We start from the raw sequence: 52,342 nt of genomic DNA on the forward strand, positions 1-52,342 counted from the left end.
ACTCGTCACAGCGCCTTGGCTCTGGGCCGCCGGCATCCGAATTTGAGCTAACGAACTAGCCACACAGGCCACTAGGTTCTACAGGTCCGTATCTGTGCGTTTACCGAACAGATACGGGTTTGGCGAATTGACGCTGTTTCCCTTGCTTCATTAATGTCGCGGCAGCGTCATCCGGCGTTGTTGGTCACCTGCCATCAGCCGGACGACGACCCAATAATAATGAAGAGGCCACCCCCGCCATGAGCACTTTCTCCGCCTGCCGTTGCCTGCACCGGTTCTGCCTTCGAGCCCGGGTCGCCTGACTCCGGTATTGCCCCATTTGTGAAATCGCTGACCGTTGCCGGCACTTGTTCGCCTGCGCATCCTGTGTGGAATAAAAATAATGAATCAGCCTCAGTCTGCTGTAGGGAACTGCCTTGATGTGCAGTCCTTTATCAATACCCAACCGCTGTCTCGCTACCAGTGGCGGGTGGTGATCCTGTGTTTTCTGATTGTCTTTCTCGATGGCCTGGACACCGCGGCCATGGGCTTCATTGCGCCAGCGTTGTCGCAGGATTGGGGGATCGATCGCGCCAGCCTCGGCCCGGTGATGAGCGCTGCACTGATCGGCATGGTCTTCGGCGCTCTGGGCTCCGGCCCGCTGGCCGACCGCTTTGGTCGCAAAGTCGTTCTGGTGGGGGCGGTGCTGTTGTTCGGCGTGTTCAGTCTCGCATCGGCCTACAGCAGCAATGTTGACCAACTGTTGATACTGCGCTTTTTGACCGGGCTGGGATTGGGCGCGGGCATGCCGAATGCCACCACGCTACTGTCCGAATACACCCCCGAGCGGCACAAGTCGCTGTTGGTCACCAGCATGTTTTGCGGGTTCAACCTGGGCATGGCCGGTGGCGGTTTCATTTCGGCGAAACTGATTCCGGCGTTCGGCTGGCACAGCCTGCTGATGCTCGGCGGGATTTTGCCGTTGATTCTGACCGTGGTCCTGTTGCTCTGGCTGCCGGAGTCAGCGCGGTATCTGGTGGTGCGTAATCGCGGCACCGATAAAGTCCGCAATGCGCTGGCGCCAATCGATCCGGCCACCGTCGCTCAGGCCGCCAGCTTCAGCGTGCCAGAGCAGAAAACCGTGAAAGCCCGCAATGTGTTCGCGGTGATTTTTTCCGGTACCTACAGCACCGGAACCTTGCTCTTATGGCTGACCTATTTCATGGGGCTGGTCATTGTCTATCTGTTGACCAGTTGGCTACCGACGCTGATGCGTGACAGCGGCGCGAGTATGGAGCAGGCCGCGTTCATCGGTGCGTTGTTCCAGTTCGGCGGAGTGCTCAGCGCGGTTGTCGTGGGCTGGGCGATGGACCGCTTCAACCCGCACAAAGTCATCGGCATTTTCTACTTGTTGGCCGGGGTCTTTGCCTACGCTGTAGGGCAGAGCCTGGGCAACATCACACTGTTGGCGACCCTGGTGCTGGTTGCCGGCATGTGCGTCAACGGTGCCCAATCGGCGATGCCGTCGCTGGCAGCGCGCTTCTATCCGACCCAGGGCCGGGCGACCGGTGTGTCGTGGATGCTCGGCATCGGTCGTTTTGGCGCAATTCTCGGTGCCTGGATGGGCGCGACGCTGTTGGGCCTGGGCTGGAACTTCGAACAAGTGCTGACGGCACTGGTGATTCCGGCAGCGTTGGCGACGACGGCGGTGGTGATCAAGGGCATGGTCAGTCATGCGGATGCGACCTGACTGCAGGTTTTTTCAGATCGTTCCCACGCTCTGCGTGGGAATGTCGCCATGGACGCTCTGCGTCCGCCGTTATGTGACGCAGAGCGTCACGGGATGCATTCCCACGCAGAGCGTGGGAACGATCAATCTGATCAAACGCGTAACCGATAGCTAGGCAACAATATGTTCGATTATCGAACGATTAGTCGATTATCGGATTGTTTGGCGTTTTTTAGAGGCTTAATCTTCAGTCACTCCGGCGCTGCTCATCGCGCCTTTTCTTCCACGTCGGTTTACTGAATTCGGGAGTCCACCCATGGCTGAAATCCTTTCGCTGCACGAAGCGGTGAAGCAATTCGTCAACGACGGCGATACCGTCGCGCTCGAAGGCTTCACTCACCTGATTCCAACGGCGGCAGGTCATGAAATCATTCGCCAGGGCAAGAAAGACCTGACCCTGGTGCGGATGACGCCTGACCTGATCTACGACCAGTTGATTGGTGCCGGTTGTGCTCGCAAGCTGATTTTCTCCTGGGGTGGTAACCCGGGCGTCGGTTCTCTGCATCGGTTGCGTGACGCGGTCGAGAAGCAGTGGCCGCATGCGCTGGAAATCGAAGAACACAGCCACGCCGACCTTGCCAATGCCTACGTTGCTGGCGCCTCCGGCCTGCCGTTCGCGGTATTGCGGGCCTACGCCGGTTCCGACTTGCCGAAGGTCAACCCGCTGATTAAAAGCGTGACCTGCCCGTTCACCGGAGAAGTGCTGGCGGCGGTGCCTTCGGTGCGCCCGGACATCACGGTGATCCATGCCCAGAAAGCCGACCGTAAAGGCAACGTCCTGCTCTGGGGCATCCTCGGCGTGCAGAAAGAAGCGGCACTGGCGGCCAAACGCTGCATCGTCACCGTCGAAGAAATCGTCGACGACCTGAAGGCACCGATGAATGCCTGTGTCTTGCCGACTTGGGCCCTGAGCGCTGTGTGCCACGTGCCAGGCGGCGCACATCCGTCCTACGCCCACGGTTACAGCGAGCGTGACAACCGTTTCTACCAGGCCTGGGACCCGATTGCCCGCGACCGTGAAACCTTCACCGCCTGGATCAACGAATACATCCATGGCAGCGCTGACTTCAGCGAATTCCAGGCCAAACTGGCCCGCGCTTCGGAGGCTAAATAATGGCTTACACCACCAATGAAATGATGACCGTCGCCGCCGCCCGCCGTTTGAAGAACGGCTCTGTGTGCTTCGTCGGCATCGGTCTGCCTTCCAAAGCAGCCAACCTGGCGCGGTTGACCTCCTCGCCGGACGTGGTGCTGATCTACGAGTCTGGCCCGATTGGCGCTAAACCCACTGTACTGCCGCTGTCCATCGGTGATGGCGAGCTGGCGGAAACCGCTGATACCGTCGTGCCGACCGGTGAGATTTTTCGCTATTGGTTGCAGGGTGGGCGCATCGACGTTGGCTTTCTCGGTGCCGCGCAGGTTGACCGCTTCGGCAACATCAACACCACCGTGGTGGGCGACTATCACCAGCCAAAAGTCCGCCTGCCCGGTGCTGGCGGTGCGCCAGAAATCGCCGGTTCCGCGAAAAGCGTGCTGATCATCCTCAAGCAATCGGCCCGTTCGTTTGTCGACAAACTCGACTTCATTACCTCGGTCGGCCATGGCGAAGGCGGCGATTCGCGCAAACGCCTCGGCTTGCCGGGCGCCGGGCCGGTGGGGATCATTACCGACCTGTGCATCATGGAACCGGAAGCTGTCAGCCACGAATTCGTGGTCACCGCACTGCACCCTGGCGTGACCCGTGAGCAGGTGATCGCGGCTACCGGTTGGGCCATTCGCTTCGCCGATCAGGTTGAACACACCGCCGAACCGACCGAGGTCGAGCTGACCGCCTTGCGCGATCTTGAAGCGCGTACCGCAGCCGCCCACGGCCAAGCACCGGGAGAAGCCTGATGCGCGAAGTCTTTATCTGTGACGCGATCCGTACCCCCATCGGCCGTTTCGGTGGTGGTCTGTCGGCCGTGCGCGCTGACGACCTGGCCGCCGTGCCGATCAAGGCGTTGATGGAACGCAACCCCTCGGTGGACTGGAACGCGGTGGACGAAGTGTTTCTCGGCTGCGCCAACCAGGCTGGCGAAGACAACCGCAACGTCGCGCGCATGGCCTTGCTGTTGGCCGGTTTGCCGGAGAGTATTCCGGGCGTGACCCTCAACCGTCTCTGTGCTTCGGGCATGGACGCCATCGGTACGGCCTTTCGGGCGATTGCCAGTGGCGAGATGGAGTTGGCGATTGCCGGTGGCGTCGAGTCGATGTCCCGCGCACCGTTCGTCATGGGCAAGGCTGATGCGGCCTTCTCGCGCAACATGAAGCTGGAGGACACCACCATCGGCTGGCGCTTTATCAACCCGTTGATGAAGGCTCAATACGGCGTCGATGCGATGCCGCAGACCGGCGACAATGTCGCCGATGATTACCGGGTTTCCCGCGCCGATCAGGACGCCTTCGCCCTGCGCAGTCAGCAACGTACCGCGGCGGCACAAGTCGCCGGATTCTTCGCTGAAGAAATCGTCTCGGTGCGTATTGCCCACAAGAAGGGCGAGACTGTGGTCGAGCAGGACGAGCACCCGCGTGCCGACACCTCGCTGGAAACCCTGAGCAAACTCAAACCGGTGAACGGTCCGGATAAAACCGTCACCGCGGGCAACGCTTCGGGCGTCAATGACGGTGCGGCGGCATTGATTCTGGCCTCGGCCGAAGCCGTGAAAAAACATGGCCTGACTGCTCGGGCCCGGGTGTTGGGTATGGCCAGTGCCGGTGTCGCACCACGGGTAATGGGCATCGGCCCGGTGCCGGCGGTGCGCAAATTGACCGAGCGCCTGGGTCTGGCCGTCAGCGATTTTGACGTGATCGAGCTCAATGAAGCCTTCGCCAGCCAGGGTTTGGCGGTGTTGCGTGAACTGGGTCTGGCCGATGACGCTGCGCAGGTCAACCCAAACGGCGGTGCTATCGCTTTGGGCCATCCGTTGGGCATGACCGGTGCGCGATTGGTGCTGACCGCTTTGCATCATCTGGAAAAGACCGGCGGCAAAAAAGGCCTGGCGACCATGTGTGTCGGCGTGGGGCAGGGTCTGGCCTTGGCGATCGAGCGCGTTTGACAGGTCGCTGCTGACTTACAAGAAAAGAGGAATGATCGATGACTGACAAGCCTGGTTACCGTCGCCCCCAAGCGGGCACCCAGCCGGAGTATCTGCACCCGGCTTACAAATCCACCAACAGTCGCTCGCCGTCCAAACCGTTGGTGTTTTTGCCTCATTCGTTGTCGGAAATCACCGGCCCGACTATCGGTGCTGATTACCTGCAAGACCAGGATAACGACCTCACCGCCCAGCACCAGGGCGAGCCACTGGGTGAGCGGATCATCATTCACGGCCGCGTGCTGGATGAAGATGGCCTGCCGGTGCCAGGGATCTTGCTGGAAATCTGGCAGGCCAATGCCGCCGGTCGCTACAACCATGAGCGTGACCTGCACGATGCACCGCTGGACCCGAACTTCACCGGCACCGGACGCACCGTCACCGACGCGGATGGCTGGTACCAGTTCCAGACCATCAAGCCTGGCGCCTACCCATGGGGCAACCACCACAACGCGTGGCGCCCGGCGCATATCCATTTTTCGCTGTTCGGCCCGAGCATCCTCACCCGCCTGGTGACCCAGATGTATTTTCCCGGCGATCCGCTGCTGGCCTATGACCCGATCTACAACTGCGTACCCGATACCCGCGCCAAAGAGCGCTTGATCGCCAGCTTCGATCTGGAAAAGACCATCCCTTCCTATGCCCTCGGTTATCGCTGGGACATCGTTTTGCGCGGCCGCGAAGCCACGCCGATGGAGAAATAAGATGACGCTCAATGCGACCACTTCACACACCGTCGGCCCGTACTACCACATCGGTCTGACCTGGCTGAACCGTGAGGACATGACGACGCCCGAGACATTGGGCGAGCGCGTGGCGATCACCGGGCAGGTCGTCGATGGCAATGGCGATTTCGTCAATGACGCGATGCTGGAAGTCTGGCAAGCCAACGCTGCCGGCAAGTACGACCATGTCGAAGACGATCAGGACAAAGCCCTGGACCCGAATTTCGAAGGTTTTGGCCGGGTGCCCGTGGATGCCGAAGGGCGCTTCCGTTTCACCACCGTCAAACCAGGCACAGTACCGGGCCTCAATGGCACGACCCAGGCGCCGCATCTGGTGGTGCTGGTGTTCGCTCGCGGGCTGGTCAAACACTTGCTGACGCGCATCTACTTCGACGGCGAACCGGCCAACGCAGCCGACCCGCTGCTCGAATGTGTCCCGGCAGAGCGTCGCCGTACGCTGCTGGCCAAGGCGGATGCGTCAGGCACTTATCAGTGGAACGTGATCCTGCAGGGGACGGATGCCGAGACGGTGTTTTTCGATTACTGAGTGATCGTTCCCACGCTCTGCGTGGGAATGCCGCCATGGACGCTCTGCGTCCGCTCTTGTAACGCAGAGCGTCACGGGAATGCATTCCCACGCGCGAGCGTGGGAACGATCTCTCAGCCAATACGGAATGGGGCTGTTGCAAAGTATGTCTAGACTCACACTGTCCCCAAAGAGTGAAAAACCATGACAACAACGACGAGCTACTACACGGGCGAAGAGCGCAACAAAAGGATCTTTGCGATCATCGGTGCCTCTTCCGGTAACCTGGTCGAATGGTTCGACTTCTATGTCTACGCTTTTTGCGCGATCTATTTCGCTCCGGCATTTTTCCCGTCTGACGACCCCACGGTGCAGTTGCTCAATACCGCTGGCGTGTTTGCCGCCGGGTTCCTGATGCGTCCTATCGGCGGCTGGCTGTTCGGTCGAGTGGCTGACAAGCACGGGCGCAAGAATTCCCTGATGATCTCGGTGCTGATGATGTGTGCCGGTTCATTGGTCATCGCTTTTCTGCCGACTTACCACTCGATCGGCGCCTGGGCGCCAGCGTTGCTGCTGGTGGCTCGGTTGTTTCAGGGGTTGTCGGTGGGCGGTGAATACGGCACCACCGCGACCTATATGAGTGAAGTCGCGCTCAAGGGACAGCGCGGCTTCTTCGCGTCATTTCAGTATGTGACCTTGATCGGCGGACAACTGTTGGCGGTCTCGGTGCTGGTGATCCTGCAGCAGATCCTCAACGAAGACGAACTGCGCGCCTACGGCTGGCGGATTCCGTTCGTGATCGGTGCGATTGCGGCGCTGATTTCTCTATTCCTGCGTCGCTCGTTGAAAGAGACCACCAGCAAGGAAATACGCGAAGACAAGGACGCTGGCAGCATCGCCGCGTTGTTCCGCAATCACACAGCGGCTTTTATTACAGTGCTCGGTTACACCGCCGGTGGCTCGCTGATTTTCTACACCTTCACGACCTATATGCAGAAGTACCTGGTCAACACCGCCGGTATGCAAGTCAAGACGGCCAGTTACATCATGACCGGCGCACTCTTCCTTTATATGTGCATGCAGCCGTTTTTCGGCATGCTCGCCGATAAAATCGGCCGGCGTAACTCGATGCTTTGGTTCGGCGCGCTGGGCACGCTGTTCACCGTGCCGATTCTGTTGACCCTGAAGACTGTCACCAACCCGTTCCTGGCCTTTGTGCTGATCACCCTGGCGTTGTCGATTGTGAGTTTCTACACCTCCATCAGCGGATTGGTTAAAGCCGAAATGTTCCCGACCCAGGTTCGGGCGTTGGGAGTAGGGCTGGCGTATGCAGTGGCGAACGCGATTTTCGGTGGCTCGGCGGAATACGTTGCCCTGGGGTTGAAAACCCTGGGCATGGAAAACACCTTCTACTGGTATGTCACGTTGATGATGGCGGTGGCCTTTCTGTTCAGTTTGCGCCTGCCGAAACAGGCGGCTTATTTGCATCACGATCTTTGATCTGTCCGCGTGTGCCCGTTTCGGGTGCACGCCTCGAAGGGATTGTCTATGAGTGAACGACCGAGCAATCAATTGTTCGATGCCTATTTCACTGCCCGCGATATGCGTGAAGTGTTCTGCGATCAAGGCCGGGTTCAGGCCATGCTCGATTTCGAAGCCGCATTGGCCCGGGCCGAGGCGCGGGTTGGACTGATTCCTCAGTCCGCTGTCGCGCCGATTGAAGCGGCGTGCCGCGCTGAACATTACGACTTCTTCGCACTGGGAGAGGCGATTGCCACCGCGGGGAATTCGGCGATCCCGCTGGTCAAGGCATTGGGAAAACAGATCGCCGCCCATGACGCCGATGCCGAGCGTTATGTGCATTTGGGTGCCACCAGTCAGGACGTGATGGACACCGGTTTGGTGTTGCAACTGCGCAGCGCCTTGCAGCTGATTGACCGCGAATTGGCGCTACTCGGCGAAATCCTGGTGGCCCAGGCCGAACGTTATGTGGCCACACCGCTGGCTGGGCGCACTTGGCTGCAACACGCGACGCCGGTGACTCTGGGCATGAAAATCGCCGGTTGGCTGGGGGCCGTGACCCGTAGCCGGCAACGATTGCAGGAACTCAAGCCGCGCCTGCTGGTGCTGCAATTCGGCGGTGCTTCCGGGACCCTCGCGGCCCTGGGTGAGCAGGCCATGCCGATTGCCGAGGCGCTTGCGCAAGAGCTGCAGCTGACGCTACCGGAACAGCCTTGGCACACCCAGCGCGATCGTCTGGTGGAGTTCGGGGCGGTGCTGGGGCTGATCGCTGGCAGCCTGGGCAAGCTTGGTCGCGATATCAGTCTGTTGATGCAGACCGAGGCTGGTGAAGTGTTCGAACCGGCGGCACCGGGCAAGGGCGGTTCATCGACCATGCCGCACAAACGCAATCCGGTAGGGGCTGCGGTGCTGATCGGCGCCGCGACCCGAGTGCCGGGTTTGCTGGCGACGCTGTTCAGCGCAATGCCCCAGGAACATGAGCGCAGCCTGGGGTTGTGGCATGCCGAATGGGAAACCCTGCCGGAAATTTGCTGCCTGGTATCCGGTGCCTTGCGGCAAGCCTTGCTGGTGGCCGAAGGGTTGGAGGTCGATGCCAGGCGAATGGCGAAAAATCTCGACCTGACTCAGGGGCTGGTGCTGGCCGAGGCGGTGAGTATCGTCCTCGCCCAGCGTGTGGGCCGCGATAAGGCTCACCATCTGCTTGAACAATGCTGCAAGCGGGCGGTAGCCGAGCAGCGTCATTTGCGCGCGGTGCTCGGCGATGAGCCGCAAGTGACCGCCGAGCTCTCGGCCGATGAACTTGATCGTCTGCTGGACCCTGCCCATTACCTCGGTCAGGCCCATACCTGGGTCGAGCGAGCGGTGGCTGAACATTTTGCTTTGAGTGCCTGAAGGAGACTGCTGTGGGATTCGTACAACTCGCCGATGGCGAACTGAACTACCAACTCGATGGCCTGGAAGATGCGCCGGTGCTGGTGCTGTCCAACTCGCTGGGCACCGATCTGCACATGTGGGACATCCAGATCCCGGCCTTTGCCGAGCATTTCCGGGTGCTGCGTTTCGACACCCGTGGCCACGGTCGTTCGCTGGTCACGCCAGGGCCTTACAGCATCGAGCAATTGGGCCATGATGTGTTGGCGCTGCTGGATGCGTTGCATATCGAGCGTGCGCATTTCTGTGGTTTGTCCATGGGCGGGCTGATTGGCCAGTGGCTGGGGATCAATGCCGGTGAGCGTCTGCGCAAACTGGTGGTGTGCAACACCGCAGCGAAAATCGGTGATCCTTCGGTGTGGAACCCACGGATCGAAACCGTGCTGCGCGACGGCCCGGCGGCGATGGTTGCTTTGCGCGATGCCTCGATTGCCCGCTGGTTCACTCCTGACTTCGCTGAGGCTAATGCGCAGCAGGCCAAACAGATCACCGACATGCTCGCCGCCACTTCACCGCAAGGCTATGCAGCCAACTGCGCGGCGGTGCGGGATGCCGATTTCCGCGAGCAGTTGTCGTCGATCAAGGTACCGACGCTGGTAATTTGCGGCACTGAAGATGCGGTCACGCCGCCGTCGGGCGGGCACTTTATTCAAGAGCAGGTGCAGGCTGCCGAATACGCCGAGTTCTATGCCGCGCACCTGTCCAACGTCCAGGCTGGCGCTGCGTTCAGTGACCGGGTATTGGCCTTTCTATTGGCCGAAAAGCGTATCTGAGGAGCTGCTCGTGGACGAGAAACAACGTTATGACGAAGGCCTGCAAGTGCGTCGCGCGGTCCTCGGCGATGCCCATGTCGACCGCAGCCTGAATGCGCTGACAGAGTTCAACTCTGAGTTTCAGGAAATGATCACCCGCCATGCCTGGGGTGATATCTGGACCCGCCCGGGCCTGCCTCGGCATACCCGCAGTCTGATCACCATCGCGATGCTGATCGGTATGAATCGCAATGAAGAACTCAAGCTGCATCTACGCGCCGCCGCGAGCAACGGCGTGACCCGCGCCGAGATCAAGGAAGTGCTGATGCAGAGCGCGATCTATTGCGGCATTCCAGCCGCCAACGCGACTTTTCATCTGGCTGAATCGGTGTGGGATGAGTTGGGGGTTGAATCGCGGGAATAGCCCGGGATTTGATTGGCCGATAAATCGCTATCGCGGGCGAGCCTCGCTCCTACATGATCGGCATCGACACACGCCTGTGTGAACGAACGAATCCCTGTAGGAGCGAGGCTTGCCCGCGATGGCGTTTTTGGGTCTTACAGCAGACTGATCGGGTAGCTGACGATCACTCGGTTTTCGTCGAACTCATTGTTACTGAAGTCGCGACGGATGGTCGAGTTGCGCCATTTGAGGTTAAGGCTCTTCAGGGCTCCACTCTGCACGGTATAGCCCACTTCGGTCTCGCGACCCCATTCCTTGCCATCGGTGATGGTCCCGGTATGCACATTGTCGCCGCTGATGTAGCGGTTCATCAGGGTCAGGCCGGGCACGCCGAGGGCGGCGAAGTTGTAGTCGTGGCGCAGCTGCCAGGACTTTTCCTTGGCGTTGTCGTAGCTTGAGTTGTAGCTGTCGTTGGCCAGGGTGCCGCCGCTGGTACCGTTGACCCGCATCCAGGCGCTATCGCCGGTGACTTTCTGCAGGCCGACATAGAAGGTATTGCCGCCGTACTTGGCCGAGAACAGTCCGGACCAGGTCTTGTTGTCCAGATCGCCGGCCCGGGCGCTGCCGTCCTCCTTGCCATAGAAGAAGCCCAGGTTGGCACCCAGGGTCCAGTCGCCCAGGGGCTGAGTGTGCACCAGGTTGAGGTATTGCTGGCTGTAAATGTCCTTGAGTTCGGCGTTCCACAGACCGATCTGGGTGCGTTTTTCATTGAAGGTGTATTCGGCGCCTTCGAAGTTGAAGCGGTCCGAGGTGAATGCCGCTTTGCCGTTCATCGACATGTTGCTCATGCTGCTGTCGTCACGCGGACTGTTGGCGCGGAACTGGCCGCCGTAGAGGGTCAGGCCGTCGATTTCCTTCGAGGTGATCTGACCACCTCGGAACGTCTGGGGCAACGAACGACCATCGTCTGAACGCAGGATCGGCAAGACCGGCATCCATTCGCCGACTTTCAGTTCGGTCTGGGAAAGCTTCGCCTTGAAGGCCACGCCCAGGCGGCCAAAGTCATCGGCCGGGCGGCCATCGTGATCGAGCGGCAGCAACTGCGTACCGCCGGTGCCGCGGCCGCCGTCGAGTTTCAGCGAGTACAGGCCGAGCACGTCCATGCCGAAACCGACGGTGCCCCGGGTGAACCCGGACTTGGCATCGAGGATGAAGCTCTGAGTCCACTCTTGGGCCATGCCCTGAGTCTTGGTCGGGTTGGTGAAGTTGCGATTGATGTAGAAATTGCGCAGGTTCAGGTTGACCTTGGCGTCTTCGAGAAAGCCGGATTCCTCGGCCATGACCGGCAATGCCGCGCTCGCCAGCGCTATGGCCAGCAGAGCGTGAGGAGTGGCTGGAAGGGAGGTGAATGGCTTCATGTGATCGGGCTCTCTAATTGTTAGGGGTGAAGCAGGGCGCTGCCGCAACGTCGGGTTGCAGACAAAAGTGTCGAACTGAAGGAACGGGTGGGCTGGATCAGCCGGAGCGGGCAGGGCGCAGGGGCATGGTGTCAAACCTGTTGTTATTGGATTTTGTAGGTGCGGGGGAATGGTGCGTTGGATGCTTAGAGCGATTCAATTGGCTGTGGCGGGTTTTGGGCGATAATCGAACGGAAGAAAAATGGGCGCCAAGGCATAAAAATCCGGAATCCTCATGGGTGTCCGGATTTTTTGTTGTTCCCCCGGAACGGGTTCAGAAGTACCGACTTTCTCGACGGGGAAGGGGCGGCGTAATCAGTGTTTTTGCTTGTCTGTCCGTGCGGACAAATCGTGCAAATGGCGCTTTGATAACGCGAGGAAACGGGGGGTAGGGCCGATGTCTTCGTAGAGCGGATCACCTTCTTCGTCGGTGGCGACTACATGCGAGCCTTTGACGTAGGGAAAGCTCGCTTCGAGTTCTTCCAGCGCGGCGCCGATCAGTTCACCGAGCAGTTCTTCGGGTTGCCGTTTGGGGTACATCTCGGTAATCGCCGCCAGGCGTGCGGCGGCTTCTACGTCCAGACGGATCGTGTAGCCGGTCTTGGTCAAGCGACCTTTGGCATTTTCTTCCCAATGTTGGGCGAGCTCACGGATTTTCATAGCGACCTCAATGATCACCTGCTCGTGGCAGGCAGTGATGAGTGACCGGCGAGGGCCGGTGATCAGCCGTTGTACGGCATACATTCAGACTAGCTCTATCGCACGATGTTTGAAGTCGATTCGTCGCAGGCTTGTAAGAACGTGGCGCGAGCGGCACTCTTGAGCCTTCCGAGCCGCCCCGAGTCTGCTGGAGAACACGTAGATGACCGATATTGATGCGCGCTTGCGCGAAGATGTTCACCTGTTGGGTGAGCTGTTGGGCAACACTATCCGTGAACAGTACGGGGAGGGGTTTCTCGACAAGATCGAGCAAATTCGCAAGGGGGCCAAGGCGGATCGCCGTGGCTCGGCGGACGCCGAACTGAGCGCCAGCCTGAACCAGTTGAGCGAGGACGAGTTGCTGCCGGTGGCCCGCGCGTTCAATCAGTTTCTGAACCTGGCCAACATTGCCGAGCAGTATCAGTTGATTCATCGGCGCGACGAGTCGCAACCGGCACCGTTCGAGTCGAGGGTGTTGCCAGAGTTGCTCGCACGTTTGCGCGCAGAAGGGCATGGCGCCGAGTCGCTGGCCCGGCAGTTGGGGCGATTGGAAATCGAACTGGTGCTGACCGCGCATCCGACCGAAGTCGCGCGGCGCACCCTGATCCAGAAGTACGATGCCATCGCAGCCCAACTGGCGGCGCAGGATCACCGCGATCTGACGACCGCCGAGCGCGAGCAGATTCATCAGCGCTTGCAGCGCTTGATCGCCGAAGCCTGGCACACCGAAGAAATCCGCCGCACCCGACCGACCCCGGTAGATGAGGCCAAGTGGGGTTTTGCGGTGATCGAGCATTCGCTGTGGCAGGCGATCCCCAACTACATGCGCAAGGCTGACCAGGCGTTGCATGCTGCCACGGGCTTGCGTTTGCCGCTGGAAGCAGCGCCGATTCGCTTCGCGTCGTGGATGGGCGGCGACCGTGACGGCAACCCGAATGTCACGGCGCCGGTCACCCGCGAGGTGCTGCTGTTGTCGCGCTGGATGGCCGCCGACCTGTACCTGCGCGATATCGATCACCTGGCCGCCGAGCTGTCGATGCAGCAGGCCAGCGACGAATTACGCGCCAGGGCCGGGGAGAGTGCAGAACCTTATCGTGCGGTGCTCAAACAGTTGCGTGAGCGCCTGCGGGCGACCCGCAATTGGGCGCACGCGTCCCTGAACGGTGCGTCGGTGGCGGGCACCGACGTCTTGCAAAACAACCGTGAGCTGCTCGATCCGCTGGAACTCTGCTATCAGTCGCTGCATGAGTGCGGCATGGGCGTGATCGCCGATGGTCCGTTGCTCGATTGCTTGCGCCGTGCCGTGACCTTCGGGTTGTTCCTGGTGCGTCTGGACGTGCGCCAGGACTCCTCGCGGCATTCGGCGGCCATGACCGAAATCACCGACTACCTCGGGCTGGGGCGTTATGGCGACTGGGGCGAGGAGGAGCGCGTCGCCTTCTTGATGCGTGAACTGAGCAATCGGCGGCCATTGCTGCCGGCGCATTTCAAACCCTCGGGCGAGACGGCCGAGGTGCTGGCGACCTGCCGGGAAATCGCTGCCGCGCCTGCGGCCTCCCTTGGCTCCTATGTGATCTCCATGGCGGGCGCCGCGTCCGACGTGCTCGCGGTACAACTGCTGCTCAAAGAGGCCGGGGTGTTACGGCCGATGCGGGTGGTGCCGTTGTTCGAAACCCTCGCTGACCTGGACAACGCCGGCCCGGTGATCGAGAAGCTGTTGCTCCTGCCGGGCTACCGCTCGCGGTTGCAGGGACCGCAGGAGGTGATGATCGGCTACTCCGATTCGGCCAAGGATGCCGGCACTACGGCGGCGGCCTGGGCGCAATATCGCGCGCAGGAGCGGCTGGTGGACATCTGCCGCGAGCAGCAAGTCGAGCTGTTGCTGTTTCATGGTCGTGGCGGCACCGTGGGGCGCGGCGGCGGCCCGGCCCATGCGGCGATTCTGTCGCAACCGCCGGGGTCGGTGGCCGGGCGTTTCCGCACCACCGAGCAAGGTGAAATGATTCGTTTCAAATTCGGTTTGCCAGACATCGCCGAGCAGAACCTCAATCTGTACCTGGCTGCGGTACTGGAAGCCACCTTATTACCACCTCCGCCACCAGAACCGGCCTGGCGGGTGTTGATGGACGAATTGGCGGCAGATGGGGTCAGTGCCTATCGCGCAGTGGTGCGGGACAATCCCCAGTTCGTCGAGTATTTCCGCCAGTCGACACCGGAACAGGAGTTGGGCCGTTTGCCGTTGGGCAGTCGTCCGGCTAAACGTCGCGCGGGGGGGATCGAAAGTTTGCGGGCGATCCCGTGGATCTTCGGCTGGACCCAGACGCGCTTGATGCTTCCTGCCTGGCTGGGTTGGGAAGCGGCCTTGAGCAAAGCCCTGGAGCGTGGTGAAGGCGATCTGCTGGCGCAGATGCGTGAGCAGTGGCCATTCTTCCGCACGCGCATCGATATGCTGGAGATGGTCCTGGCCAAGGCCGACGCGGATATCGCCCGTTCTTATGACGAGCGATTGGTTGAGCCGCAATTGCTGCCTTTGGGTGCGCATTTACGCGACCTATTGTCGCAGGCCTGTGGCGTGGTGTTGGGTTTGACCGGCCAGTCGCAGCTACTTGCACATAGCCCTGAGACCCTTGAGTTCATCCGTCTGCGCAACACTTACCTGGACCCACTGCATCTATTACAGGCTGAATTGCTGGCGCGCTCCCGGCAACAGGACGCGGTGCAGGGCAGCCCGGTGGAGCAGGCGTTGCTGGTGTCTGTGGCGGGGATTGCCGCTGGTTTGCGCAATACCGGCTAAGGTTTTTTCGGCTGTGTCAGTGACTTGGCGCGTCACCCTGGCGCTCGCTTCGAGAGGCGTGAGCGCTGCTGCCAGGCGACAGTTTGTTATTGGGTTGCGACTTGGTACACCTCCTCGAAAGGGCAACATGAGCGTGGGTTGTTGCTACTTTCGGCGGCTTGTGTGGTCCGTGCCTGCTGTGTATCTTGATCAGCCTTTGGCCGTTTGGGCGGTCACGACCCTATTTTTGGGATTGGCCCCACGAGGCGAATCCGACGTTATCTAAATAAAAAATTGAGGAGCACATCGATGCGCGTAATTCTGCTGGGAGCTCCCGGGGCCGGTAAAGGTACTCAGGCTAAGTTCATCACCGAAAAATTCGGCATCCCGCAAATCTCCACCGGCGATATGCTGCGTGCCGCCGTCAAGGCCGGCACCGAGCTGGGCCTGATCGCCAAGAGCGTGATGGACAGCGGCGGCCTGGTGTCCGATGACCTGATCATCAATCTGGTCAAAGAGCGCATCAGTCAGGCTGACTGTGCCAACGGTTTCCTGTTCGACGGCTTCCCGCGCACCATTCCGCAGGCCGAAGCACTGGTCAAGGCCGGTGTCGAGCTGGATCACGTGGTTGAAATCGCCGTCGATGACGAAGAAATCGTTCAGCGTATCGCCGGTCGTCGTGTTCACGAGGCCAGCGGTCGCGTTTACCACACCGTCTACAATCCGCCGAAAACTGCCGGCAAGGACGACGTCACTGGCGAAGAGCTGGTGCAGCGTAAAGACGACACTGAAGAAACCGTGCGTCATCGTCTGTCGGTCTACCATGCCCAGACCAAGCCGCTGGTGGACTTCTACCAGAAGCTCGCCGACGCTCAAGGCAAGCCGAAGTACAGCCACATCGCTGGCGTTGGCTCCGTTGAAGCGATCACTGGCAAGGTGCTTGAAGCGCTGAGCCGATAAGTCTGATTTTGCTTTACGTTCAACGGCCCGCTTGCGGGCCGTTGTTGTTTATACTGGCGCACTTTTTTCACTCTGACGGAAACATCGATGAGCACCTTGCTGGCCCTGGACACCGCGACTGAAGCTTGCTCCGTTGCCTTGCTGCATGACGGCAAGGTCACGAGCCATTACGAGGTGATCCCGCGTCTGCATGCGCAGAAGCTTTTGCCGATGATCAGGGATCTGCTGGCCGAGGCGGGGACCACTTTGCAGGCGGTCGACGCAATTGCTTTTGGCCGTGGGCCGGGTGCGTTTACCGGTGTGCGGATCGCCATCGGCGTGGTTCAGGGCCTGGCCTTTGCCCTGGAGCGTCCGGTGTTGCCGGTCTCGAATCTGGCAGTGTTGGCTCAACGTGCATTTCGCGAGCATGGCGCAAGCCAGGTCGCTGCGGCCATCGATGCACGAATGGATGAGGTGTATTGGGGCTGCTACCGCGAAACGGCCGGCGAAATGCGCCTGGTCGGCGCTGAAGCGGTGCTGCCACCCGAGGTGGCAGCCTTGCCGGCCGATGCCAATGGCGAGTGGTTTGGCGCGGGTACCGGTTGGGGTTATGCCGAGCGGATTGCGGTTATCCTGACGGGGCAGGACGCGAGCATGCTGCCTCATGCCGAAGATTTGTTGACCCTGGCTCGTTTTGCCTGGGAGCGTGGTGAAGCGATTCCTGCTGACCAGGCGCAGCCGGTGTATCTGCGCGATAAAGTGGCGACGCCGAAAGCGCGGTAACAGCCAATAGGGTGGGCAAGTCATGCGATTTGTAGCAGCTGCCGCCAGGCTGCGTCCGGCTGCTACAGGGGATGTGTGAGCCTGCCAATCGTCAGGTTTGCCCAGCAATTTGCTCCCGCGTTTAAACCTTTTGCATTTTCTGTGCTCTAGTTATCACCAAGGCATTTGCTTAGTCGGCTAGGTGCCGCTAAATTGCCATCACTGATACCGAGCATGCATTTATGCGTATAGACGGCATTTCATCTCAGTCCTACCCCATCAAGCGCAAGCCTCGCAAAGGCAATGTGGTGGTGGACGACTCCCTTGAGGATGGCGAGATTGAACTTCAGTCCGATACGCCGCTCAGCGCACGCCCCCAGGCGTCGGCTGGTCGTACCAGCAATCTTCCCGCCCGCCAGCAAGACATGATTTTCCATCGCGCCATGAGCAAAAGCGTTGCCACAGCCTTGGCCAGCTACCTGACCACTGCCGGCTTTGTCGAGTGGGACATGGAAGTGCTGGGGCTCGATCTGCACATTTGATGCTGCTCCCTTATTACCTCGGTTGTCCTTCCTGGAGCGAAAACGCCTGGCGTGAGTACCTGTACCCGCAAAGCGCACGGCCGACCGAGTTTCTCGGTCTGTATTCCCAAGTGTTCAACGCCGTGGAAGGCAACACCACCTTCTATGCGCGTCCCGCTGTCACGACGGTGCAGCGCTGGGCCGAGACCATGCCCGAGCACTTTCGCTTCACCGCCAAATTCCCGGGAGACATCAGCCACGGCGGCGACCTGCGCGAGCAGTTGACCGCCGCCGAAAGTTTCCTGCAATTGCTCAGCCCACTCGGTGCGCGCGTCTCACCGCTCTGGCTGCAATTGCCGGCAAGCTTTACACCGCAGCGTCTGGCGGAATTGGCCGGTTTTATCGATGGCCTGGAACGACCGCTGGCGGTTGAAGTGCGGCATCGGGAGTTTTTCGCCAAAGGCGATGCCGAACGGATGCTCAACCGGCTGTTACTCGACCGTGGCGTCGAGCGCATTTGCCTCGATCCGCGAGCCTTGTTCAGTTGCACCTCGAGCGATCCGTCGGTGCTGCATGCGCAATCGAAAAAGCCCCAGGTGCCGCCACGTCCGGCGGCCTTCACGCAGTTCCCGCAGGTGCGCTTTATCGGTCATCCCGAGCTTGAGGCTAACGATCCGTTCCTGCTGCCATGGGTGGAGAAAATCGCGGTCTGGATCGAAGAGGGGCGCACGCCCTACATCTTTCTGCACACTGCCGATAATCGCCTGGCCGCCGAACTGGCGCGGCGTTTTCACACAAAGCTAATGGCACGTTTGCCTGGCTTGCCGGCGTTGCCTGAGCTATACAGAGAGCCCGCCGCGGAGCAACTCGGCTTGCTCTGAGGTGGACCAATCCCCTCTTCAGGAGCGAGCAAATGGATGCGCAAACCCTTCGTGCCCAGACTTTCAAGGCACTTCATGAGCGTGACAGCGCTTTCGTGATTCCCAATCCATGGGACGCCGGTTCGGCAAAAATGCTCGCCAGCCTTGGCTATATGGCCTTGGCGACCACCAGTGCCGGTTTTGCGTTTTCTCGAGGCCGTCCGGACGGTGCGTTGTCCCTGGACGATACCCTTGAAAACGTCCAGGCGATTGTTGGCGCAACGGATCTCCCGGTCGCGGTCGACCTGGAAAACGGCTTCTCCGACAGCCCTAAGGGTTGCGCCGAGACGATCCTGCGCGCGGCGGCTGCCGGTGTGGTCGGTGGCTCGATTGAAGACGCCACGGGCCATGAGGACGATCCCATCTATTCCTTTGTACATGCTGTCGAGCGGATCGAAGCGTCGGTTGCGGCGGCGCGCAGTCTGCCGTTCCCGTTCATGCTGACGGCCCGCGCGGAGAACCTCTTGCACGGCAAGCTTGACCTGCCGGACACCATTCGCCGCTTGCAGGCATTCGCCGAAGCAGGAGCCGATGTGCTTTATGCCCCGGGGCTGCGCACGCAAGAAGAGATCCTTGCAGTGGTCCGGGCCGTGGCGCCCAAACCGGTCAATGTGTTGATGTCCGGTGGTGTCCATCTCACGGTGGCGCAGCTGAGCGACATGGGGGTCAAACGTATCAGTGTCGGTTCTGCGCTGGCGCGTGCGGCCTATGGCGCGTTTTATACCGCCGCTCAGGAAGTTCACGGACGCGGCACCTTTGACTTTGCCGACCATGCCATGCCGTTCGGGCAGATCAATCAGCTGTTCAAAGGCTGATTAGCCAGCAGTTGTCGTGCGGTTTCTGACAGTGTCCGGGGGCTTGAGTTTCAGGCGGCCAGGCGCAGGTTTTGCAGGATCAGCGGGCGTGCCCAGCCGTTATCGAAGTCGAATTGTTTCTGTTGTTCGGCAAGTTCTGCTGGCAGATACGGGATCGCCGGTTTGTCCAGCAGGTCGAGCTCGAACTCGGCAATCGGCAGGTGCAGCGGGCGGGGTTGCGGCGCCGGGCCGGGTTCGGGCAGTGGTTGGCCGGCGTTCAGCACGATTGGGCGAACCCAGCCGCTCTCGAAGTCCTGTTGCTTTTGTTGCGCGGCGATTTCTTCCGGTGGGAACGGGATGGCCGGCTTGTCCGCCAGGTCCATTTCGAACTCGGCAATCGGCAGGAACAACGGTTCTGGCGGGCGGATCCGGGTGTCCTGAACATCGCAATGACGTTGCGTAACGATCTGCGTGAGCAGATCAGTGCCACCGCTTGGCTCGATCGGGCCATCGACCGCAACCAGCGTTTTTTCGCCAGCAACACTCGCCGCATCGCCCACCTGATCGGCTAATGCCCGGGCAAAGAAATCCTGCCACAGGTGACTGACGCCGCTCAGTGCTTGGGAGTTGCGCAGGCTGTAGTCGCCGTAGGGCGAGATAAAGCCTGTGATTGTGCTTTGAATGTCTGACATTTCTCTCGGTCGACGCTCAGCTCTGGCAAAATGCCTGATAGTTCTTTTATCGGCAGTTTTTGCCGATCATTAATTTTTTGAGCGTGTTTCCCCATGATTGAGCAACCAGCGGCCTGCCGCATCAAAGTCCAGGCGCTAGCCGGAGCGTCTGCCGCGCAAGCGGAGCAATGGGCCGAGCGACTCGGTTTGCCATTGCTGATGGACGATGCCGAGTTCGCGTTACAGGTCACCGAGCAGGGCTTGCAGCTGCAACAGCTCGGTCCGGATGCACCGGGACCGGTACGGGTGGACTTCGTTGAGGGCGGTGCTGCCCATCGGCGGCTGTATGGCGGCGGCAGTGGCCAGATGATCGCCAAGGCAGTCGGTGTAGCCCAAGGCGTGCGCCCGCGGGTGCTGGATGCCACGGCAGGGCTTGGCAAGGATGCATTTGTGCTGGCCAGTCTGGGGTGCGAAATGAGCCTGATCGAGCGCCAGCCATTGATCGGCGCGTTACTGGAGGACGGTCTGGCCCGTGGGCTTCAGGACTTTGAGGTGGCGCCTATTGTCTCGCGCATGCACTTGCTCAAAGGCAACTCGATCGAGGTCATGCGCAACTGGGAAGGGGAGCCGCCGCAGGTGATCTATCTGGACCCGATGTTCCCGCATCGTGAGAAAACTGCGCTGGTGAAGAAGGAAATGCGTTTGTTCCGACCGCTGGTCGGCGATGATCCTGATGCGCCGGCCTTGCTTGAAGCCGCATTGGCGCTGGCCAGCCACCGAGTCGTCGTCAAACGCCCGCGCAAGGCGCCTTGCATTGAAGGACCGAAGCCCAGCCATGCGCTGGATGGTAAATCCAGCCGCTACGATATCTATCCGAAGAAAGCGCTCAAGGCGTAGGCGCCTGCTGATCGTTCCCACGCTCCTGCGTGGGAACGCCCCACTGGACGCTCTGCGTCCGCTCTTGAATGTGACGCGCAGCGTCACGGGCGGCATTCCCACGCAGAGCGTGGGAACGATCATCAGCAGGCGACAAAGAACTCTTGCTCAAACCCGATAAGCCCGCATGAACAACTCCACCACTTCCCGCACATGCGCCTCGGCGGCTTCACCGCTCAAGGGCGCGCCGCAGCCGTAGAGCAGGCGAAAATTCGCTGCGCCCTTGAGCAGACAGAAAAAATGCTCGGCGGCGTTGAGTGGTTTATCGATGCTCAAAGCGCCGACCTGATCGATCTTCGTCAATAGCCGTTCCATGCCCTGCAGCATGCGCTGCGGTCCGGCCTCGAAAAAAATCTGCGAGAGCTTCGGGTCCTGACTACCCAGGGCCATGATCAAACGGTGCAGGTTCACCGATTCGTCGCTGTTGATCAGCAAGTGAAAGCGGCGCGCGATGTTCAGCAGCACATTTTCGATTGGCATGCCGTCCGGCAGCTCGAAGAACAGCGTCGGCAGTTGCTCCTCGCACTTGGCCACCACGGCTGCGGAGAACAGCGTCTCCTTGTCGTTGAAGTGGCTGTAGACCGTGAGTTTCGATACACCGGCCGCTGCCGCGACCGCATCCATGCTGGTGTTCGCATAGCCATTGCTCAGAAACAGATTTTTCGCCGCATCGAGGATGGCCTGGCGCTTTGCCAGGTCTTTAGGGCGGCCGGGACCGCTGGGTGCAGCAAGAGTGTTAGACATTCTTCGCTTTTAATACTGGACTGGTGAGTTTGCTATTAATAACATACTGGTCAGTATAATTATTCCGAGCACCATTAGCGAAAGGTCCTTCACCATGTTCCGCCATGCCTTGTCCCTCGCGTTGCCAGTCAGTCTGGCTTTTTTGTTGTCTGCGTGCGGTCATGAAGAGCCAGCGCAAATCAGCGTGCGTCCGGCCATGGTGGTTCAGCCAGAGCCTTCGGCCCAGGCAATGGACAGTTATCCCGGTGAAGTCCGCGCGCGTTACGAGCCGGATCTGGCGTTCCGTATCGGCGGCAAAGTCAGCCGACGACTGGTCGAAGAGGGTGAGCGGGTCAAGGCCAACCAGCCATTGGCGGAGCTCGATCCCCAGGACGTGCGCCTGCAACTGGAAGCGACTCGTGCGCAACTCGCAGCAGCCGAGGCCAATCTGAACCTGGTGCACGCCGAACGTGATCGTTACAAGACCTTGATGGACCGGCAGATGGTCAGCCGCTCGCAGTACGACAATTCAGAAAACCTGTACCGCGCTGGCGTTGCACGGCTCAAGCAGGTCAAGGCCGAGTTTGATGTTTCCAACAATCAGGCCAGCTACGCCGTACTGCGTGCACCACAGGATGGCGTGGTCGCCAGGCGCGCGGTCGAGGTCGGGCAAGTGGTGTCGGCCGGGCAGACGGTCTTCACCCTGGCCGCCGATGGCGAGCGGGAAGTGCTGATCAGCCTGCCGGAACAGAACGTTGGCCGCTTCAAGGTCGGTCAGGACGTTTCGGTGGAGCTGTGGACGCAACCGGGTCAGCAATTCGCCGGGCGTATTCGCGAACTGTCACCGGCCGCCGATCCAAAGTCCCGGACCTTTGCCGCCCGCATCACCTTCACCGCCGGTAAAGTTGCGGCCGAACTCGGCCAGAGTGCCCGGGTATTCATTCAGACCGCGGGTATCGTTCCGCTGTCGGTGCCGCTCTCGGCACTCACCGCAGAGAACGGCGCGACCTACGTCTGGGTCGTCGGCGCCAACAATACCCTCAAGCGTGCTCCGGTACGGGCCGGTGCATTCGGCGAAAAAACCGTGCCGGTCCTTGAAGGCCTGAACGCCAATGATTGGGTGGTGGCGGCGGGTGTGCATGTGCTTCACGAGGGCCAGCAAGTGCGTCCGGTGGATCGCTCCAATCGCGTGGTCAATCTGGCGGGCAAGGAGTAGTCCCCGATGGGTTTCAATCTTTCCGAATGGGCGCTGCGCAATCGCCAGATCGTGCTGTTCCTGATGCTGTTGCTGGCAGTTGTCGGCGCGTTGTCCTACACCAAGTTGGGTCAGAGCGAAGACCCGCCGTTCACCTTCAAGGCCATGGTGATTCGCACCAACTGGCCGGGTGCTACGGCTCAGGAAGTGTCGCGGCAAGTCACCGAGCGCATTGAAAAGAAGCTGATGGAAACCGGTGAGTACGAGCGGATTGTCTCGTTCTCCCGCCCAGGCGAATCCCAGGTGACCTTCATGGCCCGGGACTCGATGCATTCCGCGCAGATCCCCGAGCTGTGGTACCAGGTCCGCAAGAAAATCAGCGATATTCGCCAGACCTTGCCGCCGGGTGTTCAGGGGCCGTTTTTCAACGATGAATTCGGCACCACCTTCGGCAATATCTACGCCTTGACCGGCAACGGTTTCGACTACGCGGTGCTCAAGGACTACGCCGATCGCGTCCAGATCCAGCTGCAACGGGTCAAGGATGTCGGCAAGGTCGATCTGTTGGGGCGCCAGGACGAGAAGATCTGGATCGAGCTGTCCAACGTCAAGCTGGCCACCCTCGGGCTGCCGTTGGCTGCCGTACAGCAAGCCCTGGAAGAACAGAACGCGGTGTCCACCGCAGGCTTCTTCGAGACCTCAAGCGAACGCTTGCAATTGCGGGTCTCGGGGAATTTTCAGACAGTACAGGAGATCAAGAACTTCCCGATCCGGGTCGGCGATCGCACATTCCATATCTCCGACGTCGCCGATGTTCACCGTGGCTTCAACGAGCCAGCGGCGCCGCGTATGCGCTTTATGGGCGACGACGCCATCGGCCTTGCCGTAGCGATGAAGGACGGCGGTGACATTCTGGTGTTGGGCAAGGCGCTGGAAGTCGAGTTTGCCCGCATCCAGAAGAATCTCCCGGCCGGAATGGAGTTGCGTAAAGTTTCCGATCAGCCGGCCGCGGTGAAAACCAGCGTCGGCGAATTCGTTCAGGTGTTGATCGAAGCGCTGGCGATTGTGTTGCTGGTGAGCTTCTTCTCCCTCGGTGTGCGCACCGGCATGGTGGTCGCCCTGGCGATTCCGCTGGTGCTGGCGATGACCTTCGCCACCATGTATTACCTGGGGATCGGCCTGCACAAGATTTCCCTTGGTGCGCTGGTACTGGCGTTGGGCTTGCTGGTGGACGACGCGATCATCGCCGTGGAAATGATGGCGATCAAAATGGAACAGGGCTACGACCGGCTCAAGGCCGCCAGCTATGCCTGGACCAGCACCGCGTTCCCGATGCTCACTGGTACGTTGATCACCGCCGCCGGGTTCCTGCCGATTGCCACTGCACAGTCGGGCACTGGCGAATACACCCGTTCGATCTTCCAGGTAGTGACCATCGCATTGCTGGCGTCGTGGATTGCCGCCGTGGTGTTCGTACCTTATCTCGGCGAAAAACTGCTGCCGGACCTTGCGAAGATTCATGCCGCCAAACACGGTACGGGCGACGCTCATCCAGACCCTTATGGCACGCCGTTCTATCAACGGGTACGGCGGCTGGTGGAATGGTGCGTGCGTCGGCGCAAAACCGTCATTGGCCTGACCATCGTGCTGTTCGTGGCATCGGTGGTGCTGTTTCGCTTCGTGCCGCAACAGTTCTTCCCGGCGTCCGGGCGACTGGAGTTGATGGTCGACCTGAAGCTGGCCGAAGGTGCCTCGCTGAGCAACACCGCCGATCAGGTCAAGCGTCTGGAAGGCCTGCTCAAGGACCGCGCCGGCATCGACAACTATGTGGCCTATGTCGGCACCGGTTCGCCGCGTTTCTATCTGCCGCTGGATCAGCAACTGCCGGCGGCGAGCTTTGCGCAATTTGTCGTGCTGGCCAAGTCCATTGAGGATCGCGAAAGCCTGCGCAGCTGGCTGATTGAAACCCTCAACGAAAAATTCCCGGCCCTGCGTTCACGGGTCACGCGACTGGAGAACGGTCCTCCGGTTGGTTACCCCGTGCAGTTCCGGGTCACTGGCGAGCACATCGAAGAAGTCCGTGCGCTGGCGCGCAAAGTCGCGGCCAAGGTGCGTGAGAACCCCCATGTGGCCAACGTGCATCTGGACTGGGAAGAGCCGAGCAAGGTCATCTACTTGAACATCGATCAGGAGCGCGCACGGGCGTTGGGCGTGAGCACGGCGAACCTGTCGAAGTTTCTGCAAAGCTCGCTCACAGGTGTAAGCGTCAGCCAGTACCGCGAAGACAACGAGTTGATCGAGATTCTGTTGCGCGGCACGCCGCGTGAACGCACCGAACTGAGCTTGCTACCAAGTCTCGCGGTGCCGACCGATAACGGTAAAAGCGTGGCCCTGTCGCAGATCGCGACGCTGGAATATGGCTTCGAAGAAGGCATTATCTGGCACCGCAACCGCTTGCCGAACGTGACGGTGCGTGCCGACATCTACGGGCAGGAGCAGCCAGCGAGCCTGGTCCAGCAAATCCTGCCGACCCTGGAACCGATTCGGGCGCAACTGCCGGACGGTTACTTGCTGGATGTCGGCGGAACGGTCGAAGACTCGGCCCGTGGGCAGAACTCGGTCAAGGCCGGCGTACCGTTGTTCATTGTCGTAGTGTTGACCTTGCTGATGGTGCAACTGCGCAGTTTCTCCCGCACCGCGATGGTGTTTCTCACCGCACCGCTGGGGTTGATTGGCGTCACGTTGTTCCTGTTGGTGTTCCGCCAGCCGTTCGGTTTCGTGGCAATGCTCGGCACCATCGCGCTGTCCGGGATGATCATGCGTAACTCGGTCATTCTGGTGGACCAGATCGAACAGGACATCGCTGCCGGACTGCGGCCATGGCAAGCGATCATCGAGGCCACAGTGCGACGCTTCCGGCCAATCGTACTGACTGCACTGGCCGCCGTATTGGCGATGATCCCGCTGTCACGCAGCGTGTTCTTCGGACCGATGGCGGTGGCGATCATGGGCGGGCTGATTGTGGCCACAGCGCTGACGCTGCTGTTTTTGCCGGCGCTGTATGCGGCGTGGTTCAGGGTGAAGAAAGAGCAGGTCTGATCAAGCGGCACACATTGTGATCGTTCCCACGCTCCCGCGTGGGAATGCTGCCATGGACGCTCCGCGTCCGCTCTGTATGTGACGCAGAGCGTCACGGGATGCATTCCCGCGCGGGAGTGGGAACGATCAATGCTTGATTCTGTGTTTTCATGTCTCAATTTTTATAAATATTGAGACAGTGTTGTGTTTGTGCTGTACTCAGAACTCAGTTTTTGGCGTTTTTGAGACAGTAATGGTCAAAAGTCCTCCCGCAAACCCGGACAGCGTTTTCGATCTGTTGGGGACCTCGCCCTACAAAGAAAAACTGCCTGACTATCTGGCATTGCTCAAGCCGCTGGATGATCAGGGGCGATACCTGCCGTTTGACGAGCTGCGTTATCGCTGGGCGCCAGGCCTTGATGCAACGTTGTGCTGGGCACTTGTCAAGAAAGCCCGCTCTGCTCAATATTCCAGCCTTCTGCCGTTGGGTGAGCCCACCCAATGGGGCAAGTTCATTCTGACGCCGCTAGCGCACAAGACTCTTTCGACTGTCGACCGCCAGGCGAGCACCGCTGCTCTGGAGTACATGACCAGCAGGATCGGTGAGCGAGCGCATTTCAACTATCTGCTCAATGATTTAATCGAAGACGAGGCCATCAGCAGCAGCCAGCTGGAAGGCGCGGCGACTACTACGTTGGTTGCCAAAGATATGCTCAAGCGCAACCGACTGCCGCGTACCCCGGATGAGCGGATGGTTATCGGCAACTACAAGATGATGATCTTTGCCTGGGACAAACGTCATGAGCCGCTGAGTGTCGAGCTGATCGCGCAGCTGCACCGGGTCGGTGTCGAGGGCATCGACGACGGACAATACTCACCGGGCGCTTTCAGGATCAATGACGAGGTTGTCGTTCAGGACGGCGAAGGCAATACGGTCCATACACCGCCACCGGCAGCGGGTATTCAGGCCAGGCTCCACACATTGTCGAACTGGATCAATCAATCCCACAATGACCCCACGCGCAACGATTACCTTCATCCGCTGATCAAGGGGATTGCCCTGCATTTTGCCCTCGGTTATGAACACCCTTTTCGTGATGGCAATGGCCGTGTGGCGCGGGCGTTGTTTTATTGGTTCATGTTCAAGAATGACTTCTCGGCATTCCGCTACATCTCCATCAGCATTCTGTTACGTAATGCGCCGGTGAAATATGGCCGGTCTTATTTGCATACCGAAACGGATGATCTGGATCTGACCTATTTCATCGACTACCAGTGCTCGGTGATTGTCCGTGCAGTGACCGGATTCACATCGGCTTATCAGAAGAGTCTGGCGTATGCCGAAGGGTTTGATCGATGGCTGGAGGAGTCCGGGCTTTTCAAGCAATTGAGCGAAAAACAACGGACTGTGTTTCAGGTGGCCAAAAGCGGTATGGCCAAGGAGTTCACGGCAGTGAATGTGAAGGAAAATCTGGATTGCTCGTACAACACGGCTTCGGCCACGCTGAATGGATTGGTAGAACTGAAGATTTTCGAGAAAAAGAAGCGGGGGCGAGAGTGGGCTTTCTTTCTGCGTGACACGCAGGACATCAAAAAGGCTTGGGCGTAGGCGCTGGCGAAGGTTGCGATCTTTTCGAGGTTTGAAGATCAAAAGATCGCAGGCCGCGCCAGCACCTACGGGCCGCGTAATCGCTCTTCGCGTTCTACAACGAACCAAACACCTTCTTCGCCAGACTGGTGGCCGCTGCCGCCGGGTTCTGGCGGATGGCGGCTTCTTGCTTGCCGATCATTTCGAACAGGCCATTGAGTGCCTGCTCCGTTACATAACCTTCGATATTGGCATTTTTCGCGTCTAGCACACCAAGGGTCGCGGCTTGGCCGGCGAAGGAGTTGTATTGTTTGGCCAGGCCGACCTGATCGGTTGCATGCTTGACGATTGGCAGGAACTTGAGGCGAATTTGCTCGCGGCTGGTTTTGCTCAGGTATTGGGTCGCCGAATCCTTGCCGCCGCTGAGAATGCTTTTGGCATCGTCAACGCTCATCTTCTTCACGGCATCGACCAGCAGCGCCTGGGCTTGCGGTACTGCAGCTTCAGCCGCTTTGTTCATGCTGGCTTCCAGTTCGTCGACCTGGGCGCCCATGCCGAACTGCTTCATTTTCTTGGCAACCTTGCCCAGGTTGCCCGGCAACTCGATCTTCACGTCCGGGTTGTTGCTGAAACCGCCCGGAGTGCCCAGTTGTTTGACGGCGATTTGCGCGCCCTGGGTCAATGCGTCCTTGAGCCCACCGGTGGCGTCTTTTTGCGAAAGATCACTCAGAGACAAGGCCAGCGCACTGGCGGAAATCAACAAGCCAGCACACAGGCCGGCGAAGCGAAGGGAAGGACGGAGCATGGCAGCTTCCTTAATCAAGAGAGGGAATTAACGTACTGCGTCGACGCGAATTTTCAACGGCTGTAGATCTTTGCCATTGAGTTGCACGCTGTGGTGTTCGGTTGTAATGAACCTTAGCTTGCCATCCACTTCTATGCGCGCACTGACCGAGTAGCGATGACCAGGTTTGACTTGGGCCGGGTCATAGCTGAGGTGGAAGGGCAGAGGCACCTGGCCTTTGATCGGGCCACGCTGTTCGTTCAGTACAACGGCAGGCGCGTCGGCGAGGGAAACATCTTGCAGGCTGACGCTCAGGATTGCCGTTGAAGGCAGGGCGATGCGTTGCAGGTAGAACACTTCGCCATCGAGGTTGGCTTTGGGGGACGGTTGCAGGGTCTGGCAGGCACCGAGCAGGGCAGTGATGGCAAGTAAAGAGAACTTTTTCATCGGGATCTCCATATCGATGGCGCCAGAAGAAGACTGGCGCCTGAAACAATCTAGTCGGTTTGCTGCGGGGCATCGGCCTGATCGGCCGCATCTTCACTGCGATGCAACGCTACCTGACGAATCGACAAGCGAATCTCCGCCGGCAATACACGCTTGGCCGCGCCTTCGGCCAGTTCGCCGAGCAGTTCGTGATAGCTCAGTTTGCCGGCCTCATCGCGACGTAGTACGTCGAGATCCAGCAGCGTTTGAATGAAGTGACGGAACAGGCTCTTGTCGAAGAATTCCGGCGCATTCAGGCCATGCAGGATCGACAGGCGCTGGGCCATGACGGTGCACAGGTCTTCCAGTTCTTCGGCGCTGATGCTGTTCTGGCCGCTGTTGAGCAGCAGCGAGATGGCCATGTAGAAGCGTTGCAGGGTCTGGGCGATGCTCCTGGACAACAAGGTCAGCAGCACAAAATGTCGCGAACTCGGTGCCGGGCGCAGATACAGCTCTTTCTCGAAGCGCAACAGACCTTGCTCGACGAACGCTTCCAGCCACTGATCGATCACTGCGTCCAGCTCTTCCAGCGACCAGCGGATGAACAGCTCCGATTGCAGGTACGGATACAGCGCGCGGGTGTAGCGCAGGATCTGCTCGCGACTCATGCGCGAGCTGCTCTGGAAGAAGCTCGCCAGCAGCGCCGGCAGGGCGAAGATATGCAGCACGTTGTTGCGGTAGTAGGTCATCAGGACGGCATTGTGCTCGTCCAGATAAAGGATCTTGCCCAAGGCGTCACTCTGCTCGGAAAGCAGGTCCATGTCTTTTACATGCTTGATCAGCGCCCGGCCATCGCCTTCCGGCAACGTGGTATGCGGTGAATACGGCACGCGACGCAGCAGCGCCAGATAGAGGTCGAGAACCCGGGCCATAGCGCGGTCGTCGAGGGCCAGCCGGCTGGTGGAAAGCAGCGCCAACGCCACCAGATTGACCGGGTTGATCGCTGCCGCTTCGTTCAAGTGCCGGGCCACACGCTCGCCAAGACGGTTGGTGGTTTCGTTCAGCCAGGCCGGACGGAACTGCGGACCCAGCTCCTGGGAGCGCCAGTCCGGTTGTTCCTGGTCGAGGAATTCGGCCAGTTTGATCGGTTCGCCAAAGTTGACCGCAACCTGGCCGAATCGCTGCTTGAGCGCGCCAATGACCTTGAAGATGTCGAAGATCGATTCTTTTTTCTTGGTCGCTCCGCGCAACTCACCGAGGTAGGTCCGACCTTCGAGAACTCGCTCGTAACCGATGTACACCGGGATGAAGACAATCGGCATCCGCGACGAACGCAGAAAGCTGCGCAGGGTGATGGCGAGCATCCCGGTCTTGGGTTGCAGCATGCGCCCGGTACGCGAACGCCCGCCTTCGACGAAGTACTCCACCGGAAAACCTTTGGTGAAGAGGGTGTGCAGGTATTCGTTGAACACCGAGGTGTAGAGTGGGTTGCCCTTGAAGGTGCGGCGCATGAAAAACGCCCCGCCACGGCGCAGCAGGCCGCCGATCACCGGCATGTTCAGGTTGATGCCGGCGGCGACGTGCGGCGGGGTCAGGCCGTTGCGAAACAGCAGATAGGACAGCAGCAGATAGTCGATATGGCTGCGGTGGCACGGCACATAGATCACTTCGTGACCCTGGGCGACGGCTTGCACGCCTTCGATGTGGTTGACCTTGATGCCGTCGTAGATCTTGTTCCAGAACCAGCTCAGCACTACTTCGAGAAAGCGGATCGCGGTAAAGGTGTAGTCCGAAGCGATTTCATTGCCATAGAGCAGGGCTTGAGCCTTGGCTTTCTCCGGGGAGATGTTCTCGCGTTCGGCTTCTTCGAGGATCGCCTGCTTGACCAATGGCTGATTCAGCAGGCCTTTGACCAGATTGCGCCGGTGGGAAATGTCCGGGCCGATCACCGCCGCTTTCAGGTTGCGAAAGTGCACCCGCAGGATGCGCTGGGCCATGCGCACGGTGCGCTCGTGGCCTTTATTGTGTTCGATCAGTTCGCGCAGATGGATGGGCGCGGAGAACTGCACGCGGGTCTTGCGTCCCAGAATCATGATGCTCAACAGGCGGCGCAGACGCCCGGTGACGGCCCAGCTGTCGGCGAACAGCAGCTTCCAGGGGCTCGATTCGCTGTCCGGGGATTGGCCCCAGAATACGCTGACCGGGATGATTTGCGCGTCTTGTGCGGCGTTCTGGCTCAAGGCGCTGACCAGTCGGGTCAGTACCGGCGGCGCGCCGCGCTTGTCCTGGCGGCCAAGCCAGTCGGGTTCCGGCGTCAGGTAGAAGAATGCGGCAGGTTCCAGCAGATTGCCCACCGATGCCGGCAACACCGGGCGCGGCAGGCCGGCCTTGCCGCATTCAGTGTCGAGCACGGCCAGATCGGTCAGCGATGGGTTTTGCAGGACGTAGAACACCGGACGACTGCGGTCGAGTTTGAGGGTGAAGGACGACTGGTTGATCGTCTCCGAGCGAACCCAGAGGTACAACAGTCGGCGCAAGGCGCCAAACACAAGACGGCGGAACGGGGAGCGGGTCATACGGCTTCTGCATGAGTTAAAAAAACCGAGCAGGTGCTCGGGGCCGGTAGTGTGCCGTATTCACCGAAAATCGGCAAAAAAGCGGGAAAGCAAACTTCAATCGAGGGTTTTTATACCGGTCTTGCACTTGATCCCGTTTACCGCAGTATCCGGATCCTGTGTGACAGGCATAAAAAAATCCGGAATCTTTGGCGGATTCCGGATTTTTCGGTGGTTTGTATGGTGTTGGAAACTTTGGCGGTTACAGCAAAAACTTCGCGAAATTCACGCCTGTACCGGCCGGGCGCACGTCTTCAAGGAAGGCGTCCTTGTCGGCGCTCAACTCCAGGCTCACGGTAGACTTGCGTTTGCCCTGGTTGCGCACCACCAGGCCCTCCATTTTCTCGCGCAGGAACACTGTCGGCACTTTCAAGTGCAGCAACTGATCGGTGCTCGGGGTGTGCAGCAACAAGTGAATCCACTCGTACTGACCAATGGCCAGGCGGCTGAGGGGAATATCGAACCACCAGATGTTCTTGTTGCGGTTCAGTTCGGTGAAGTGGCAGTTATTGACGCCCAGCACGGCACCGCCGAGTTCCTGGTTTCTGCGGGCAATGGCCTGCGCTTTATTGAGTTTCATAACATTCCTACGGGTTGGATCTTCAGCGCCACGGCCTGAATACGTTGCGCATTCTCGGGGGTTGAGGGGTAAACATAAAGCCAAACCTGCGCGCGGCGATGAAATGACGTAATGAAAACAGATGAAACTCTGCGCAATGGCTGCGGGTCAATCTTTACGCCATGACGCTTGGCCTCTGTTCCTCGTGGTAGAAGCACCTTGAGTAGCGCCGGCGATGTTTGTGTCGGGCATTGGCGGTCAAACAACGAATTTGTTTCGAAGCGGTCAACTAAGCTACTTTGATGTAGAAAATGGCCTCTGAGTCGCCACCGACTTCAACCCTTATGCGGCGAAAGGAGACGCTATGATTTTTCCGGATTTGAAAGGCTTGCCCCTGCATCGCGTGATGATGCGCACGGTGACGGAGTTCATTAACGACGAGATGTCGACTTATGCTTCGGCACTTGCCTATCAGATGCTGTTCTCGATGTTTCCCTTCCTGCTGTTTCTCATTGCCCTGATCGGTTTCCTGCACCTGCCGGACTTCTTCTCCTGGCTGCGTCTGCAATCGGAACTGGTGCTGCCGCCCCAGGCCCTTGAACAAGTGAACCCGGTGATCGACCAGCTCCAGCAATCCAAGGGCGGGCTGCTCTCGGTGGGTATCGTGATCGCGCTGTGGACTGCGTCCGCCGGCGTGCGGCTGATGATGAGCGCCATGAACGCCGCTTACGACGTGGTCGAAGGACGCCCGATATGGAAGCGCTTCCCGCTGTCGATTTTCTACACCATCGGCATCGCCGGGATGCTCCTGGTCGCCGCCGCGTTGATGGTCATGGGCCCGAAAGTGATGGGCTGGCTGGCGGGGCAAATCGGCATGGAGGACTTTGTCGTCACAATCTGGACCATTCTGCGCTGGCCGTTGGTCGTCTTGCTGCTGATGGTCTCCGTGGCATTGATGTATTACGCCATGCCGGACGTGAAACAGAAATTCCGCTTGATCACCCCGGGATCGGTGCTGGCGGTGGTGGTGTGGATCATCGCCTCTCTGGGTTTTGGCTATTACGTGAAAACCTTCACCGATTACAACGCCATGTATGGCAGTATCGGTGCGATCATTGTGTTGCTGCTGTACTTCTATATTTCTGCGGCGGTGCTGTTGCTCGGCGCGGAAATGAACGCGACGATCGATCACATGTCGACCCAAGGCAAGCAACCTGGCGAGAAGGACTTCAACGGGGACGACGAAAAACAACACGTTTCGGGATTGGGGCGGGATCACTCGCTCAAGCCGACCACTGACGAAGCCTGAACATGATCCGTGAAATTCTGAAAATGGGTGATGAGCGCCTGCTGCGCATTGCCCCGCCGGTGCCGTCCGGGATGTTCGACAGCCCGGAACTCTGGCAGTTGATCGATGACATGTTCCAGACCATGGAACATGTGGGTGGCGTTGGCCTGGCCGCGCCGCAGATTGGCGTCGACCTGCAACTGGTGATCTTCGGCTTCGAGCACAGTGAACGCTATCCGGAGGCGGAAGCCGTACCGCAGACCATTCTGATCAATCCGCTGATTACACCCTTGGGTCCGATGCTCGAAGAAGGCTTCGAAGGCTGTCTGTCGGTGCCGGGTTTACGCGGTGCGGTGGAACGTTATCAGCAGATTCGCTATGAAGGTTTCGACCCCAAGGGTGAGCCGATCGTGCGCATCGCCTCAGGTTTCCATGCGCGTGTCGTGCAACACGAATGCGATCACCTGATCGGCCGGTTGTACCCATCGCGGATCAGCGATTTCAGCAAGTTTGGTTTTATCGAGGTGATGTTCCCGGATATGGATCCTGCTGCGGACGAGTAGGAGCGAGCGGTGCGGCGATCCGACTTGCCCGCGATGGGCGCTACGCTTATCTCGGCTATCCCCCGGATTGACGAAGCACAACATCAGTCGATCCGACTCCGAACCAACCCATGGCAATCAGGGGTTTGCTGCGAGCGTAGCGAGCCAGACGATCGGTCAGGGACTGCGGCAACTGCGGACCCAGGGAAAATCCCAGCCCCTCGTAGAACGGTTGCAGATCCGGATGGCAGAACAGCCAGACCGGCCCATCGACGCGCGCCATGGCATGTTCGACCAACTGCGTGGCAATCCTTTGGCCCCGGCCTGCCGGATCGACAAACAACCCGGTCAACCAATGCCCTTGAGCAACCGCTGTCAGGCACAACCCAGCGATGATTTCCCCCCGCCTGGCTACCCATAATTGCCCTTCGCTGGCAGCGCGCATCGGCGAATTGTGCGTGCGATAGAACTTGTTCAGCAGAGGGCGCAGCGGCTCGGCAAGCAGGCTGAAATGTAGGTCTGGCATGGTTTGAGATAAGGTCTATGAAAAGCTATGAAGGGCGCAGAAGGGTAAAAAATTATAAATCGCTGAAATAAAACGCTGCTGCGCAATAGGTGTTATACCTCATGTTACATCCCATATGAGTGGAGCGTGCATCATGGCCAAAGGCATGGAATCAAAGAAAGCAGCAAAGAAAAAACCAGCAAAAACCGCCGATGAAAAACGCGCAGACAAAAGAGCCAAGAAGGTCGGCGTGTTCGGCCACTGAGCCATCTTCAACGGAGCCCGGCAATCGGGCTCCGCTTTCACTTCTAAGTAAATAACCAATCGATCTGCAAGATTTCCCTGCGCTAATGCACAGAAGGGGATGAAGCCGACGTTCGTCTGTTGGCTGGGTCCCTGCTCTGAGCCAAGCCATGTCCAATTATCTTGATCACGCCCAACAAAAAGAAATCGATACCCTGCGTCTTAGCCTGACAGGGCGGACGGAATGGCCGACCTGGCTGTTGCTGGTTGGCGTCTACGGCGCCTGGTTTGGCGTGCTGCTGGCCAGCCCGGCGCTGGGGTTGTGGCTGAGCACAGCGCTGCTGATTCCCATCGTGGTGCTGTGGATGTCGGTTCAGCACGAACTGTTGCATGGGCATCCAACGCGTTTTACCTGGCTGAATAAAATTCTCGGTTATGCGCCGTTGGCGGTCTGGTATCCCTACACGCTGTACCGCGACAGCCATTTGCTGCACCACCGTGACGAAGACCTGACGTTGCCCGGTCGCGACCCGGAAAGCCGTTACCTGAGCCGACACCAATGGCAGGCCAGCTCGCAGTTCGAGCGCAGCCTGCACTGGCTGAACAAGACTGTGCTCGGTCGTCTGTTATTGGGAGCACCGCTGGCATTGCTGGCGCTGGCGAGGGAAGAGTTGCAGCGCTTGCGTCGAGGCCAGCGAGAGGCTTGGCTGATGTGGCTGACCCATGGCGCGCTGACCCTGCTGATGCTGGGTTTCATCGCCCGTTACAGCGTGGTGCCGGTCTGGCATTACCTGTTGCTGATCAGCGTGCCGGCGTTGTCGGTGGCGATGATCCGTTCCTGCTATGAACACCGTCCGTATGCGCAAGCCGAGCAACGCACGGTGATCAATGAAGCGGCGTGGCCCTGGACCTGGCTGTTTCTCAATCTGAATCTGCATCTGGTGCATCACGACCTGCCGGGGTTGCCCTGGTATTATTTGCCCCGGGTGTACCGTGCCCGGCGCGCACAATGGTTGGCGCGCAGTGGCGGATTTCTGGTGCGAGGTTATGGTGAGCTGTTTCGTCGACATGGGCTGGCGGCGGTAGACAGCCCGGAGCATCCGTTTGATTGATTTTGATTGCGAGACGCAAATCTCCCGTAGCAGCCTGGCGGCAGCTGCTACGGGATGCTGTGCCGCATTGGAAACAGGAGCCTGACAATGCCCACCTGCTACGCAGAACTACCGATGTACGTCGCACCCGAGCAGGTGCGCCAGGCCAACGAACAATGGCTGACCCGTATCCTGGAACGGCTCGGCGTTGCCCGTCGCAGTGCCGAAGGTCTGGAGCTGATGCAGCTCTGGCTCGCCCCGCAATTGCTGTTGACCCAAACCTGTGGTTATCCGCTGATGACTGCTCTGCGCGGGCGGGTTCGGGTTATTGGCCGACCTTGCTTTGACCTGCCGGACAGCTGCGACGGCAACCATTGCAGCCTGCTGCTGACCCGTGCCGATGAGCCGCGCCAGACCTTGCAGGAGCTGTTTGGCAGTCATGGCGTGATCAATGGCGAGGACTCCAACAGCGGCATGAACCTGCTGCGCCACCGGCTTGCACCGCTGCAACAGGACGGCCGGTTTTTCTCCCGTGTCTCCATCAGCGGCAGCCACCGTGAGAGCCTGCGCTGGTTGCGTGAGCGCAAGGCTGATCTGGCGGCCATCGACAGTGTCACCTTTGCCTATCTGGCGCGTTATGCCGAAGAAGACGTCTCGGGATTGCGGGTGGTGGCGCGCAGTGCGTTCAGCCCGACCTTGCCGTATATCGGTGTCGCAGGGCTGACTGATGAGCAGGCCGAGCGGATTCGTGAAGTGATGAATCTGACTTTGCGGGAGTTGCCCGACGTGGCTGAAACCCTTGGGTTGCGGGAAGTGTTGCCGGCATCTGAAGGCGACTACCAGGTTCTTCTCGACTATCAGCAAGAGGCTGAAGAGCTTGGTCTGGCTCGCCTGCGTTGATTGCTTTGAGATTTTTCGCGGGCAAGTCGGATCGCCGCCCGCTCGCTCCTACAAAAGCAGCGCCAATCCCCATCATGGTGTGATCGACCTGTAGGAGCGAGCGGGCGGCGATCCGACTTGCCCGCGATGACGATGGATCAGGCGATAAACATCCCATGCTCATAAATTCCATAAAGATATATAAAAATAGTTTTTAAGTATTATTAAAGAATAAAACTCCTTGATAGGATCGCGTCACCGGAACACCGGACATACAGCGCAACCATTTCTATTGGAGCCTTCATGTCCGGCACCGACACTTCTCACCGCGAATACGTGGGCGGATTGTTCCGCAATCATTACCAATGGCTGTGCGCACGATTGCGCCGCCATCTGGGTTCCAGCGCCAATGCCGAAGACATTGCCGCCGACACCTTCGTCCAACTCCTGAGCACACCGGGGCTGATCCCGATTCATCAGCCGCGGGCGCTGCTGACCACCATTGCCCAGCGCTTGATGTACCAGTTCTGGCGTCGTCGCGACCTGGAGCGCAATCACCTCGATGCCTTGCAGGATGAACAGTCCCAAGGGGTGTCGCCTCAGGATCTGGCGCAGGTACTCGAAGCCTTGCACGGCATTGACCATCAGCTCAAGCGCTTGCCGGCCAAGGTCCGTGCCGCTTTCTTGCTGGCCCGGGTCAATGGACTGGCTTATCCCCAGGTCGCTGCGCAACTCGGGATTTCCCAGCGTTCGGTGAGTGATTACATGACCCGCTCAAGCGCCGCCTGTGCGCCTTGGGATGTCGCGAACGACCTTAGCGCCAACCAGCCATTACTTCGACAACCATCCCTACAGAGGTCCGCATGAGATCGATCAAAACCCTGCTTGGCAGCTCGCTGCTGGCGCTGAGCCTGCTGGCGCAACAGGCGCCTGCCGCCGAGAAACCCGTGCCGATCCATTTCGGTGACATCACCTGGGAAAGCGGAAGCCTGATCACCGAGATCCTGCGTTTGATCGTCGAGAAGGGCTACGGCTACCCGACCGACACGCTACCGGGCAGTACCGTCAGCCTGGAAGCGGCGCTGGCCAGGAACGATATACAGGTGATCGGTGAAGAATGGGCCGGGCGCAGTCCGGCCTGGATCAAGGCGCAATCGGAGGGCAAGGTGTTCGGCCTCGGAGATACCGTCAAAGGTGCCACAGAGGGCTGGTGGGTCCCGGAATACGTGATCAAGGGCGACCCGGAACGGGGCATCAAACCTGTGGCTCCGGAGCTGAAATCCGTTGCCGATCTGGCGCGCTATAAAGATGTGTTCCGCGACCCCGAGGACCCGACCCGCGGGCGCTTCCTCAACAGCCCGACCGGCTGGACCTCGGAGATCGTCAACAGCCAGAAACTCAAGGCCTACGAGCTGAGCGATAGCTTCGTCAACTTCCGCACCGGCTCCGGCGCGGCGCTGGACGCCGAGGTCGCCTCATCGATCCGTCGCGGCAAACCGGTATTGTTCTACTACTGGTCGCCGACGCCGCTGCTGGGTCGCTTCAAACTGGTGAAACTCGAAGAACCGGCGTTCGATGCCCAAGCCTGGAAAACCCTGGCCGATGCCAACAACCCGCACCCCAGGGGCACTCGCTCGATGCCCGCCAACCTGGCCATTGGTGTGTCCGCGCCGTTCAAAGCCCAATACCCGGACCTGGTGTCGTTTTTCGAGAAAGTCGACCTGCCGATCGATCTGCTGAACCAGACCCTCGGCCAGATGAGCGAGAAACGTCAGCAACCGAGACAGGTTGCCGCAGCGTTTCTGAAGGATCAGCCGCAGGTCTGGCAGGGCTGGGTGCCTGCAGAGGTGGCGACACGGGTGAGTGGGAGTTTGTAAAGGGATTCGATTATTTGCCTGATATTTCAAGGGTGCCTGAGACATCGCATTCGCGGGCAAGCCCTAATGTTGTTCAGTTAAGCGAATGTGGTCCACTGTAGGAGCGAGCTTGCTCGCGATGGTCGTTAACGATAACGCGTGTTTACTGGCTAAACGCGGCGCACTTAAGTCCATCGCGAGCAAGCTCGCTCCTACAACTTCCTTAACTGAACAACATTAGGGCTAGCCCGCGATCAATCTAAAGGCTTACGCCATCTCCGCGGCCAACGCCGCTTTAACTGTCGGACGTGAATCGATCCGCGCCTGGAAGCGCTCCAGCGCCGGCCATTGCCCCAGGTCGATGGCAAAGAGCCGCGTCCAGCGCAGCACGCTGAACAGGTACGCATCGGCGACGCTGAACTGCTCGCCGAGCAGGTAATCCTGTTGTGCCAGCGCTTGGGTCAGCACGGCGAAACGCTTGAACAGTTTCTCCCGCAAGATCGCCTTCACTTGATCGGGAATCGAGTTGTTGAACAACAGGCCCAACCCGCCATGGATCTCGCTGGAGACGAAGTTCAACCATTCCTGCAAGCGCACTCTTTCCCACGTTCCGTTAGCGGGTGCCAGGCCGGTCTGTGGCTTGAGGTCGGCGAGGTATTGCAGGATGGCCGGGCCTTCGGTCAGTACCTGTGCGTTATCCAGCTGTAACGCCGCGACATAACCTTTGGAGTTGATGGCGAGAAAGTCGGCACCGTCGGCGGTCTTCTTGGTGGTGTTGTCGACGAGGATCAGTTCGAACGGTAGATCCAGTTCACGCAGGACAATGTGTGGCGCCAACGAGCAGGCCTGGGGTGAGAAATACAACTTCATGGAGAGGACTCTTCTGGACGGTTTTGATCAGTGTCATAGTCGTTGCCATCATTCGTAAAATGACTATTTCAGAACGCAGCCATAAGGACAGCTACTGCCATGATGAATCTGATGCATTGGCGCATGCTGGTGGCGGTGGCGGATGCCGGCAATATCACCCGCGCCGCCGAGCGCGTCGGCATGACCCAGTCCGGCGCCAGCCAGGCACTGGCGTTGCTCGAAGACATGCTCGGGGTGCAGTTGTTCACCCGGGAAAACCGCCAGGCCCGGCCGACTGCGATTGGTCTGCAAGTGATCGAGCAAGCGCGGTTGATGCTCTCGGCGCTGGAGACCATTCGTACCACTGTTGATGCCGCGAAAGACATCCAGCGCGGCACGATCCGCCTGGCCAGTTTTCCCATGGTTCTGGCCACCTTCCTGCCGCCGCTGCTGCGCCAATTCAATCAGCTTTACCCCGGTATTCAGGTGGTGGCGCTGGAGGTCAGTGATGACGAGGTCGAAGCCCTGCTCAGTACCGGGCTGGTGGACGTGGGGGTGGTGTTGAATCCGCCTGCTGAACGTAACGCCGGGTTGTTGGGACGCGATAGCTGGGTTGCCGTATTGCCCATCAGCCATCCCCTGGCGCGGCGCCCGCATGAGGCCGGCGTATCGTTGGCAGAGTTGACCGCGCAGCCCTTCGTGCTCGCCACCGGTGGCTGTTCGGTCAACGCTCGCAGCCTGGCGGCGGATGCCGGTCTGGAGCTGCTCGACGTACGGGTTGAAGTGCGCGAGTGGAGCAGTGCGTTCACGCTGGTGCGGGAAAATGTCGGTGTGACGCTGGTGCCGGAAATGACCCTACCAGATGATCGCAAGGGGCTGCGCGTCGTCCCGTTGACCCTACCGGTTTATCGAGAGTTCGCGCTGGCGGTGTCGCAGGACAGGGCACCGTCAGCGGCGGTGCAAGCGTTGTTGGAGATGCTGCACTAGCGGTCATGAATTCAGTCAGCGACTTCGATGTCGGAAAGAATTTGAATGATGGCACATTGGTGGCCTTGCATCCGTTCAGTAGCTGTCTATGCTCAGCCGTGACAAATCATGTCGACCGCTATGTGAAGGGTTCCTCAGGCTGCAACCGTGATCTAGCGTCAAGAGTGCGCAACTCAAGGCACCCTTGTTAAAAGGAATGTTTTTTAAATGGAATTACTTGTCAACGTTAGGTTGGGCCCGACACCGGGCTGTCAAGAAAAGGATGGCTTGATAAGAGCGTTGCCGTACGGACACTCCGATTAAACATCATTTATCACCTGACACTTATCCCTCCTTCAGGGATACGTTTGCGTGTTCTGTGGAAAGTTGTAGTGGGTTCAGTGAAAGACTTGGAACTTCCGTCAATCAAAAGACAGCGCTGAAGGTGATACCACCATGTTTAATTTACATCGCAAGGCTGACCTGCTTGAAATTGAACGATTTACCTGCGCGCTGAACGAGGCGAATGCCAAGTTGGCAGCGGTCAGTCGTTCGATGGCAATGATCGAGTTCGCTCCTGACGGTATCGTGCTCAATGCCAACGAAAACTTCTGTAACGTCATGGGTTATACCGTCGAGGAAGTTCGCGGCAAACATCACCGGATCTTCTGCGAAGAAGAGTTCTATCGCAGCGAAGCCTACGCCAGGCTCTGGCGCGACCTGGGCCGTGGTGAGCCGATCACTGGCACTTTTTTACGGTTGAGCAAGAGCGGTAAAGAGATCTGGCTCGAGGCCAGTTACCTGCCGATCCTGGGCCCCGACCGGCAAGTGAAAAGTGTGATCAAAGTGGCGTCGGATATTTGCGCGCGGGCCCAAAGGGAGCACGAAAATCAGAACCTGATCGATGCCATTGGCCGCTCCATGGCGGTGATTGAATTCACCCCGGAAGGCCGGGTCATTCATGCAAACGAGAACTTCCTGAAAACCATGCACTACTCGCTCGGCGAGGTGGTCGGCCAGCATCACAGTCTGTTCTGTCAGCGGGCCGAAAGTGAGTCACAGAACTACAGAGCATTCTGGGCCTCGCTCAATCGCGGCGAATATCACTCCCATCGCTTCGAACGGGTCGACAAGTATGGCCACACGGTATTTCTCGAAGCCTCGTACAACCCGATTTTCGACGCCAAGGGTCGCCTGTGCAAAGTGGTCAAGTTCGCCAGTGATATTACCGGGCAGGTGACTACTTTGCAGACCGCTGCCGAATCCGCTCATAGCACCTCCGTTCAGAACGATGCCTGTGCCCGGAAGGGCTCGCAGGTGGTGCAGCAGACGGTTCAGATCATCGAAGAAATCTCCAGGGACCTCAACGAAGCCGCCCTCAGTATCGACGCGGTGAGTAAACAATCCGAGATCATCGGCAGCATCGTTCAGACCATTCGCGGGATTGCCGATCAGACCAACCTGCTGGCCCTGAACGCGGCCATCGAGGCGGCGCGGGCAGGGGAACATGGGCGCGGTTTCGCGGTGGTCGCCGATGAGGTGCGCAGCCTGGCTGCACGCACCAGTCAGGCGACCCTGGAGATCGTCGAGGTGGTGCGCAAGAACCATGACCTGTCACTGAACGCAGTCTCGAGCATGCAATCGAGTTTGAGCCGCACCGGGCTCGGCGTGGAACTGGCCAATGAGGCTGGCGAAGCGATTCTGGAAATCCAGCAAGGCTCGCGGCACGTAGTGGATGCGATCAGTCAGTTCAACTCGACACTGCAGATCAGTTAAACCGTTCAGCCATTGAAAAGGGTTCCCTTCCAGGCGTCGCCGCCTGAAAGGGAACCCTTTTCAGTTCGAGACGACTTAAAGCGCAGCCAGAAACGTGTCGGCCACTTGTTTGTCGGTGGTGCTGTTGCCTTTCTCGACCTGTGCCACCTTCATCTTGTCTTCGACGCGTTGGGCAATTTCCTTGCCGATCGCCAATTGTTTTTCAGGCGACATGTTTTTCAAGTCGTTCTCGGTAATCCCCATTTCTTTCAGAATACTGTCGCGCATCTGCTGCTCAGGGGTTTTGCTCATGTAGTTCTTGAAACCGTTACTCGCCGTACTGTCCGTGGCAGTCGTCGCATTCGGTGTGCTGGTGGCCGGCGCAGTGCTTTGCAGCAGCACGCGGGTTTTGGCGAACGCAGCGTCGACATTGTCGTTCACCGTGTTGCTGGTTTGTTGCGTCGTGCTGGACGTCTGACTGTTCGTGGCATTTTGTGCGTTCTGCATCAAACCGCTGTAGAGCGCGCTGGCGGCAGCCGTGGTCGGGTCCATATCGGACCGGTGGGTGGGCTGAACGATCGAAGCTTTTTGTGCGTTGACCAACATGATTCGAGCACCTGAATGATTGCTATCGGCAGGTAGAGAGCAATTTGCGTGCCGGTGCCAGCATGCCCAGGTTTTGCGGGGCATGGCAGCATCGCGTTCACCAGGAAGCGCCGATGGGCGGCCAAACCTTGCCGCTTTCGACCGCTTTTTCAGACTGACCACTAGAGCTGGCAACTCGGGCGGCAAAGTGGCCTAAGGGCGGAACATTTAATACTCAATCGGCAAATCAAACATCTGGAACGCGTCGTCCACCGGCTGATAGCCCAGTACTCGCGTGGTTTCGCTCAGGTCCAGACGTTTGAAACGGTTATTGGAAATGCCGTGGGCGATCAGGTGTTTCACGTCTTTGACTTCAACCGAACGTTGCAGCAATTGCACGGCATCTCTTGGGCTGAGCCAGGCGCTCAGGTCACGGGCGTTGGTCAGTTCGTGGCGATCCGGGAACTCGAAAGCACCGATGCGCAGGGCTATGGTCGAAAGGTCGTGTTTGGCGGCGTAAAAGGCGCACAAGGCTTCGCCATAACATTTGCTCACGCCATACAGGTTGGCTGGCATGACTTGCATGCCCGGTGTGATCTGTCGATCCACCGGGTAGCCTTCGATGGTCTGCGCGCTGCTGGCGAAGATCAGGCGCTTGCAGCCCGCCGCCACGGCGGCTTCAAACAGGTAGGTGGTGGCCAGGATATTGTTGGGCAGCAGTTCATCGAAGGATGCGCTGGCGTGGGGAATGCCGGCCAGGTGAACGATCACATCGATGCCTTCGAGCACCGAATTGAGGGCTTCTTTGTCTGTCAGCTCCAGGCTCACGAATCGATGGGCACCGATCGCGAAGTCTGGAGCAACGCGATCTGTGAGGGTGAAGTTATAACGGTCCTGCGAAGCTTCGAAAAATGTCTTGCCGATCCTGCCGCAGGCGCCTGTCAGCAGTACGTTGAGTCCTTTCATGGATGCCACCTTGTATGAGTTATCGGCGTGATTGAACGGCTTTGTGCTCAAGGCAGGCCATTACGGCCGTGCTCGCGGAAACCTGAGCGCGCACTGAGTTTTTCGTAGTAGTCGATCACCGCCGGATGGTTCGCACGCTCCATCGGCGTCATCAACCAGCGGTTGACCGACAGGCCGATGCCGATATCAGCCAGCGTAAACTCAGGGCCGGCCACATAGGCGCCGGTCACGGTCAGCTGTTGCTCGAGAATGCCCATTTTCTCGTTCCAGCCGCGAACGCCTGCGGCGATTCGCTGCGGATCCTGGAAGTCCGGGTTTTGTCGCACTAGAGCGACGAAGGCATAGCTCCAGGATGGATTGAGCTCGGTGGCTTGCCAATCCATCCATTGTTCGACGCGCGCCCGCGCAGCGGGTTCGATCGGCAACAGGTCGGTGTTTCGTTGTTTGCCGACGAGGTATCGGCAGATGGTGTTGGATTCCCAAAGCACGCCTGCCTCGTCGACGATGACCGGCACCTGGGCATTGGGATTGAGCTGGAGAAACTCCGGTGTGTGGGTCGAGGCAAAGCCGCTGCCCCAGTCTTCACGCTCGTAGGCCAGGCCCAGCTCATGGCAGGTCCATAGGACTTTTCGGACGTTGATCGAAGAGGCTTTCCCTAAAATTCTGAGCGAGTTTCCCATTGAGCTTCCCTGGCTGTGGTGATTTGGCCCAGGGAATCTAGCAGTTTTCGGGAAGGGGGTAACCGTAGATATTCACCTGGGTTCTGATGCTGAAACGGCAGGCACGGCAAATTTCTTGAACCGTGTCGCCGACCGTGCCGCTAAGTACTCTCGCGTACCATCAACTCAAACCCCATGTCCTGCACCGGTTTGGCCACGGTATTGCCGGCCATCAGGGTCAGCATCTGCTCGGCGGCGCGGCGACCGATGGCCTCGCGCGGGGTGCTGATGCTGCTCAGGCGCGGCACCATGTGAGCCGAGGCGGGCAGGTCGTTGAAGCCCAGGACCGCCACTTGCTGCGGGATCTTGATGCCGCAGCGCATGGCTTCGAGCAGGGCGCCGTGGGCCAGGTCATCGTTGCCGAAGAAGATCGCGTCGACCTGCGGATGGCTGGCCATCAATTGCAGGAATAACTCGCCACCCAGACCGACCGACGACGGGCGCGGGGTCAGGATTTCCAGGTCGGGGTCATACAAACCGGCTTTTTGCAGCGCACGGCGGAAGCCTTCGCCACGCAGCAGGGTGCGTTGGTCGAGTTGCGCGCCGATGTAGGCCAGCCGTCTGCGACCGCGTGAAATCAAATGCTCGGCCGCGGTCTCGCCAGCGCTCAGTTGCGAGAAACCGACGCAGTTGAGCCCGGCACCGGGGTCCAGGTCCATCATGTAGACACAGGGAACGTTGCTCGCCTCGATCATCCGCCGGGCGCTTTCGGTGCGATCAAACCCGGTCAGCAAAAGGCCGCGCGGTTGGTAGGCCATGTAATTGCGCAGCAGGTTTTCTTCTTCGTCGCGCGAGTAGTGGTAGTTGCCGATCAACACTTCGAAGCCTTTGGGCCGCAAGACGGTGTGAATGGCTTCCAGAGTTTCGATGAACAGCAGGTTCGACAGCGACGGCACCAAAACGACCACCGAATGGCTCTGGGCCGAGGCCAGGGCGCGGGCGGCGGGGTTGACCACGTAGTTCAGTTCGAGCGCGGCCTGCTGGACCTTTTCCACCAGTTCGGTGGCCACGCTGCTGACGCCGCGCAACGCTCTGGAAGCAGTGATCGGACTGACGCCGGCCAGGCGCGCAACTTCGTTGAGGGTCGGGCGTCCTGTGGTGCGGGTATTTTTATCGTTTTTGGAGGAGGTCATCGGACGGCTTGCCAAACAAAATTCAAGGCACTAAGGTAGCGCTGTCTCGATGCCGCTGCAAATGCTTGAGTGTGGCTTGCCTGATCCCACTCTCCCAGCGTCGATACAGCACATGCTGCAACCCATAAAAATGACAAGAAGGCGTCGGCAGAATCTATTTTTGCACTAGTGTTTTACTTGCAAAGGTAGCGCTGTCTGCGCGCTGAGGTGTTACATGAGTCAACCCATCACCGCCCTGGTCATCATGGGCGTCGCCGGCTGCGGCAAAACGTGCGTCAGCGAGGCTTTGTGCCGACTCAGCGGCGCTACGGCCATTGAAGGCGATAGTTTCCACCCTGCCGCCAACATCGAAAAAATGAGCGCAGGCATTCCCCTGACAGACGAAGACCGTGCCGGCTGGCTCGACAGCCTGTGCGATGAGCTGCGCCGCGCCGTCGCTGCAGGTCAGCGTCCGGTACTGACCTGCTCGGCCCTTAAATTGCGATATCGTGAACGGTTGCGTAGCGCCGTGCCGGGCCTGGGTTTCGTTTTTCTCGAGCTGACCCCTGAGGTCGCAGAGCAACGGGTCTCCCATCGCCCCGGTCATTTCATGCCCTCGACCCTGATCGACAGCCAGTTCGCCACCCTTGAATCGCCTGTCGGCGAACCGTTGACCCTGGCCCTGGATGCCTCCACGCAAAATGTCGATTACCTGGCCGAGCATGCCTATGCCTGGTGGCTCCAGCGTGGCCTGGAATCCATCGACTGATGCCTGGCTCGAAAAGATAGCGCTGTCCTAGTCGGCAGTCGTTTAAAAACCGTTTAATAAAAACAACAAACAGGAGTTACCCCCATGTTTGGCATGTCCCACGAGACCTATCTGCTGCTCGATGCAGTGGTCACCATTATCGGTCTGATCGTATTGATCACCCGGTTCAAGCTGCATCCGTTCATTGCGCTGATCATTGCTGCCGGCTTCCTCGGGCTGACCTCGGGCATGCCAGTGGACAAAATCATCAAGGCATTCCAGGACGGCTTCGGCGGCGTTCTCGGTTTCGTCGGCATCATCCTGGCGCTGGGCACCATGCTCGGCAAAATGATGGCCGAGTCGGGTGGAGCGGATCAGATCGCCCGTACCCTGATTCAGGCATTCGGCAAGGAGCGCGTGCAATGGGCAATGATGTGCGCGGCCTTTCTGGTCGGTATTCCGTTGTTCTTCGAAATCGGCTTTGTGCTGCTGATTCCGCTGGTGTTCATCGTTGCCCGGCGTACCGGCGTGTCGATGATCAAGATTGGTATCCCGCTGCTGGCAGGGCTGTCCGTGGTTCACGGTCTGGTACCGCCGCACCCGGGGCCGTTGCTGGCCATCGGCGTGTTTGGCGCAGACATTGGCAAAACCATTCTCTACGGCCTGATCGTCGCTCTGCCGACCGCCATCATTGCCGGCCCCCTGTACGGCTCCTTTATCTCCAAATACATCCCGGGCCACCCGAATCAGCAGTTGGTGGATCAACTGGCCCATGAGCCGGAAGCCTCCACGCTGCCAAGCTTCGGCATCACCCTGATCACCGTGCTGCTGCCGGTGTTCCTGATGTTGCTCAAGACCTTTGCCGATGTGGCGCTGCCCGAAGGTCACGGCGTACGCAACTGGATGGACATGATCGGCCACCCGATCGCTGCCTTGCTGCTGGCCTTGCTGCTGTCGCTGTATACCTTCGGCTACAAGCGCGGTTTCGATTCGAAGAGAATACTCAAACTGCTCGACGCCAGCCTCGCGCCGACCGCAGCGATCATTCTGATCATTGGTGCTGGCGGTGGCTTCAAGCAGATGCTGGTGACCAGCGGTGTGGGCGATGTGATCGGCCATATGGCGGTGAATGCGCAGATCTCACCGATTTTGCTGGCATGGCTGGTGGCTGCGGTGATTCGCGTCGCTACAGGTTCAGCCACCGTCGCGACCATTACCGGTGCAGGCATTGTGGTGCCGGTGGTGGGGATGATTCCGGGCGTCAATCGTGAATTGCTGGTGCTGGCAACGGGGGCGGGCTCGTTGATTCTGTCTCACGTCAACGATGCGGGTTTCTGGCTGGTGAAGCAGTACTTCAACATGACCGTCGCCGAAACCTTCAAGACCTGGACGGCGATGGAGACCATCCTGTCCATCGTGGCGCTGATCTTCATCATGCTGCTGTCGTTGGTGGTCTGACCGAACACCCGTAGATACCGTCTTAACCCTCACCGGGCAAGCGCAGATTTCGGGTCAAATGGTTGGCCCGACGTCGGACACGGCGAGACGATTACGCTCTATCTGCAGCATTTCCTGAAGGTCATCCAGGCGACGAACCATCGCCTTCACCTGCCGGCATTTCATCCACCGCACCGACATAAACCAATAACAACAGGTTCGACCCCATGACCCAGCGCCCTGCCAACTCCGGCTGATCCAGCCCGCTCGTTCCTTCAGTTCGACACTTTTGTCCGCAACACGACGTTGCGGCAGCGCCCCGCTTCATCCCTAACAATTAGAGAATCCGATCACATGAAGCCATTCACCTCTTTCCCAGCCACCCCTCACGCTCTGCTGGCCATAGCGCTGGCGAGCGCGGCATTGCCGGCCATGGCCGAGGAATCCGGCTTTCTCGAAGACGCCAAGGTCAACCTGAACCTGCGCAATTTCTACATCAATCGTAACTTCACCGACCCGACCAAGACTCAGCGCAAGGCCGAAGAGTGGACACAGAGTTTCATCCTTGATGCCAAGTCCGGATTCACCCAGGGCACCGTCGGTTTCGGCATGGATGTGCTCGGCCTGTACTCGCTGAAACTCGACGGCGGCCGCGGCACCGGCGGTACGCAGCTGCTGCCGCTCGACCACGATGGTGAACCGGCCGATAACTTCGGTCGCCTGGGCGTGGCCTTCAAGGCGAAGCTTTCCCAGACCGAATTGAAAGTCGGCGAATGGATGCCGGTCTTGCCGATCCTGCGCTCCGATGACGGTCGTTCGTTGCCCCAGACGTTCCGTGGTGGCCAGATCACCTCGAAGGAAATCGACGGCCTGACCCTCTACGGCGGCCAGTTCCGCGCCAACAGTCCGCGTGACGACAGCAGCATGAGCAACATGTCGATGACCGGCAAAGCGGGGTTCACTTCCGACCGCTTCAACTTTGAGGGCGGCGAATACACCTTCAATGAAAAACGCACCCAGATCGGTCTGTGGAACGCCGAACTCAAGGACATCTACAGCCAGCAATACCTCAACCTGGTGCACACTCAGCCCTTGGGCGACTGGACCCTGGGCGCCAACCTGGGCTTCTTCTATGGCAAGGAGGACGGCAGCGCCCGGGCTGGCGATCTGGACAACAAGACCTGGTCCGGACTGTTCTCGGCCAAGTACGGCGGCAATACCTTCTATGTCGGCCTGCAGAAAGTCACCGGCGACAACGCCTGGATGCGGGTCAACGGCACCAGCGGCGGCACCCTGGCCAACGACAGCTACAACTCAAGCTACGACAACGCCAAGGAAAAGTCCTGGCAGCTGCGCCACGACTACAACTTCGCCGCCCTCGGCGTGCCCGGCCTGACCCTGATGAACCGCTACCTCAGCGGTGACAATGTGCATACCGGGACCATCACCGATGGCAAGGAATGGGGTCGCGAGACCGAACTGGGCTATACCGTGCAGAGTGGAGCCCTGAAGAGCCTTAACCTCAAATGGCGCAACTCGACCATCCGTCGCGACTTCAGTAACAACGAGTTCGACGAGAACCGAGTGATCGTCAGCTATCCGATCAGTCTGCTGTAAGACCCAAAAACGCCATCGCAGGCTGCGATCTTTTGATCTTCGCGATTTCAGGATCGCTAAAAGATCGCAGCCTGCGGCAGCTCCTACGGGTGTGTTTCGGCTTAACTGTTGCTGGTCTTCTGCACCAGCCCATCGGCCCTGAACATCCCGCGAATTCCGCGCACGGCCTGGCGAATCCGGTCCTGGTTCTCGATCAGTGCAAAGCGCACATGGTCATCACCGTATTCACCGAAACCAACCCCTGGCGATACACAGACCTTGGCTTCAGCCAGCATTTTCTTGGCGAATTCCAGCGAGCCGAGGTGCGCATAGGCGTCGGGGATCTTGGCCCAGACGTACATCGATGCCTTCGGATTCTCGACCATCCAGCCCAACTCATGCAGGCCTTTGACCAGCACGTTGCGGCGCTGCCGGTATTGCTCGGCGATGTCTTTGACGCACTGCTGATCACCTTCCAGCGCGGCGATGGCCGCGACCTGCAGCGGAGTGAAGGTGCCGTAGTCGTGGTAACTCTTGATCCGCGCCAGGGCGTTGACCAGTTCTGCGTTGCCGACCATGAAACCAATGCGCCAGCCAGCCATGTTGTAGCTCTTGGACAAGGTGAAGAACTCCACCGCGATGTCCTTGGCGCCCGGCACTTGCATGATCGACGGGGCTTTCCAACCGTCGTAGACGATGTCGGCGTAGGCCAGGTCGTGGACCACCAGCACGTCGTATTGCTTGGCCAGAGCGATAACCCGCTCGAAGAAGTCCAGCTCCACGCACTGTGCGGTCGGGTTGGACGGGAAGCCGAGAATCATCATCTTCGGTTTGGGGATCGAGCCGCGAATCGCCCGTTCCAGTTCAGCGAAGAAGTCCACGCCAGGCACCAGCGGCACTGATCGCACCTGGGCGCCGGCAATCACCGCGCCGTAGATGTGAATCGGATAGCTGGGATTGGGCACCAGCACCGTATCGCCCTGGTCGAGGGTGGCGAGCATCAAGTGCGCCAGGCCTTCCTTGGAACCGATGGTGACGATGGCTTCGCTTTCCGGGTCGATGTCGACCTCGTAGCGATCTTTGTACCAACGGGAAATCGCCCGCCGCAGGCGTGGAATGCCCTTGGACGTGGAGTAACCGTGAGTGTCTTCGCGCTGGGCGACGGTGACCAGTTTTTCGACAATGTGCGGCGGCGTCGGGCCGTCGGGGTTGCCCATGCTCAAATCGATGATGTCTTCGCCACGACGACGGGCGGCCATCTTCAATTCGGCAGTGATGTTGAATACGTAAGGGGGGAGTCGATCAATGCGCGCAAAGCGGCGCGGCGAACCTTGGTCTGCCATTGTTGCCTCGGGTAACGTGAGCGCCCGGAACCGTCCGAGCGACGTTGGCCACTGCGGTGGCCTGTGGCGGAAGATAAGGGCAGTGACAGCGGATTGTCCAGAGCGCGTAATCAAATATTTCGATGGTCGTTCGTGGCGACATTCGGCCCATTTGCAGCGCAGGCATTTTCTGCGATACAACAGCGGGCTGTTTTTTGGCGGAAAAACCGAGTTAAAAAACGGTTGAAAAGCTGCGTTCAATATCTGCCCACCACTTAGCGCTTTCGATGGAATGAACATGGAATTTACCAGTGGCTTCTTGCTGAGCCTTTCGCTGTGTCTGGATATCGGCGTGGCGAATATCGCGATGATCACCCTTGCCATGCAACGCGGTTATTTTCAGGGTTTTGCCCTTGGGCTCGGGACCTGCGTGGGTGATTTGATCTACGCAGTGCTGGCGTTGGCCGGCATGAGTGTGCTGTTGCAGTATTCGACCGTGCGCTGGGTGCTGTGGGTCGGCGGTTCGGCGCTGCTACTGTACTTCGCGGCGAAGATGATTCATTCGGCGATCTACCATCAGGCGACCCTGGCCGAGGCGGTCGAAGTCAGCAACGGCTCCCATCGACGGGAGTTTTTTCGCGGCATTTTCCTCGCCATGTCCTCGCCGAGCGCCATCCTCTGGTTCGCTGCGGTGGGTGGTACGCTCATTGCCCGTTCCGGTGGCGGGAGCCTGCTCAGCTCTGGGTTGTTTCTGGCGGGATTCTTCTTTGCCGGGCTGCTCTGGTGTGGCGGCTTGTGCCTGGCCGCTACCCAGGGCGGCAAGTTGTTGGGCGACAAACTGTTGCGCTATTCATACATGGCATCTGCAGCGATCTTCTGCTATTTCGCGGTCTACGTGATCGTATCTGGCTATCGGGAGTTTGTCGGTTCGGCGGGCGTGGCTGAGCTTCCGGGCCTGTGACTGGGTTTGGCTTCTATACTCCCAGCCGAACCCATCTTTCACTATTGAGGTCGCTTTCATGGACGAACAAAAAATTTCCGATCTTGCGCAACCGCGCTTTGAACATGGACATTTCCTACTGATTGCGGGACTGGGCGGGCGGTTTACTGCCAAAACCACCCAAGGCATCCCACAGCTTTGGGAAAAATTCATTCCGCATATCGGCAAAATCCCGGGCCAAAAAAACGACGCGACCTACGGCATTTGTTGCAACCCGGATGGCAAGGGCGGTTTTGAATACATCGCAGGAGTTGAAATCAGCAAGCTCGATGACTTGCCTGAGCAATACCGCTGGATCGAAGTACAACCACAATACTATGCGGTGTTCGAGCATAAAGGCTCACTGGCTACCTTGCCCCAGACCTTTCGATACATCTGGAATACCTGGCTGCCGCAGTCCGGTAGTGAAGCCGCAGATGCGCCGGAGTTCGAACGTTACAGCGCGGACTTCAATCCGCAAACGGGGGAAGGTGTTCTGGAGATCTGGCTGCCGCTCAAGTCCGACTGATCAATGTCACGAGCGAAGGCTGTTGTTAGAATCGCCTGCCGTTGCGCCTGTCGTCGTCACCTTACAAGGTAGCTGTTGTCTCCTATGAAATCGTCAAACACTGTTGTTCGCCTGGTCACGCCCGCTGACCTGGACCGCTGTTTCGCCATCGAATCGATTGCCTACGAAGGCGACGAAGCGGCCACCCGCGAGAAAATCGCCACGCGCATTGCCACCTGGCCGCAGGGGTTTATCGTGGCTGAAGTCGATGGCCTGGTCGCAGGCTTCATCAACTCCGGCGCCGCCTACCAGGTGGAAATGGCCGATGAAGCCTTCAAGGAGCTGATCGGCCATGACCCGGACGGCCCGCATGTGGTGATCATGTCGGTGGTGGTGCACCCGGATTATCAAGGGCAGGGCTTGGCGAAACGTTTGATGAGCGAATTCATCGAGCGCATGCGCGTAATGCACAAGGCGAGCATCAACCTGATGTGCAAGGAGCGGCATATTGCGCTTTATGCCAGCTTCGGCTTCGCCTACCTCAAGGCTTCAGCCTCTGACCACGGCGGGATGGCCTGGCATGAAATGGTGTTGAAACTGGAGGGGGAGGACCGATGATTGATCGTTCCCACGCTCTGCGTGGGAATGCCTCACCGGACGCTCCGCGTCCGCTTTGGATGTGACGCAGAGCGTCAC

Annotated in this window: 48 protein-coding genes and 2 pseudogenes; 35 read left to right on the forward strand and 15 right to left on the reverse strand. The window is 59.2% G+C overall.

What is annotated here, in order from left to right; all coding sequences use genetic code 11:
- The first annotated feature begins 382 nt into the window (after positions 1–382).
- The 10 genes from pcaK (at position 383) to pcaC (ending at position 10,281) form a co-directional block, all read left to right on the forward strand.
- Positions 383–1,729, forward strand: coding sequence for a 4-hydroxybenzoate transporter PcaK (gene pcaK / locus AC07O1_RS27455; protein ID WP_495090820.1), 1,347 nt, complete (start codon positions 383–385; stop codon positions 1,727–1,729).
- Between the two features lie 295 nt (positions 1,730–2,024).
- Positions 2,025–2,882 (forward strand): CoA transferase subunit A, encoded by an 858-nt coding sequence (locus AC07O1_RS27460; protein ID WP_494992655.1) that lies wholly within the window; start codon positions 2,025–2,027, stop codon positions 2,880–2,882.
- Positions 2,879–3,661 carry a CoA-transferase subunit beta gene (locus tag AC07O1_RS27465; protein WP_494992776.1) on the forward strand — a complete coding sequence of 261 codons (783 nt, stop codon included), beginning with the start codon at positions 2,879–2,881 and terminating at the stop codon, positions 3,659–3,661. The genes AC07O1_RS27460 and AC07O1_RS27465 overlap by 4 nt, the downstream gene beginning before the upstream one ends.
- Entirely contained in the window at positions 3,658–4,863 is a 1,206-nt protein-coding gene (pcaF, locus tag AC07O1_RS27470; RefSeq protein ID WP_495090847.1) for a 3-oxoadipyl-CoA thiolase, read from the forward strand. The genes AC07O1_RS27465 and pcaF overlap by 4 nt, the downstream gene beginning before the upstream one ends.
- Positions 4,864–4,901: 38 nt before the next feature.
- Entirely contained in the window at positions 4,902–5,606 is a 705-nt protein-coding gene (gene pcaH, locus AC07O1_RS27475) for a protocatechuate 3,4-dioxygenase subunit beta (protein WP_494992656.1), read from the forward strand.
- A 1-nt stretch (position 5,607) separates the two neighbouring features.
- A complete protein-coding gene (pcaG, locus tag AC07O1_RS27480) occupies positions 5,608–6,174 on the forward strand; it encodes a protocatechuate 3,4-dioxygenase subunit alpha (protein ID WP_495090821.1) in 567 nt (188 codons plus the stop codon).
- A gap of 183 nt (positions 6,175–6,357) precedes the next feature.
- A complete protein-coding gene (locus AC07O1_RS27485) occupies positions 6,358–7,653 on the forward strand; it encodes an MFS family transporter (RefSeq protein WP_495090822.1) in 1,296 nt (431 codons plus the stop codon).
- A 48-nt stretch (positions 7,654–7,701) separates the two neighbouring features.
- Positions 7,702–9,066 carry a 3-carboxy-cis,cis-muconate cycloisomerase gene (locus AC07O1_RS27490; RefSeq protein ID WP_495090823.1) on the forward strand — a complete coding sequence of 455 codons (1,365 nt, stop codon included), beginning with the start codon at positions 7,702–7,704 and terminating at the stop codon, positions 9,064–9,066.
- 11 nt (positions 9,067–9,077) lie between these two features.
- Entirely contained in the window at positions 9,078–9,878 is an 801-nt protein-coding gene (gene pcaD / locus AC07O1_RS27495; RefSeq protein WP_495090824.1) for a 3-oxoadipate enol-lactonase, read from the forward strand.
- 10 nt (positions 9,879–9,888) lie between these two features.
- Positions 9,889–10,281, forward strand: a complete 393-nt coding sequence (gene pcaC / locus AC07O1_RS27500; RefSeq protein ID WP_150803589.1) for a 4-carboxymuconolactone decarboxylase — start codon at positions 9,889–9,891, stop codon at positions 10,279–10,281.
- Between the two features lie 134 nt (positions 10,282–10,415).
- On the opposite strand, the gene AC07O1_RS27505 is transcribed toward pcaC, so the two are convergent.
- Together AC07O1_RS27505 and AC07O1_RS27510 are read right to left on the reverse strand one after the other, a co-directional pair.
- A complete protein-coding gene (locus tag AC07O1_RS27505; RefSeq protein ID WP_495090825.1) occupies positions 10,416–11,678 on the reverse strand; it encodes an OprD family porin in 1,263 nt (420 codons plus the stop codon).
- 354 nt (positions 11,679–12,032) lie between these two features.
- Positions 12,033–12,377 carry a pilin assembly protein gene (locus tag AC07O1_RS27510; RefSeq protein WP_494992662.1) on the reverse strand — a complete coding sequence of 115 codons (345 nt, stop codon included), beginning with the start codon at positions 12,375–12,377 and terminating at the stop codon, positions 12,033–12,035.
- Between the two features lie 202 nt (positions 12,378–12,579).
- On the opposite strand from AC07O1_RS27510, the gene ppc reads away from it, so the two are divergent.
- From ppc to AC07O1_RS27540, 6 genes are all read left to right on the forward strand, one after another.
- On the forward strand, positions 12,580–15,210 hold the full coding sequence (gene ppc / locus AC07O1_RS27515) for a phosphoenolpyruvate carboxylase (RefSeq protein WP_494992663.1): 2,631 nt from the start codon (positions 12,580–12,582) through the stop codon (positions 15,208–15,210).
- Between the two features lie 288 nt (positions 15,211–15,498).
- Positions 15,499–16,149, forward strand: coding sequence for an adenylate kinase (gene adk / locus AC07O1_RS27520; protein ID WP_495090826.1), 651 nt, complete (start codon positions 15,499–15,501; stop codon positions 16,147–16,149).
- Between the two features lie 87 nt (positions 16,150–16,236).
- Entirely contained in the window at positions 16,237–16,911 is a 675-nt protein-coding gene (gene tsaB, locus AC07O1_RS27525) for a tRNA (adenosine(37)-N6)-threonylcarbamoyltransferase complex dimerization subunit type 1 TsaB (RefSeq protein WP_495090827.1), read from the forward strand.
- A gap of 221 nt (positions 16,912–17,132) precedes the next feature.
- Positions 17,133–17,432: a hypothetical protein gene (locus tag AC07O1_RS27530; RefSeq protein WP_494992666.1), complete on the forward strand. Its 300-nt coding sequence runs from the start codon at positions 17,133–17,135 to the stop codon at positions 17,430–17,432.
- The gene (locus tag AC07O1_RS27535) at positions 17,432–18,292 is read left to right on the forward strand and encodes a DUF72 domain-containing protein (protein WP_495023246.1); all 861 of its coding nucleotides are present in this window, start codon (positions 17,432–17,434) and stop codon (positions 18,290–18,292) included. Before AC07O1_RS27530 ends, AC07O1_RS27535 begins: the two co-directional genes overlap by 1 nt.
- Positions 18,293–18,324: 32 nt before the next feature.
- The gene (locus tag AC07O1_RS27540) at positions 18,325–19,146 is read left to right on the forward strand and encodes an isocitrate lyase/PEP mutase family protein (RefSeq protein WP_495090828.1); all 822 of its coding nucleotides are present in this window, start codon (positions 18,325–18,327) and stop codon (positions 19,144–19,146) included.
- A gap of 50 nt (positions 19,147–19,196) precedes the next feature.
- Here the strand turns inward: AC07O1_RS27540 and AC07O1_RS27545 are convergent, their stop codons facing one another.
- A complete protein-coding gene (locus AC07O1_RS27545) occupies positions 19,197–19,817 on the reverse strand; it encodes an energy transducer TonB (protein ID WP_494992669.1) in 621 nt (206 codons plus the stop codon).
- A 93-nt stretch (positions 19,818–19,910) separates the two neighbouring features.
- Between AC07O1_RS27545 and AC07O1_RS27550 the strand changes: the two genes are divergently transcribed.
- Positions 19,911–20,693 carry a class I SAM-dependent methyltransferase gene (locus AC07O1_RS27550; protein WP_494992670.1) on the forward strand — a complete coding sequence of 261 codons (783 nt, stop codon included), beginning with the start codon at positions 19,911–19,913 and terminating at the stop codon, positions 20,691–20,693.
- 147 nt (positions 20,694–20,840) lie between these two features.
- Here the strand turns inward: AC07O1_RS27550 and AC07O1_RS27555 are convergent, their stop codons facing one another.
- Entirely contained in the window at positions 20,841–21,476 is a 636-nt protein-coding gene (locus AC07O1_RS27555) for a TetR/AcrR family transcriptional regulator (RefSeq protein ID WP_495090829.1), read from the reverse strand.
- A 94-nt stretch (positions 21,477–21,570) separates the two neighbouring features.
- Between AC07O1_RS27555 and AC07O1_RS27560 the strand changes: the two genes are divergently transcribed.
- From AC07O1_RS27560 to AC07O1_RS27570, 3 genes are all read left to right on the forward strand, one after another.
- On the forward strand, positions 21,571–22,671 hold the full coding sequence (locus AC07O1_RS27560) for an efflux RND transporter periplasmic adaptor subunit (RefSeq protein WP_495090830.1): 1,101 nt from the start codon (positions 21,571–21,573) through the stop codon (positions 22,669–22,671).
- A gap of 6 nt (positions 22,672–22,677) precedes the next feature.
- The gene (locus tag AC07O1_RS27565; protein WP_495090831.1) at positions 22,678–25,749 is read left to right on the forward strand and encodes an efflux RND transporter permease subunit; all 3,072 of its coding nucleotides are present in this window, start codon (positions 22,678–22,680) and stop codon (positions 25,747–25,749) included.
- 232 nt (positions 25,750–25,981) lie between these two features.
- Complete coding sequence (locus AC07O1_RS27570; protein ID WP_495090832.1) at positions 25,982–27,337, forward strand: Fic family protein; 1,356 nt, start codon at positions 25,982–25,984, stop codon at positions 27,335–27,337.
- A gap of 94 nt (positions 27,338–27,431) precedes the next feature.
- Here AC07O1_RS27570 and AC07O1_RS27575 read toward each other — a convergent pair whose 3' ends face one another.
- The 4 genes from AC07O1_RS27575 to AC07O1_RS27590 form a co-directional block, all read right to left on the reverse strand.
- Entirely contained in the window at positions 27,432–28,121 is a 690-nt protein-coding gene (locus AC07O1_RS27575; protein WP_495010354.1) for a DUF4197 domain-containing protein, read from the reverse strand.
- Positions 28,122–28,148: 27 nt separating this feature from the next.
- The gene (locus tag AC07O1_RS27580) at positions 28,149–28,547 is read right to left on the reverse strand and encodes a YbaY family lipoprotein (protein WP_495090833.1); all 399 of its coding nucleotides are present in this window, start codon (positions 28,545–28,547) and stop codon (positions 28,149–28,151) included.
- A 50-nt stretch (positions 28,548–28,597) separates the two neighbouring features.
- Complete coding sequence (gene plsB / locus AC07O1_RS27585) at positions 28,598–31,102, reverse strand: glycerol-3-phosphate 1-O-acyltransferase PlsB (RefSeq protein ID WP_495090834.1); 2,505 nt, start codon at positions 31,100–31,102, stop codon at positions 28,598–28,600.
- Between the two features lie 241 nt (positions 31,103–31,343).
- Entirely contained in the window at positions 31,344–31,721 is a 378-nt protein-coding gene (locus AC07O1_RS27590; protein ID WP_494992678.1) for a hypothetical protein, read from the reverse strand.
- 343 nt (positions 31,722–32,064) lie between these two features.
- Between AC07O1_RS27590 and AC07O1_RS27595 the strand changes: the two genes are divergently transcribed.
- The gene (locus AC07O1_RS27595; protein WP_494992679.1) at positions 32,065–33,009 is read left to right on the forward strand and encodes a YihY/virulence factor BrkB family protein; all 945 of its coding nucleotides are present in this window, start codon (positions 32,065–32,067) and stop codon (positions 33,007–33,009) included.
- Positions 33,010–33,011: 2 nt separating this feature from the next.
- A complete protein-coding gene (def, locus tag AC07O1_RS27600; protein WP_495090835.1) occupies positions 33,012–33,551 on the forward strand; it encodes a peptide deformylase in 540 nt (179 codons plus the stop codon).
- Positions 33,552–33,606: 55 nt separating this feature from the next.
- Here def and AC07O1_RS27605 read toward each other — a convergent pair whose 3' ends face one another.
- Complete coding sequence (locus AC07O1_RS27605) at positions 33,607–34,056, reverse strand: GNAT family N-acetyltransferase (RefSeq protein ID WP_495090836.1); 450 nt, start codon at positions 34,054–34,056, stop codon at positions 33,607–33,609.
- A 392-nt stretch (positions 34,057–34,448) separates the two neighbouring features.
- Here AC07O1_RS27605 and AC07O1_RS27610 point away from each other — a divergent pair, with 392 nt between their 5' ends.
- From AC07O1_RS27610 to AC07O1_RS27625, 4 genes are all read left to right on the forward strand, one after another.
- Positions 34,449–35,390 (forward strand): fatty acid desaturase, encoded by a 942-nt coding sequence (locus AC07O1_RS27610; protein ID WP_495010358.1) that lies wholly within the window; start codon positions 34,449–34,451, stop codon positions 35,388–35,390.
- An 87-nt stretch (positions 35,391–35,477) separates the two neighbouring features.
- Positions 35,478–36,269 carry a phosphate/phosphite/phosphonate ABC transporter substrate-binding protein gene (locus AC07O1_RS27615; RefSeq protein ID WP_495090837.1) on the forward strand — a complete coding sequence of 264 codons (792 nt, stop codon included), beginning with the start codon at positions 35,478–35,480 and terminating at the stop codon, positions 36,267–36,269.
- A gap of 282 nt (positions 36,270–36,551) precedes the next feature.
- Positions 36,552–37,115: a sigma-70 family RNA polymerase sigma factor gene (locus AC07O1_RS27620; protein WP_495090838.1), complete on the forward strand. Its 564-nt coding sequence runs from the start codon at positions 36,552–36,554 to the stop codon at positions 37,113–37,115.
- Entirely contained in the window at positions 37,112–38,125 is a 1,014-nt protein-coding gene (locus AC07O1_RS27625) for an ABC transporter substrate-binding protein (RefSeq protein ID WP_495090839.1), read from the forward strand. Before AC07O1_RS27620 ends, AC07O1_RS27625 begins: the two co-directional genes overlap by 4 nt.
- Positions 38,126–38,371: 246 nt before the next feature.
- Here AC07O1_RS27625 and gstA read toward each other — a convergent pair whose 3' ends face one another.
- A complete protein-coding gene (gene gstA / locus AC07O1_RS27630) occupies positions 38,372–38,974 on the reverse strand; it encodes a glutathione transferase GstA (protein WP_495090840.1) in 603 nt (200 codons plus the stop codon).
- A gap of 99 nt (positions 38,975–39,073) precedes the next feature.
- Between gstA and AC07O1_RS27635 the strand changes: the two genes are divergently transcribed.
- The 3 genes and pseudogenes from AC07O1_RS27635 to AC07O1_RS27645 form a co-directional block, all read left to right on the forward strand.
- Entirely contained in the window at positions 39,074–39,940 is an 867-nt protein-coding gene (locus tag AC07O1_RS27635; RefSeq protein WP_494992687.1) for a LysR family transcriptional regulator, read from the forward strand.
- Positions 39,941–40,480: 540 nt separating this feature from the next.
- Positions 40,481–41,152 (forward strand): annotated as a pseudogene (locus tag AC07O1_RS27640) (PAS domain-containing protein); the annotation flags it as partial.
- Positions 41,153–41,263: 111 nt separating this feature from the next.
- Positions 41,264–41,695 (forward strand): annotated as a pseudogene (locus AC07O1_RS27645) (methyl-accepting chemotaxis protein); the annotation flags it as partial.
- Between the two features lie 75 nt (positions 41,696–41,770).
- Here the strand turns inward: AC07O1_RS27645 and AC07O1_RS27650 are convergent.
- The 4 genes from AC07O1_RS27650 to gntR form a co-directional block, all read right to left on the reverse strand.
- Positions 41,771–42,280, reverse strand: coding sequence for a hypothetical protein (locus tag AC07O1_RS27650; RefSeq protein ID WP_495090841.1), 510 nt, complete (start codon positions 42,278–42,280; stop codon positions 41,771–41,773).
- A gap of 207 nt (positions 42,281–42,487) precedes the next feature.
- Positions 42,488–43,225 (reverse strand): NAD-dependent epimerase/dehydratase family protein, encoded by a 738-nt coding sequence (locus AC07O1_RS27655; RefSeq protein ID WP_495090842.1) that lies wholly within the window; start codon positions 43,223–43,225, stop codon positions 42,488–42,490.
- 47 nt (positions 43,226–43,272) lie between these two features.
- Positions 43,273–43,905, reverse strand: a complete 633-nt coding sequence (locus AC07O1_RS27660; protein ID WP_495090843.1) for a glutathione S-transferase family protein — start codon at positions 43,903–43,905, stop codon at positions 43,273–43,275.
- A gap of 140 nt (positions 43,906–44,045) precedes the next feature.
- The gene (gene gntR, locus AC07O1_RS27665; protein ID WP_494992691.1) at positions 44,046–45,077 is read right to left on the reverse strand and encodes an HTH-type transcriptional regulator GntR; all 1,032 of its coding nucleotides are present in this window, start codon (positions 45,075–45,077) and stop codon (positions 44,046–44,048) included.
- A gap of 214 nt (positions 45,078–45,291) precedes the next feature.
- Here gntR and AC07O1_RS27670 point away from each other — a divergent pair, with 214 nt between their 5' ends.
- The 3 genes from AC07O1_RS27670 to AC07O1_RS27680 all read left to right on the forward strand — a co-directional run bounded on the left by AC07O1_RS27670 (position 45,292) and on the right by AC07O1_RS27680 (position 48,858).
- Positions 45,292–45,825, forward strand: a complete 534-nt coding sequence (locus AC07O1_RS27670; RefSeq protein WP_494992692.1) for a gluconokinase — start codon at positions 45,292–45,294, stop codon at positions 45,823–45,825.
- Between the two features lie 84 nt (positions 45,826–45,909).
- Positions 45,910–47,262 carry a GntP family permease gene (locus AC07O1_RS27675; RefSeq protein ID WP_495010367.1) on the forward strand — a complete coding sequence of 451 codons (1,353 nt, stop codon included), beginning with the start codon at positions 45,910–45,912 and terminating at the stop codon, positions 47,260–47,262.
- Between the two features lie 333 nt (positions 47,263–47,595).
- Positions 47,596–48,858, forward strand: coding sequence for an OprD family porin (locus AC07O1_RS27680; RefSeq protein WP_495090844.1), 1,263 nt, complete (start codon positions 47,596–47,598; stop codon positions 48,856–48,858).
- A gap of 101 nt (positions 48,859–48,959) precedes the next feature.
- Here AC07O1_RS27680 and alaC read toward each other — a convergent pair whose 3' ends face one another.
- Positions 48,960–50,180, reverse strand: a complete 1,221-nt coding sequence (alaC, locus tag AC07O1_RS27685) for an alanine transaminase (RefSeq protein ID WP_494992694.1) — start codon at positions 50,178–50,180, stop codon at positions 48,960–48,962.
- Positions 50,181–50,457: 277 nt separating this feature from the next.
- Here alaC and AC07O1_RS27690 point away from each other — a divergent pair, with 277 nt between their 5' ends.
- The 3 genes from AC07O1_RS27690 (at position 50,458) to AC07O1_RS27700 (ending at position 52,264) form a co-directional block, all read left to right on the forward strand.
- Positions 50,458–51,120, forward strand: a complete 663-nt coding sequence (locus AC07O1_RS27690) for a LysE family translocator (protein ID WP_495024732.1) — start codon at positions 50,458–50,460, stop codon at positions 51,118–51,120.
- Between the two features lie 58 nt (positions 51,121–51,178).
- Positions 51,179–51,667, forward strand: a complete 489-nt coding sequence (locus AC07O1_RS27695) for a GyrI-like domain-containing protein (RefSeq protein WP_495090845.1) — start codon at positions 51,179–51,181, stop codon at positions 51,665–51,667.
- Positions 51,668–51,751: 84 nt separating this feature from the next.
- On the forward strand, positions 51,752–52,264 hold the full coding sequence (locus AC07O1_RS27700) for a GNAT family N-acetyltransferase (protein WP_495090846.1): 513 nt from the start codon (positions 51,752–51,754) through the stop codon (positions 52,262–52,264).
- The last annotated feature ends 78 nt before the right edge of the window (positions 52,265–52,342 follow it).

Source organism: Pseudomonas sp. GW821-FHT07G10 (genome assembly GCF_059418545.1).

Coding starts and splice junctions, on each gene's coding strand:
- adk (WP_495090826.1), top strand. CDS start 15,499: ATGCGCGTAATTCTGCTGGGAGCTCCCGGGGCCGGTAAAGGTACTCAG.
- AC07O1_RS27605 (WP_495090836.1), bottom strand. CDS start 34,056: ATGCCAGACCTACATTTCAGCCTGCTTGCCGAGCCGCTGCGCCCTCTG.
- AC07O1_RS27700 (WP_495090846.1), top strand. CDS start 51,752: ATGAAATCGTCAAACACTGTTGTTCGCCTGGTCACGCCCGCTGACCTG.
- def (WP_495090835.1), top strand. CDS start 33,012: ATGATCCGTGAAATTCTGAAAATGGGTGATGAGCGCCTGCTGCGCATT.
- AC07O1_RS27485 (WP_495090822.1), top strand. CDS start 6,358: ATGACAACAACGACGAGCTACTACACGGGCGAAGAGCGCAACAAAAGG.
- AC07O1_RS27550 (WP_494992670.1), top strand. CDS start 19,911: ATGATTGAGCAACCAGCGGCCTGCCGCATCAAAGTCCAGGCGCTAGCC.
- AC07O1_RS27570 (WP_495090832.1), top strand. CDS start 25,982: ATGGTCAAAAGTCCTCCCGCAAACCCGGACAGCGTTTTCGATCTGTTG.
- tsaB (WP_495090827.1), top strand. CDS start 16,237: ATGAGCACCTTGCTGGCCCTGGACACCGCGACTGAAGCTTGCTCCGTT.
- AC07O1_RS27635 (WP_494992687.1), top strand. CDS start 39,074: ATGATGAATCTGATGCATTGGCGCATGCTGGTGGCGGTGGCGGATGCC.
- AC07O1_RS27580 (WP_495090833.1), bottom strand. CDS start 28,547: ATGAAAAAGTTCTCTTTACTTGCCATCACTGCCCTGCTCGGTGCCTGC.
- AC07O1_RS27660 (WP_495090843.1), bottom strand. CDS start 43,905: ATGGGAAACTCGCTCAGAATTTTAGGGAAAGCCTCTTCGATCAACGTC.
- AC07O1_RS27625 (WP_495090839.1), top strand. CDS start 37,112: ATGAGATCGATCAAAACCCTGCTTGGCAGCTCGCTGCTGGCGCTGAGC.
- AC07O1_RS27610 (WP_495010358.1), top strand. CDS start 34,449: ATGTCCAATTATCTTGATCACGCCCAACAAAAAGAAATCGATACCCTG.
- AC07O1_RS27595 (WP_494992679.1), top strand. CDS start 32,065: ATGATTTTTCCGGATTTGAAAGGCTTGCCCCTGCATCGCGTGATGATG.
- AC07O1_RS27505 (WP_495090825.1), bottom strand. CDS start 11,678: ATGAAGCCATTCACCTCCCTTCCAGCCACTCCTCACGCTCTGCTGGCC.
- AC07O1_RS27655 (WP_495090842.1), bottom strand. CDS start 43,225: ATGAAAGGACTCAACGTACTGCTGACAGGCGCCTGCGGCAGGATCGGC.
- plsB (WP_495090834.1), bottom strand. CDS start 31,102: ATGACCCGCTCCCCGTTCCGCCGTCTTGTGTTTGGCGCCTTGCGCCGA.
- alaC (WP_494992694.1), bottom strand. CDS start 50,180: ATGGCAGACCAAGGTTCGCCGCGCCGCTTTGCGCGCATTGATCGACTC.
- AC07O1_RS27650 (WP_495090841.1), bottom strand. CDS start 42,280: ATGTTGGTCAACGCACAAAAAGCTTCGATCGTTCAGCCCACCCACCGG.
- AC07O1_RS27560 (WP_495090830.1), top strand. CDS start 21,571: ATGTTCCGCCATGCCTTGTCCCTCGCGTTGCCAGTCAGTCTGGCTTTT.
- AC07O1_RS27590 (WP_494992678.1), bottom strand. CDS start 31,721: ATGAAACTCAATAAAGCGCAGGCCATTGCCCGCAGAAACCAGGAACTC.
- AC07O1_RS27690 (WP_495024732.1), top strand. CDS start 50,458: ATGGAATTTACCAGTGGCTTCTTGCTGAGCCTTTCGCTGTGTCTGGAT.
- AC07O1_RS27615 (WP_495090837.1), top strand. CDS start 35,478: ATGCCCACCTGCTACGCAGAACTACCGATGTACGTCGCACCCGAGCAG.
- AC07O1_RS27530 (WP_494992666.1), top strand. CDS start 17,133: ATGCGTATAGACGGCATTTCATCTCAGTCCTACCCCATCAAGCGCAAG.
- AC07O1_RS27545 (WP_494992669.1), bottom strand. CDS start 19,817: ATGTCAGACATTCAAAGCACAATCACAGGCTTTATCTCGCCCTACGGC.
- AC07O1_RS27675 (WP_495010367.1), top strand. CDS start 45,910: ATGTTTGGCATGTCCCACGAGACCTATCTGCTGCTCGATGCAGTGGTC.
- AC07O1_RS27460 (WP_494992655.1), top strand. CDS start 2,025: ATGGCTGAAATCCTTTCGCTGCACGAAGCGGTGAAGCAATTCGTCAAC.
- AC07O1_RS27575 (WP_495010354.1), bottom strand. CDS start 28,121: ATGCTCCGTCCTTCCCTTCGCTTCGCCGGCCTGTGTGCTGGCTTGTTG.
- AC07O1_RS27540 (WP_495090828.1), top strand. CDS start 18,325: ATGGATGCGCAAACCCTTCGTGCCCAGACTTTCAAGGCACTTCATGAG.
- AC07O1_RS27565 (WP_495090831.1), top strand. CDS start 22,678: ATGGGTTTCAATCTTTCCGAATGGGCGCTGCGCAATCGCCAGATCGTG.
- pcaH (WP_494992656.1), top strand. CDS start 4,902: ATGACTGACAAGCCTGGTTACCGTCGCCCCCAAGCGGGCACCCAGCCG.
- gstA (WP_495090840.1), bottom strand. CDS start 38,974: ATGAAGTTGTATTTCTCACCCCAGGCCTGCTCGTTGGCGCCACACATT.
- pcaK (WP_495090820.1), top strand. CDS start 383: ATGAATCAGCCTCAGTCTGCTGTAGGGAACTGCCTTGATGTGCAGTCC.
- AC07O1_RS27535 (WP_495023246.1), top strand. CDS start 17,432: ATGCTGCTCCCTTATTACCTCGGTTGTCCTTCCTGGAGCGAAAACGCC.
- ppc (WP_494992663.1), top strand. CDS start 12,580: ATGACCGATATTGATGCGCGCTTGCGCGAAGATGTTCACCTGTTGGGT.
- AC07O1_RS27620 (WP_495090838.1), top strand. CDS start 36,552: ATGTCCGGCACCGACACTTCTCACCGCGAATACGTGGGCGGATTGTTC.
- pcaG (WP_495090821.1), top strand. CDS start 5,608: ATGACGCTCAATGCGACCACTTCACACACCGTCGGCCCGTACTACCAC.
- AC07O1_RS27555 (WP_495090829.1), bottom strand. CDS start 21,476: ATGTCTAACACTCTTGCTGCACCCAGCGGTCCCGGCCGCCCTAAAGAC.
- AC07O1_RS27510 (WP_494992662.1), bottom strand. CDS start 12,377: ATGAAAATCCGTGAGCTCGCCCAACATTGGGAAGAAAATGCCAAAGGT.
- AC07O1_RS27490 (WP_495090823.1), top strand. CDS start 7,702: ATGAGTGAACGACCGAGCAATCAATTGTTCGATGCCTATTTCACTGCC.
- gntR (WP_494992691.1), bottom strand. CDS start 45,077: ATGACCTCCTCCAAAAACGATAAAAATACCCGCACCACAGGACGCCCG.
- AC07O1_RS27695 (WP_495090845.1), top strand. CDS start 51,179: ATGGACGAACAAAAAATTTCCGATCTTGCGCAACCGCGCTTTGAACAT.
- AC07O1_RS27670 (WP_494992692.1), top strand. CDS start 45,292: ATGAGTCAACCCATCACCGCCCTGGTCATCATGGGCGTCGCCGGCTGC.
- AC07O1_RS27680 (WP_495090844.1), top strand. CDS start 47,596: ATGAAGCCATTCACCTCTTTCCCAGCCACCCCTCACGCTCTGCTGGCC.